Below are 49,905 nucleotides of genomic sequence, written 5' to 3'. Positions count from 1 at the left end.
AGGCCTTCCGTCAGCCGTCGTGACGAAAGGCTCGGCAGCGCTCCTATTTCACGCCGCCGCGGCCAGATTACCCAGCCGCTCCCTGAGGGATTTTCTCTCCGACGCTCTCAAGTAGGCCGCGACCCAGCCGCTCTCCGTCTCCGGCCACCAAATGATCTGGCCGGGCTCGGTGTCGAACAGGTACCGGGGGAGGCCAACCTGCTGGCAGATGTAATGCAGGCAGGCCAGCGCCGCCTCATCCAGGCGGTCGAGCGGGGGGTGGTAAGACTGTAGCTGGAGCGATTCGGCAATCCAGCCCTCGGGGGTGACCTCCCAAACGGATTCGCCCAGGTCGGCATCTTCGTACATGGTTGGGTCCTTCTAGTGGGAGGACCGGAACCGAAAGGTATGCGCGGTGCTGCACGCGGGCGTGACGCAGAAAGTTCTTGCGTCGGTAGGCACAGAATGTAGCCTCAAGCCGTTCGTATTACTTTCGGTACTTTGTCTGTGCCTTGCTATCGCCCCGGACTCGCACCGTCTCGCTAACGGTTCGGTTCCGGGGTTTTCTTTATCCGCCGGTCCCAGGGTTCGGGGCAGGGGCGGAACGGTCCCGCCCAATCGGGGGAAGGGTACACCCTAAGTGGTTGATGTAGCTGGTCTTGTCACTACCACGGCGGTAACAGGGGTTCGAATCCCCTAGGGGACGCCAGGCTTGGCCCATGCCGCAGGCCCTCCGCGCAATGCGCGGCGCCTCCCGGCACACCCGGATCCGTGCGGCACGCAACAGGCGGGACCAGCGACCGCTCGCCGGTCTCCGCGACACGTCAAGGCGCCCTGGTACCCGCCAGCGAGACAGCCCCGCGTGGCGGCCAGCAGCCCCAGGGGCAGACCTGGCTTGTCCAGCCCCTTCCGCACTTGGCCGCGTCCCGGCTTGCCCGCACACTCCCGGCAAACTCAGACTGGGAGTGAAGCCGTGCCCGATCTCCACATGCCGGACCCCGCCTCCGCCGCGACCAGGGCCACCGGCTTCGACGCCATCATCCTCGGCGCCGGCATCGCCGGCATGTACCAGCTCTACCGCCTGCGCCAGCTCGGCCTGACGGTCCGGGTCTTCGAGGCCGGCACCGGGGTCGGCGGCACCTGGTACTGGAACCGCTACCCCGGCGCCCGCTTCGACTCCGAGAGCTATACCTACGGCTATGCCTTCGACGAGGCGCTGCTGCAGGACTGGAACTGGAGCGAGCATTTCGCCGCCCAGCCTGAGACGCTCCGCTACCTGAACCACGTCGCGGACCGCTTCGACCTGCGCCGCGACATCCGCTTCGAGGCCCGCGTCACCCGCGCGCAGTTCGACGAGGCGGCGCGGGAATGGGAGGTGGCGCTGGAAGGCGGTGAGACGCATCGCGCCCGCATCCTGATCACCGCCATCGGCCCGCTCTCGGCCGCAACGCTGCCGCGCATCCCGGGCATCGAGGATTTCCGCGGCACCTCCTTCCACACCTATCGCTGGCCGCACGAGCCCGTGGACTTCGCCGGCAAGCGCGTCGCCGTCATCGGCACCGGCGCCACCGGCGTGCAGGTGATCCAGACCATCGCGCCGCAGGTCGGCCAGCTCACGGTCTTCCAGCGCACGCCCAACTGGTGCACGCCGCTGCACAACCGCCCGATCACCGAGGATGAGCAGGCGCGGATCAAGGCCGGATACCCCGAGATGTTCGAGCTGCTGCGGCGCACCCCCGGCTGCTACATCCACGACACCGATCCGCGCGGCACCTTCGAGGTGACGGAGGCGGAGCGCGAGGCCTTCTGGGAAAGGCTCTATTCCGAGCCCGGCTTCGGCATCTGGATGGCGAATTTCCGCGACGTGCTGACCGACCCCAAGGCCAATGCGCTGTTCAGCGACTTCGTTGCCCGCAAGATCCGCCAGCGGGTCAAGGATCCCGCCACCGCCGAAAAGCTGATCCCCAAATGCCATGGTTTCGGCACCCGCCGCGTGCCGCAGGAGACCCGCTTCTACGAGGCCTTCAACCTGCCGCATGTCTCCCTGGTCGACACGCGCGAGACGCCGATCGAGCGCATCACCGCCGCCGGCATCCGCACCAGCGAGGCCGAGTACGCGTTCGACGTCATCATCTACGCCACCGGCTTCGACGCCATCACCGGCAGCTTCGACCGCATCGAGGTCCGCGGCACCGGCGGGCAGCGGCTGAAGGAGCATTGGGCCGATGGGCCGAAGACCTATCTCGGCCTGATGTCGGCCGGCTTCCCCAACCTGCTGACCATCGTCGGCCCGCACAACGCCTCCACCCGCTGCAACATCCCGCGCTGCATCGAGCAGAACGTGGATTGGGTCACCGGCCTGCTGCGCCACATGCAGGCGCAGGGCCTGACCCGGGCCGAGGCGACGCCCGAGGCCGAGGCCGAGTGGTCGGCGCATATCGAGGAGCTGGCCGCAGGGATGCTCTACACCCAGGTGGATTCCTGGGCGACCGGCATCAACCGCAACGTGGAGGGCAAGACGGTCCGCCGCATCCTGCAATACCAGGGCGGCGCGCCGCAGTACCGGGCGCGCTGCGACGCGGTGGCGGAACAGGGCTATGCTGGCATGACGATGGACTGAGCCGCGGGCCGGCATAGGACGCTGGAAAGCGGGAGCCTCCACGGCGCAGGATGCGGGTGCCCGCCGGCCCTGTGCCGGCCCGGGCCAATCCTGTCCCAGGGAGGCAACCATGCTCCACAGACGCTCCGTCCTCGCGGCGGCCGGCGCCGTGCTCGCGGCGCCCCGCATCGGCCAGGCGGCCGATGCCACCGGCATCACCGCGACCGAGATCCGCATCGGCAATACCGCACCCTACAGCGGCCCGGCCTCGGCCTACGGCACCATCGCGCGCTGCGAGGCGGCCTATTTCAAGATGGTCAACGAGCAGGGCGGCATCGCCGGCCGCAGGATCAACTTCATCTCCTACGACGACGGCTACAGTCCGCCGAAGACGGTCGAGCAGGTGCGCCGGCTGATTGAGCAGGACAAGGTCGCCTGCCTGTTCCAGAACATCGGCACCGCGGCCAACAGCGCCATCGTCCGCTACGCCAACCAGCGGAAGGTGCCGCATCTCTTCATCGGCAGCGGCGCCGACAAATGGGGCAACTACCAGGACACGCCCTGGACCATCGGCTGGCAGCCGAGCTACCGGACCGAGGCGCAGATCTACACCAAGCACCTGCTGGAACAAGCGCCGAAGGCGCGCATGGCGCTGCTGTACCAGAACGACGACTTCGGCAAGGACTACGTTACGGGCGTGCGGGACATCCTGAAGGACCGCTTCGACACGACGGTGACGACCGCATCCTTCGAGGTGACGGATCCCACCATCGACAGCCAGGTGCTCTCGCTGCAGGCGACCGGCGCGGAGGTGCTGCTGACCGCGGCCACCCCGAAATTCGCCGCCCAGGCGATCCGCAAGGTCCACGACATCGGCTGGAAGCCGAAGCTGCACTTCCTGACCAACGTCTCGATCTCGGCTGGCACGGTGATGATCCCGGCGGGCGGGGAGAAGGGGACGGGCATCATCACCTCCGCCTATCTGAAGGATCCGACCGACCCGACCTGGCGCGACGATGCCGGGATGCAGGACTGGCGGGCCTTCATGCAGCGGCACTACCCCGAGGGTGACGTCACCGACGCCGGCAACGTCTTCGGCCATGGCATCGCCGCGACCATGGCGCAAGCTCTGCGCCAATGCGGCCGCGAGCTGACGCGGGAGCGGCTGATTCGGGAGGCCGCCAACCTCAAAGCGCTGGACTTGGCGGTGCTGCTGCCCGGCATCCGGGTCGATACCGCGCCGACCAACTACCACCCGATCCGGCAGATGCAGCTGGCGCGCTGGACCGGGACGACCTGGGAGCGCTTCGGCAAGGTGATCGAGGGCGCGACGTTGAGTTGACCGCGTCGCGCCTGGGACGCCCCGCCCGCCTGTCACCTGTCCCTCGCGTGCCTTTGAGGAGAGGCCGCGAGGCAACCCCGGCAGCAACGCCGCGCTGCTGCGACGCACACCGGAATGTCGCAGGGCATGGACGACGCGCCGCCGGCGAAACGGCAGAAGACAGAGGCTGACGACCCGCCGCCGGGTGACCGGAAGGACGAGGCACCGCGCAAGGACCAGGGCGAGGGTGGGGGCAAGCCGCCTGCCCCGCCCTGGCGGCGCCGGTTGCTGATCGGCGGCGGCGCGCTTGCCGGCCTCCTGCTCCTGGTCGGCGGCGGCTGGTGGTGGTGGCAGTCGCGGCTCTGGGAAGCGACCGACGACGCCTTCCTCGAGGCCCATGTCACCCGGCTGGCGCCGCAGGTCGCAGGCCGGGTGGCCGAGTTGCTGGTCGACGACAACCAGCGCGTCGAGGCCGGCCAGCTCCTTCTCCGCATCGATCCGCGCGACTTCGAGGTGGCGCTGCAGAATGCCCGGGCACGGCATGGCAGCGCCGCGGCGCAGGTGGCCGAGGCCGGCGCCCAGGTCGCGGTGCGCCGCGCCGCCATCGGCCAGGCACAAGCCAATGTGGTGATCGCCGAGGCAGACCAGGAAAATGCCGAGACCTCGCTGCGGCGCTTCCGCAGCGTCGATCCGCGCGCGGTGACGCAGCAGGCGCGCGACGATGCCGAGGCGCAATCGCGCAGCGCCCGTGCCCGGGTCGAGGCGGCGCGGCAGGAGGTCGCCGCGGCCGAGGCCCAGGCCGCCGCGGCGGAGGCGCAGCGCCGCGCCGCCGAGGCCGCGCTGCGCGAGGCCGAGGCGGCGGTCGGCAATGCCGAGCTGCAGCTTTCCTACACGAGCATCGCCGCGCCGGTCGCCGGCCGAATCGCCAATCGCGGGGTGGAGACTGGCAACTACGTCACCCCCGGCCAGGCCCTGCTCTCGGTCGTCGAGCCGAGCGTCTGGGTGACGGCGAACTTCAAGGAGACCCAGCTGCGGCAGATCCGCCCCGGCCAAGCCGTCGAGGTCAAGGTCGACGCCTATCCCGACCCGGTGCTGAAGGGCAGGGTCGACGGCATCCAGCGCGGCACTGGGGCGCGCTTCTCCGTCCTGCCGGCGCAGAACGCCACGGGGAATTACGTCAAGATCACCCAGCGCGTGCCGGTGAAGATCGTGCTCGAGGACGACCGCGCGCGCGACCTGCCGCTTTCGCCCGGCCTTTCCGTCGTGCCCAGCGTGCGGGTGCGCGACTGATGGCGGACCTGCCGCGCTCGGCGGCCGGCGACCGTTCCCCCTGGCTGATCGCCAGCATCGTCTCGATTGCCACCTTCATGGAGGTGCTGGACACCACCATCGCCAATGTTGCGCTGCGCCACATGGCCGGCGGCGTCGGCGCCAGTCAGGACGAGAGCACCTGGATCCTGACCACCTACCTCGTGACCAATGCCATCGTCCTGCCGGTCTCCGGCTATCTCGCCACCGCGCTCGGCCGCAAGCGCTTCTACATGGGCTGCGTCGCGCTCTTCACGCTGGCCTCGCTCGGCTGCGCGCTCTCGTCCAACCTGCCCATGCTGCTGGTCTTCCGCGCGCTGCAGGGGATCGGCGGCGGCGGCCTGGCGCCGGTCGAGCAATCCATCCTCGCCGATACCTTCCCGCCGGAGAGGCGCGCCGGCGCCTTCGCCCTCTACGGCCTCACCGTGGTGACCGCGCCGGCGATGGGCCCGGCGCTCGGCGGCTGGATCACCGACAACTATTCCTGGCACTGGATCTTCCTGATCAACCTGCCCTTCGGCGCGCTGTCGATTTTCCTCGTCTCGGTCTTCGTCAAGGAGCCGCAGGCGGTGCGGGACGACCGCAAGCGCTTCCTGGTCGAAGGCGGCGGCATCGACTGGGTCGGCTTCCTGCTGGCGGCGCTGGCGCTGGGCAGCCTGCAGGTGGTGCTGGACCGGGCGGTGATCGACGACGGCTTCTGGTCGCCGACGGTGTCCTGGCTGACCTTCGCCTGCGTCTTCGGCTTCGTCGCGCTGATCCCCTGGGAGCGCCGGCAGGCGCGGCCCGCGGTCGATGTCCGGCTCTTCGGCCACCGCTCATTCCTTGCCGCCAGCCTGATCATGTTCCTGGTGGCCTTCACCCTGTTCAGCACCACGCAGCTGCTGCCGCAGCTGACGCAGGAGTTGATGGGATACGACGCGACCACGGCCGGGCTGACGCTGGCGGTGGGCGGGATCGGCACGATCTTCGTCATGCCGATCGCCGGGCGGATCACCGGCCTGGTGCAGCCGCGCTGGGTGATCCTGGCGGCGCTGCTCTGGTCGGGCGGCGCCCTGCTGTATGCGACCCGGATCGAGCTCGGGATGTCCTTCTGGGATGTCTCGACGCTGCGCATCCTGCAGGTGGTGGCGCTGCCCTTCCTGTTCGTGCCGATCACCACCGCCGCCTATATCGGCCTGCCGCCGGACAAGACCAACGACGCCAGCGCGCTGATCAACCTGATGCGCAACCTCGGCGCCTCGGTCGGCATCTCCGTCATGAACGCCGCCGTGGTGCATGGCGCGCAGTTCCACCAGAACCGTCTGGTCGAATCCGCCCGCGACACCAACCCGCTCTGGGCGGAGCAGCTGCGGCAGACCGAGCAGGCGCTGCGCCAGGCCGGCGTCGGTGCCTGGGAGGCGTCGCAGTCGGCGCTGTCGCAACTGGCCGGGCAGGTCCAGGCCCAGGCGCAGGTGCTCAGCTACATCGACGCCTTCTGGCTGCTCGGCGTCGCCGTGCTGGTGCTCTGGCCGCTGGTCTTCCTGATGCGCGACCTGCCGAAAGGGGCGAAGCCGAGTGGCCATTAGACCGAAGAAGATCCTTGCCCCGCTGGCTGTCCTGCTGCTCTCGGCCTGCAATGTCGGCCCGAATTTCCTCAGCCCCACGCCGCGCGCCCCGGACGCCTGGAGCAAGGCCGCGCTCGACGCCCCGGCCTATGCCCGCAGCCGCGCTGCGGCGCGCGCCGTCGACGCGGCCTGGTGGGAGAGCTTCCACGACCCGACGCTGACCTGGCTGGTCACCTCGGCCGAGGCGGACAACCCGGATATCGAGGAGGCCACCTCCCGCATCGCCGAGACTCGCGAGCAGCGCCGCGTCGCCTATGCCGGCTTCTGGCCGACGCTCGACGCCTCGGCCTCCGACACGCGCCTCAGGATCAGCGAGAACAGCCCCTTCGCCTCGATCGCCGGCGGCCGCGCCTCCGTCGGCGGCCAGCCCAACGCATCCCAGGGCATCGCCATCCCGACCGGGCCGAAGCCCGGCCTGACCATCTACCAGGCCGGCTTCGACGCGGCCTGGGAGCTCGACATCTTCGGCCGGACGCGGCGGGGAGTGGAGGCGGCCGAGGCCGATATCCGCTCGGCCGAGCGGCTGCTCGACAATGCGCGCCTGTCGCTGCGGGCCGAGGCGGCGCGGGCCTATCTCGAGCTCCGCGGGCTGCAGGCGCGCCAGGGCATTGCCCGGCAGAGCCTCCGGCTGCAGCGCGACAACGCGGCGCTGACGCGGTCCCGCGCCGCTTCCGGCTTCGCCACCGAGGTCGACGTCGCCAATGCCAATGCCCTGGTCGCCAGCACCGAGGCGACGCTGCCGCAGCTCGACGCGCAGGTCACCCAGGCGACCAACCGGCTGAGCCGGCTGCTGGGGCAGGAGCCGGGGACGCTGGCCGACCGCCTGTCGGCGCCTGCGCCGCAGCCGCCCGCGCCGCCCTCGGTCGCCATCGGCCTGCCGGTCGAAACCATCCGCCGCCGCCCGGACGTCGCCGCGGCCGAGGCGGCGCTGGCGGCGCAGACCGCGCGGATCGGCGTCGCCACCGCCCAGCTTTACCCGAGCCTGCGCATCAACGGCTCGATCGGCCTGCAATCCGGCAATACCGCCAACCTGTTCGAGGCGGCGAGCCGGTTCTTCTCGATCGGCCCGGCGCTGATCGTGCCGATCTTCGAGGGCGGCAGGCTGCGCGCGCAGATCCGGCTGGAGGAGGCGCGGCAGCGCACCGCGGCGGTGGTCTGGCGCCGCACCGTGCTGGATGCGCTGCACGAGGTGGAGAATGCGCTGGCCGCCTATTACGGCGACCAGGGACGGCGCGACGCGCTGCGGCGCCAATCGGTTGCGGCACGGCAGGCGGCCTCGCTGGCGCGCACCCGCTTCACCGCCGGGCTCGGCACCTTTCTCGAGGTGCTGGACGCCGAGCGCACCCGGCTGGCGGCGGAGCTGGCGGTGGCGGAAAGCGCAGCCGCGGTCTCGACCGACCTGGTCGCGGTCTACAAGGCGCTTGGCGGCGGCTGGGAGCCGAGGGGCGGGTAGGAAACGAATGTTCTGCCCAGAACCCATCCCTTGGCTTCCGTAAGTCGGCTGCCGAAGCCCGGCGGGTGCCGACCCGGAAACATGGATGAGGGGTTCGAGGAGGATACCTTCGTTCCGATCTCGCCTTCTTTCCACCGGGGCGCAGTCGCTACATCTCCACCCGTGTCCCGAGCTCCACCACCCGCGCGGTCGGGATGCCGAAGTAGTCGGTGGCGCCGACCGCGTTGCGCGCGAGGAAGGCGAAGAGCTTCTCCTGCCACAGCGGCATGTCCGGCTGCATCGAGGGCACCGGCACCTCCCGCCCGAGGAACCAGGACGCGGCGGCGGGGTCGAAGCCCAGCGCCTCCTGCCGCTCGCCCAGCGCATGCATGACGCAGGGCTGCTCGGCGAAGCCGAAGCGCAGCAGCACCCGGCGGAAGCCGTCCGCCATCGGCTCGATCGAGAAGCGCTCGGCTTCCGGCACCCGCGGCACGCGCTCGCCCTGCACGGTGAGCAGCACGACATGCTCATGCAGCACGCCGTTGTGCTTCAGGTTGAGCGAGAGCGCGGCCGGCACCACCTCCCGCCGCGTCGTCAGGTAGATGGCGGTGCCGGGGACGCGGTGCGGCCCCTCCGGCGTGTCGAGCTTGGCCAGGAAGGCGCTGAGCTTCGCCGCGTCCTCGTCCCGCCGTTCCAGCAGCAGGGCGCGGCCACGGATCCAGATCAGCACCAGGGTGAGGACGACGGCCGCCACCACCAGCGGGAACCAGCCGCCGCCCGGGATCTTGTGCGCATTCGCCGCGACGAAGCCGATGTCGAGCGCGAGGAAGGCACCCGCCACCGGCAGCACCGCCGCCAGCGGCAGACCCCAGCGGCCATGCGCCACCAGGCTGACCAGGATGGTGGTCACCAGCATGTCGCCGGCGACCGCGATGCCATAGGCGTTCGCCAGCGCCTCCGAGCTGCGGAAGCCGAGCACGAGCGCCAACACCGCGACGCAGATCAGCCAGTTGATCTGCGGCACGTAGACCTGGCCGGCGGCCTCCTCCGAGGTCTGCCGGACCTCGAGCCGCGGCAGCGCGCCGAGCTGGATCGCCTGCTGCACCAGGGCGAAGGCGCCGGAGATGACCGCCTGGCTGGCGATGACGGTGGCGCAGGTCGCCAGCGCCACCGCCGGCAGCAGCAGCCCGTCGGGAAAGAGGTGGAAGAAGGGGTCGGCGGCGGCGGCCGAATCGGCCAGCACCAGCGCGCCCTGGCCGAGGTAGTTCAGCACCAGCGCCGGCAGCACCACGGCGAACCAGTCGAGGCGGATCGCCTGCCGGCCGAAATGGCCCATGTCCGCGTAGAGCGCCTCGCCGCCCGTCACCGCCAGGAAGACGCTGCCGAGCGCGGCGAAGCCGCCGCCGCCCTCGGTGATGGCGTGCAGCGCGTGGCGCGGATCGATCGCCGCCAGGATCCCCGGCCGGCCCAGCACATGCCAGATGCCGACCAGGGCCAGCACCGCGAACCAAGCCGCCATGACCGGGCCGAAAAGCCCGCCGACATGGCCGCTGCCGCGCGACTGGATCAGGAAGAGCCCGGCCAGGACCACCAGCGCCGCGGGGATCACGTAGGGCTGCAGGAAGGGCTCGGCGACCGCGGCACCCTCCACCGCCGAGAGCACCGAGATAGCCGGGGTAATCATCGCATCGCCGAAGAACAGCGACGCGCCGGCGAGGCCGACCGGCAGCAGCCATGGCTTCAGCCGCCCGGCCTCGGGCAGGGCGAGCGAGAGCAGCGCCATCGTCCCGCCCTCGCCGTCGTTGTCGGCGCGCATGACGAAGACGACGTATTTCACCGCGACCACCAGGATCACCGCCCAGAGGATGAGCGAGACGACGCCCAGCACGGCTTGGTCGGCCGCCATGCCATGCTCGGCCGCGGTGCGCAGGCTCTCGCGGAAGGCATAGATCGGGCTGGTGCCGATATCGCCGAAGACCACGCCGAGCGCGCCGAGCAGCATGGCGCGTTGGGCGGGATGCCCGGCCACGGCCGGGGTGGAGACGGCGGCGGTGCTGCCCGACATGCGTGATCGCTCCGCTTGACTGGGAACGGCAACGCGGCGGGAGCGGGAAAGGTTACTCGGGCAGGATCTCTGCCTTCAGCGGCAAAGGCGGCCCCATCCAGAGCGCGTGGCGCGTGTGGTCGGCGCGTTGCCGGCCGGTCTCGGGATGCACCAGGACGGAAAGGTCGGCGCGGTGCAGCGCCATCCAGGGAACCAGGCTTGGGAAAAGGCTGGGCGGGAAGGCCACCTGGTACATCGCCGCGGCATGCGGCCCGACCGGCACGTCGTGCCAGCGGCCCAGCACCGCTTCGGGGAAGCCGGCGGCGATGCCCTCGCGCAGCGCCTCGGCCGCCGCCCGCGTCGTGGCGGGGTCGTAGTAGACATGCGCGTGCCAGCCGGTGATGGGCAGGTCCATGGCGGCAGCCTCCGCCCGCCGCCCCGGCCGGGTCAAGTCACAGCGTGGCAACGAGCAGGTCGGCCAGCCGCTCGTAATCCCCCGGCTCGTTGTAGGCGGCGGCCGAGATGCGCAGCCAGAGGCCACCATCGATCGCCGCGACCGGCGCATCCGTCCCCGCCGCCAGCAGCCGCGCCCGCAGCGCCACGGCGGCTTCCCGCGTCGCCGGGCCGGGCCGGTCGAGCCGGATCGCCGCCATGCTGCCGGCCATGGCGGGCAGGGCGGCGACCTCGGTGCCGAGCCGCGCCGCGAGCATGTCGCCGGCCTGCAGCGCCATGGCGCGGTTGCGCGCCATCAGGGCGGGGCCGCCCAGCGCCTCGAGGACGTCGATCGCCGCGGTCACCGCGAGGAAGGCGCCGGGGTCGCGCGTGCCGGTCCAGTCGAACTCGGCCAGGTACCCCTCGCCGAGGCCGTGCGAGAGGATGTGGGCATGGGTCCCGGCGCGGCGCTGCGGCGCGGTCCAGAGGAAGCCGCAGCCCTTCGGCGCCATCAGCCATTTGTGGCAATTGCCGGCATACCAGTCGGCCCCGAGGGCCGCGACCGAAAGCGGCAGCTGCCCCGGCCCATGCGCGCCATCGACCAGCACCGGCACCCCACGCGCCCGGCAGGCGGCGATCATGGCCTCGATCGGCAGCACCAGGGCGCTGGGGGAGGTGATGTGGTCCAGCACCGCCAGACGGGTGCGCGGGGTGATGGCGGCGGCAACCGCTTCGACCACCGCCTCCGGGTCCGGCCGCGGGAAGGGCAGGGCGGCATCGACGGTCCGCGCCCCGGCCGCCGCCGCGACATGCGCCGCGGTCTTGCGCACCGCGCCATAGGCATGGCTCAGCAGCAGGATCTCGTCGCCCGGTGCGAGGCGGAGGGAGCGCAGCACGGCGTTGCAGGCCGCCGTCGCATTGTCGACGAAGCCGAGCCCGTCGGCGTCGCAGCCGAGGAAGCCGCCGAGCCGGGCGGCGGCGGCGCGGAGGGCGGGGGTCAGCACCCCCACCATGAAGCGGCTCGGCTGCGCCTCCAGCCGCGCCCGCCAGTCCGCCTGCGCGGCGAGCACCCGCCGCGGCGTCGCGCCGAAGGAGCCGTGGTTGACGGTGAGGAAGCCGGGATCGAGGGCGAACTCCGCGCGGATGTCCTGCATGGCGCGCATCAGGCGCCGCGGCGGGCGCGGACGGCAAGCCGCATTCGTGGCAGGATGCGGGGATGATCGACCTCGCGGCCTATGGCGGCCTCTTCCTCGCCGCCCTCGGCGCCGCGACCATCCTGCCCTTCCAGTCGGAACCCGTGCTGGTCGGCCTGCTGCTGGCCGGCGGGCAGCCGCCCTGGCTGCTGGTGCTGGTCGCCAGCCTCGGCAACGTGCTGGGTGCCGTGACCAACTGGGTGCTGGGCCGCTGGATCCATCGCTGGCGCGACCGGCCCTGGTTCCCGGTGAAGCCGGCGCAACTCGCCAGGGCCGAGGCCTGGTACCGGCGCTGGGGCTGCTGGTCGCTGCTGCTGAGCTGGGCGCCGCTCGGCGGCGACGCGCTGACCGTCATCGCCGGCGTGCTACGCGAGCCGCTCTGGGTCTTCCTGATCCTCGTCACCATCGCCAAGACCGGGCGCTACGTCGTGCTTGCGCTGCTGACGCTCGGGCTTACCTGAGGCATCTTGCTTGTTCGCTCCCGTGACGGGTGGTAGCGAATCCCGGGGGAGGGGCACCATGCCGGATATGCAGAGCGATGGCCGACCGCATGCCGTGGTCATCGGCTCGGGCTTCGGCGGGCTGGCCGCCGCGGTGCGGCTCGGGGCGCGCGGCTACCGCGTGACGGTGCTGGAGAAGCTCGATGCCCCGGGCGGCCGCGCCTATGTCTTCCGCCAGGACGGCTTCACCTTCGATGCCGGTCCCACCATCATCACCGCGCCCTATCTGCTCGAGGAACTGTGGCAGGTCGCCGGCCGCCGGCTGGCGGACGACGTGGACCTGCGGCCGGTCGATCCCTTCTACAGGATCCGCTTCGACGACGGCGAGACGCTGGCCTGCCATGCCGACCCCGAGGCCATGCGGGCCGAGGTGGCGCGGATCTCGCCCGAGGATGCCGCGGGCTTCGACCGCTTCATCCGCGACAGCGAGAAGATCTACGACATCGCCTTCACCCAGCTGGTCGACCAGCCCTTCCACAACCTCGGCACGCTGCTGAAGTCGGTGCCGGACCTGGTGCGGCTGCAGGGCTACCGCACGGTCTACCGCAAGGTCTCCGACTATTTCCGCCACCCGAAGCTGCGCGTCGCCTTCAGCTTCCATCCGCTGCTGATCGGCGGCAACCCGCTGACCACCACGGCCTACTACTGCCTGATCGCGCACCTGGAACGCACCCACCGGGTCCACTACGCCATGGGCGGCATGGGCGCGCTGGTGCGAGGGATCGTCGGGCTGGTCGAGGGCCTCGGCGGCACCCTGCGCTACGAGGCCGAGGTGGTGCGGATCGAGGTGGCGAACGGCCGCGCGACCGGCGTGACGCTGGCCTCCGGCGAGACCATCGGCGCCGATGTCGTGGTCTCCAACGCCGATGTCGGCTGGACCTATTCGAAGCTGCTCGGCCACCACAAGCGCAAGCGATGGACCGACGCGAAGGTCGAGCGTGCCCGCTATTCCATGAGCCTCTTCGTCTGGTACTTCGGCACCGGCAAGCGGTTCGACAGCGTCTACCACCACACGATGGTGCTGGGCCCGCGCTACGAGGCGCTGCTGAAGGACATCTTCACGGAAAAAACCCTGTCGGAGGATTTCAGCCTCTATCTCCATCGCCCCAGCATGACCGACCCGTCGCTGGCGCCCCCGGGCTGCGACAGCTTCTACGTGCTGGCGCCGGTGCCCAACCTCGGCAGCGGCACCGACTGGGCGGCGCAGGCCGAGCCCTACCGCGCCGCCATCCAGCGGCGGCTGGAGCAGACCGTGCTGCCGGGCCTCGGGCAGCACATCGTGACGTCCCGCGTGCTGACGCCGCAGGACTTCCGCGACCGGCTGCTGAGCGTGAACGGCGCCGCCTTCTCGCTGGAGCCGCAGCTCTTCCAGAGCGCCTGGTTCCGCCCGCACAATGTCAGCGAGGAGGTGGAGGGCCTCTACCTCGTCGGCGCGGGGACGCATCCCGGCGCCGGGGTACCGGGGGTGATCTGCTCGGCGAAGATCCTGGACGAGGTGGTGCCGGCGCCGGGAGCGCTGGTCCGCCGCTAGGCCCTGGCGTGGCGCGGCGAGGCCGCCGCCCGCGCCCGGCTCTGCGCGTCGATCTTCCGCCAGTGCCAGAGGATCAGGCCGATCCCGGTCGAGAGCGGGATCGCCCACATCACCGGGTTCAGCGCCAGTTCCGGGAATATGCGCACCGAGCCGAAGGCCATGAACGCCGTGTAGACGGAGATGCCGGCGCCGACCAAGGCCTTCACATGTTCCTTCAGCCAGTCCATCGGCCCTGGCCGCGGCTTGTAGAGGAACCACAGATTGGTCAGCCCCGTCGCCACGCCCACCAGGGAAATCCCCATCATCAGCGGCATGTCGATCAGCCAGCCCTGCAGCGCGCAATTCAGCGCGGCGACGATCACCAGCGGCTGCAGCGCCAGGTTGCGCCATTCGCGCCCCTTCTCCCGACGCCTGCCGTTCCTCACCGCCAGCCAGCCGTACCAGGCGAGGTTGATGGTGAGGATGCCCATGTGCAGCATCATCCAGCCGAAGATGCCGCGGATGAAGGGCGCCTCGAACATTCCGACGAGGTGCGGGTGCGTCTCCAGCGGGGCGACCAGGGTGAAGACGCTCATGCCGACCGCCAGCGCGCCAGTGATCAGCATCGCCACCGTGAAGATGCGTCCGGCCTTGCGGTGGGTCTCCCCGCCCTTGCGGCCGATGACCGGCACCCAGAAGGCCACCGCGCCGGTGGTCCCGGCGAGGATATGGGCGGCGATCAGGACGTCGAAGGCCAAGCGCTCCATGCGGCTCTCTGGCAGCGGTTGCCCCGACAATGCCACCTGACATAGTCTGGTGTAAAGCAAACGGAACGCCCGAGGAGCAGAGCGCCCGGTGTACATTCCCCCGCGCCCGATCTCCCGCCCCGCGCTGATCGCGCTGCTCCGCGTCGCCTTGCGCGGCGACGGCAACCTGCTGGCGCTGCTGCCCGCCGCCGCCTACCGGATGGAGATCGGCCCGCTCGGCTGGTCGCGCCGTTCCACCCTCATCGTCAACCGGCCCGACCTGGTGCGCCAGGTGCTGCTGGACCCCGAGGGCATCTTCCCGAAGAGCGACCTGATGGTGAATGCGCTGGAGCCGCTGATCGGCGACAGCATCTTCGTCAGCTCCGGCGAGACCTGGCGGCGGCAGCGCGCGATGATCGATCCGTCGCTGACGCTGATGCGGGTCAACCGCGCCTTCCCGGCCATGGAGGCGGGGGCGGCGCTCTGCGAGGCGACGCTGGCGGAACGGGCGGGCAGCGGGGAACGCTTTTCGCTCGACCTGACGATGTCCCACCTGACCGCCGACATCATCTGCCGCACGGTCTTTTCCAGCGGGCTGGAACACGGCGCGGCGCACGACGTCTTCGACGCCTTCACCGTCTTCGAGCGCAGCGTGGCGCAGGTGGAGATCCGCCGGCTGATCATGGACAAGGCCTGGACCCGCATCCCGCAGAAGCCGGACGTGCTGGAGGCCTGCCGGCTGATCCGCGGCCATCTCGGCGCGCTGCTGGACGGCCACCTGGCCGCCGGCGCCGCCTTCGACGACATCGCCAGCGCGGTGGTCGAGGCACGCGACGGCGAGGGCCGCGCCTTCACCCGGGAGGAGCTGATCGACCAGCTCGGCGTGCTGTTCCTGGCGGGGCACGAGACCAGCGCCAGCGCGCTGACCTGGGTCTTCTTCATCCTGGCGACCCAACCGGCGCTGGTCGCCCGGCTCCGGGCCGAGATCAGGGAAGTCGCCAGCGACGGCCCGATCGGGTTCGAGCACACCAAGCGGCTGACCTTCATCCGCAACGTCTTCCGCGAGACGCTGCGGCTTTATCCCCCCATCACCTTCCTGCCGCGCATCGCCAACGAGGCGACCACGCTGGGCGAGACGAAGGTGCGGCGCGGCGCGCTGATCATGGTGGCGCCCTGGGTGCTGCACCGCCACCGCGCCTATTGGAAGGACCCCGACGTCTTCGATCCCGACCGCTTCCTGCCGGAGCGCGAGGCGGAGATGACGGCGGGCGCCTACCTGCCCTTCGGCACCGGCCCGCGCATCTGCGCCGGCGCCGCCTTCGCCACGATCGAGGCGGTGCTGCTGATCGCCCGGCTGTTCCGCGCCTTCGACTTCCACCTCGAGGCACCGGAGCGGGTGGAGCCGGCGGCGCGGCTGACGACCCGCCCGGTGGAGCAGGTGATGTGCCGCGTCACCCGCGCCGCATGAACACCGTGCTGCTGACCCTGGGGCGGCTGCCCAAGGCGCTCGACATCGCCCGCAGCTTCGCCGCCGCCGGCTGGCGCGTGGTGGTGGCGGAGCCGCACCCGCGGCACCTGGCCGGTGCCTCGCGCAGCGTCGACCGCAGCATCCGCGTCACCGCGCCGGCCGAGGACGCGGCCGCCTATCTGCGCGACCTGGCGCGCGTGGTGCGGGAGGAAGGCGTGTCGCTGGTGGTGCCGGTTTCGGAGGAGGCGATGCATGTCGCCTTCCTGCGGCCGCTGCTGCCGGCGGGCGTGCGGCTGCTGGCCATGCCGCCCGAGCTCGTCCTGCGGCTGCACGACAAGCACGGCTTCGCCCTGACAGCCGCCGAGGCCGGGCTGGCGGTGCCGGAGACTTTCGCGCTGAATGACCCGGCCGCGCGCGACCTGGCCGAGGCCGCCGAGGTCATCGTCAAGCCGGTGCATTCCTGCTCCGGCCGCGGCGTCCGCCGCATTCCGCGCGGGACGCCGCTGCCGCAACCCGAGCCTGCCGTGGTGCAGCGCCTGGTGCGGGGGGAGGAGCACAGCAGCTGCACCCTGGCGCAGGCGGGGCGCGTGCAGGGCACCGCAGTCTATCGCGGCACGCTGATGTCGGGCTCGGTCGCCGTGGGGTTCGAGCGCGTCGAGCACCCGGCGATCGAGGCCTGGATCGCCCGCTTCGTCGCCGCGACCGGCTGGTGCGGCTTCATCGCCTTCGACTTCATCGTCGATGCCGCGGGCATCCCTTGGGGCATCGAGTGCAACCCGCGCACCACCAGCGGCCTGCATTTCTTCGCCGAGGCCGACCTCGCGCCCGCCATCCTCGACCCCGCGCATCCGCTGCGGTTCCGGCCGGAGCGGCGACTGCAGCAGTTCTGGTCCTGCGTGACGGAGACGCAGGGCAGCTTCGGCGACTGGCCGCGCTTCCGCGCCAACCTCCGGCACCTCCTCGGCACGCCGGACGTCACCTGGCGCGCGGCCGATCCGCTGCCGCTGCTGACCATGCCCTGGACCGCCTGGCCGATCATCAGCGAGGCGAACCGGCGGGGCGTGCCTTTCGGGGAAGTGGCGACGCTCGACGTCGGCTGGAATGCGGCGGAGCCGGCGCTGCACGCCCCGGCCGGGAGGACCGCGGGCTAGCGGAAGGCCCGCGGCACCTTCACCGGCAGCATGGCCTGGATCGGCAGCGCGGCGAAGCGGTCCAGCGCCAGGCTCTCATGCACCGCCGTCGCCTCCCGCCCCAGCAGCCGGGTGCGGATCTCGGACCGGGTGTAGAAGGGCGTGTCCTCCAGCGGGCGGACCAGCCGCGCCATGCCGTCCTCCGACCGCGCCGGCCGCTTCACGCCCCAGAAGCCGCGCGGCAGGGCGGCGGCGGGGGGCGGCTCGATATCCTCGACGGCGCCGTCGGCGCCGACGCGCAGCGCCAGCGACTGCGCCGTGCCGTCGCGCCGCAGCGCGTTGTACAGCACCGCCGTCTGGTCCGGCATCGGCGCCCGGCACCAGTCCCAGTCGACGAAATCCTGCTCGAGCGGCACGCTGCCGGCATTGGTGTCGAAATAGGCCGGGCCCGACCAGCGCAGCGCCGGGCTCTCGAGCGCAACCTCGACGCGGGAGCGCGCGGCGATCGGCTGCCAGCGGTGCCGCCCCACCGCGTCCAGCAGGAAGCTGCGGGTCGAGATGGCCTGCGGGATCACCCGCACCGTGCCGCGCAGCCGGCCGGGGACCGGCGCCGTCACCTCCTCGATCCGGATGGTCAGGGCATTGCCGTCCCATTCCATCCCGCTCGGCCCGATCTGCAGGGCATCCGGCCCGCGCCGCAGCGCTGTTCGCGGCCGGTCGGTCATCGCCCAGCGGCGCGGCGCGCCATAAAGCGCGACGTTCATGCAGCAATGGTTCTCCGGATCGCCGGCTCCCCAGCGGCGCGACCAGGCGTACCAGGGGGAGAAGACCGTGCCGATGAAGGCGATGATGGTGATGCCGTGCCGGCCGTCGTCGCTCAGCGCATCGACATACCACCAGGCATAGCCGTGCGGCGGGACGGGACGGTCGAATTCCCAGCCGCGCGCCGCGGTGATCGCGTTCATCCTGCGTCCTCCAGCACCGCCGCCGCGGCCAGCCGCCCGGACAGTGTTGCCATCGGCACGCCGGCGCCGGGATGCGCGCTGCCGCCGGCGAGGTAGAGGCCGGGCAGCCTCGTGCGCGCCCCGGGCCGGCTGAAGCTCGCCTGCCAGCCATGCACCGCCATCCCGTACAGCGCGCCGCCGGTCGCCGGGAAGAGCCGCTCGAAGCCGAAGGGGGTGGTCAGCACCTCCCGCGCGGGGTCGCGGTAGACGCTCAGCCCGGCGCGCTGCAGCAGGCCGAAGCTGGCCTCGGCCGCCGCGGCGATCTCCGCCGCGGTCATCGACTTCGTGTCGCCGCGCGCCGGCGCGTTGATCAGGCAGAGCAGCCGCTCCGGCCCGCCCGGATGCGCGTCGTCGTCGCCACGGTCCTGGGCGCAGACATAGACGGTCGGCGTCGCCGGCACCCGGGCGCGCACCGAAAGGTCGGCGAACTCGCCGGGATAGTCGCGCGAGAAGAAGACGTTGTGCCGCACCAGCGGGAAGCCCGCGGTCGCCACATGCATCGCCCAGGTGACGGCGCTGAGCGACCGGCGCGACCAGGGCACGGCCTCCACCGCCTTGGCCACGCCCGGGCCGAACCGCCCGCTGCCGATCGCCGAGGCATCGGCATTGGCGACCACCGCGGCGGCCTCGATCACCTCGCCATCCGCCAGCCGCACGCCGCGGGCGCGGCCACCCTGGGTCAGGATCGCCGCGACCTCCGCGCCGTAGCGGAACTGCGCACCCTTCGATTCCGCCAGGCGCTCGATCGCACGGGCGATGCGGTGCATGCCGCCCTCCACCAGCCAGACGCCGGACTGCTCGACATGCGCGATCAGCATCAGCGTCGCCGGCGCCAGGAAGGGGGAGGAGCCGACATAGGTGGCGTAGCGGCCGAAGAGCTGCCGCAACCGCTGGTCTTTGAAATGCTCCCCGAGCGCCGCCCAGAGCGAACTGAAGGGCGAGGTCTGCAGGAGCCGCCCGACCCCGCCGATGCCGGCACGGCTGACGAGGGAGACCGGCGTCGGCCGCCCGCCGCGGATGAAGGGGCCTTCCAGCGCCGCATAGGTCCGCTTGGCGCGGGCCACGAAGTCGAGGTAGCCCCGCGCCTCCGCCGCCCCGGCGAAGGCGCCGATCGCATCGGCCGAGGCACCGATATCGGCGAAGAGGTCGAGCCGCGCCGCATCGCCGTCCCAGGCATGCCGCGCCAGGACCGAGACCGGGGCAAGCGACAGGTGGTCGGCCAGGGTGGCGCCGGCCGCGGCGAAGAGCTCCTCGAAGACCCAGCGCATGGTGAAGACGGTCGGGCCGCCGTCGATGCGCGCATCGCCGATGGCGATCTGCCGCATCTTGCCGCCGGGCGCCGCGGCGCGGTCCAGCACCAGTACCTCCCGCCCCCGCGCGGCGAGATCGAGCGCCGCGGCGAGGCCGCCGACGCCGGCGCCGATGATGACGACGCGCCGGCTCATGCCACGCGATCCAGGCCCTGGCGGCGACGCATCCTCATGCCGCGAATTCAGGCGGCCCCTGCGGGAATGTCAAGCTGGCGAGACACTCCGGCGTGCAACGAAGATCTGACGGCGGGATGCCAGCCCCACGATCGGGTTGCAGCGGAAACGGTGACACTATTCTGTGACGCCCGGTGACGGCGTGTAACTCGGGCTACACTGGGAATGGCCGGGGCGCCGGTGGTGTCGCCCCTGATGGGAGGGATCGTCTGTGTCTCGCAAGCTCGCAGCGGAATTCTTCGGCACGCTCTGGCTCGTCCTCGGCGGCTGCGGCAGCGCCGTGCTGGCCGCCGCCTTCCCCGATGTCGGCATCGGCCTGCTTGGCGTCTCCTTCGCCTTCGGCCTCACCGTCCTGACCATGGCCTTCGCGATCGGCCATATCTCCGGCTGCCACCTGAACCCGGCCGTCACCTGCGGCCTGGTCGCCGCCGGCCGCTTCAAGGCCAGCGAGGCGCTGCCCTATATCGCCGCGCAGGTCATCGGCGCCTCGGTCGGCGCCTTCCTGCTCTACGGCATCGCCTCCGGCCAGCCGGGCTGGGACATCGCGGTGAAGGGCCTGGCGGCGAACGGCTTCGGCGAGGCATCACCGGGCAAGTACGCCTTCGGCGCCGGCTTCATCACCGAGGTGGTGATGACCTTCTTCTTCCTCATCGTGATCCTCGGCGCCACCTCGGCCAGGGCGCCGGCGGGCTTCGCGCCGATCGCCATCGGCCTCTGCCTGACCTTGATCCACCTGATCAGCATCCCCGTCACCAATACCAGCGTGAACCCGGCCCGCAGCACCGGCCCGGCCTTCGTGCTCGGCGGCCTGGCGCTGCAGCAGCTCTGGATGTTCTGGGTCGCGCCCATCCTCGGCGGCGTGGTCGCCGGGGTGGTGCATCGCTGGCTGAGCACCGAGGCGGAGGAGGACGCGCTCGACCGCGCCGCGGCGGCGGTCAGCGCCCGCAGCGCTTCGCCTGAGTCGCTGGCGCCGATGCCGGCGCGCGAGCCGCGCTGATGGCACCCCGCATGATGCTGGTGCTGCCGGTCCTGGCGGCGCTGGCGATCGCGCCGGCGGCGGCGCAGCAGGCGCCGCAGGCGCAGCAGGCACAGACCGCCCTGACCGCGCCGCAGGAGCGGATGAAGGCCTGCAATGCCGAGGCCGGCGCGAAGGCGCTGAACGGCGAGGCGCGGCAACGCTTCATGAGCGACTGCCTGAGCACCAGCGCCGCTGCCAGCCCGGAGCAGCCGCCGCTCACGGCGCAGCAGGAACGCATGAGGTCCTGCAACGCGGAGGCCGCTTCGAAGAAGCTCAGCGGCGATCCGCGCGAGCGCTTCATGAGCAGCTGCCTCAGCGGCAACACGGCGACGGGGGCCCCGGCCGCCGCGCCGGTGGCCGCCGACAGCAACGGCCGCTTCGCCTCCGAGGCCTCGGCCAAGCGGGCCTGCGGCGGCGACCCGGTGGTCTGGGCCAATCCCGGCAGCCAGATCTTCCACGCCTCCGGCACGCAGTTCTACGGCAGGACGGCGGATGGCGGGTACATGTGCCGGGCCGCCGCCGAGAAGGCCGGCTATCGGCTGGCCGGCGGGAAGGGATGATGTCCGGGCCCCTGGACTCCGCAGGCGGAATCCAGGGGCCCGAGGCGACCTGACCCTTCCGGCTTAACGCGCCGGACGGGCCGGGCTTTGGGTCGGCTGCGGCGCCGCGGAGCTACCGGCATTGGGTTGTGCGCCCATGCCCTGCGACTGCGCGCCGCTCATCGCCGCGCCGGAACCGAGATTGCCTTCGGGCCTGCGACGCGCCGGCGTGTTGCTGGCGCCGGCCGGGGCCGGGCTGTGCAGATTGGGCTGGGGCGCCGCGGTGCCGGCCGGCATGCCGGAGGATTGCGACTGCGCGCCGCTCATCGCCGCGCCGGATCCGGTGTTGCCCTCGGGCCTTGCCTGCTGGGCCAGCGCGCCGGTCGTCGCAAGCAGGGGGACCGCAAGCGCCAGCGCCGTAAGGTGCTTCATGGCTTTCCTCCTTATTGGTTCGGTCTCCAACGCCGGCCGGCCGCCGGGGCGGCAATCCACACGCTGAGGTGACGGGCACTTGGCGCGGCGCCATGGCGGCGTCGCACGGCATGTTCGTGGGTCTGGCGCCCGCCGCGCGGCGGGTGCCGATTCACCGAAATGGATGAGGGGCCTGGGGAGACTACCTTCTCCCCGGCCTTCCTTCTCAGCGCGCGAAGAACCGGTTGGCCGGCCGCGGCAGCCCGAGGTTCTCGCGCAGCGTCGCGCCCTCGTATTCCCGCCGGTAGAGGCCGCGCCGCTGCAGCTCCGGCACGACCTGGTCGACGAAGTCCTCGAGCCCACCCGGCAGGTAGGGGAACATCACGTTGAAGCCGTCGCAGGCTTCCGTCTCCAGCCATTCCTGCATCCGGTCGGCGATCATCGCCGGCGTGCCGACCATGGCGAGCCCGGCATAGCCGCCGAGCCGCTGCGCCAGCTGCCGCACCGTCAGGTTCTCCCGCCGCGCCAGGCGGATGGCGCGCTCGCGGCCGGACTTGCTTGTCTCGGTTTCCGGGATGTCCGGCAGCGGCCCGTCCGGGTCGAAGGCCGAGGCATCGACGCCGAGCGCCATCGACAGCGAGGCGATCGCATTGGCGTAGTGCACCAGGCTGTCGAGCCTCGCCCGCTTGGCCTGCGCCTCCGCCTCGGTCGCGCCCACCACGACGAAGCAGCCGGGCAGGATCTTCATGTGGTCGCGGTCGCGGCCAAGCGCATCCATGCGGCCCTTCACGTCGGCATAGAAGGCGCGGGCCTCCTCGATCGTGGCGGAAGCGCCGAAGACCGCCTCGGCGGTCTCGGCGGCGATCTGCCGGCCGGCCTCGGAGGCGCCGGCCTGGACGATGACCGGCCAGCCCTGCACGGGGCGGGCGATGTTCAGCGGCCCGCGCACCGAGAGTTCCTCGCCCTTGTGTCCCAGCACGTGCATCTTGCCCGGATCGAAGAAGATGCCGCTGTCCACGTCGCGGACGAAGGCATCGTCGGCGAAGCTGTCCCAGAGCCCGCTGACGACTTCGTAGAATTCGCGGGCGCGCTTGTAGCGCTCGCCATGCGCCATGTGGGCGTCCTGGCCGAAATTCAGCGCGGCGTCGGGGTTCGCCGTGGTGACCAGGTTCCAGCCGGCGCGGCCGCCGCTGATATGGTCCAGCGAGGCGAATTTCCGGGCGATGTGGTAGGGGTCGTTGTAGGTCGTGCTCGCCGTGGCGACCAGCCCGATCCGCTCCGTCACCATGGCCAGCGCCGAAAGCAGCGTCAGCGGCTCGAAGGAGGTGATGGTGTGGCTGCGCTTCAGCGCCTCCACCGGCATGTTCAGCACGGCCATGTGGTCGGCCATGAAGAAGGCGTCGAAGCGGCCTTCCTCCAGCTTGCGGATCAGCCGGACATAGGCGTTCAGGTTGAAGTTCGCGTCCGGCCAGGCGCCGGGATAGCGCCAGGCGCCGGTATGGATGCTGATCGGGCGCATGAAGGCGCCGAGGCGCAGTTGCTTCGCGGCCATGGATGTCATCTCCGCAGGTCGGGCGGAGCCTAGCGCGAAGCGCGGGCGGCGGGACAATGCCGCCCACGAATACCCATCATTCGCTCCCGGGCGGTCAGGCCGGGCGGGTGGCGGCCATCGAGGGGCGGGCGTCGAAGGCGGCGAACCAGGCCGCGAGGCCCGGCCGGCCGTTGCGCCAGCCCAGGTCGCCGAAGCGGAAGTCAAGCCAGCCGAGGGCGCAGCCGATGCTGATGGTGCCGATATCGACCCGGTCGCCGAGGCCGCCGGCCTGGCGTTCCAGCTCGTCCAGCGCGCAGGTGATCTTGTCCATCTGGCCCGCCTTCCAGTCGTCGGACTGCTTCTCGGCCGGGCGGGTCAGCGCCTCGTAGCGCAGCAGGATGCCGGCATCCATCAGCCCGTCGGCCAGCGCCTGTTCGGTCAGCGCCCGCCAGCGCGCCGGGCCGGAGGTCGGGAAGAGCTTGCCGCCGCCCAGCGCATCGACGTACTCGCAGATGACGCGGCTGTCGTAGAGGACGGTTCCGTCGTCGGCGATGGCGGTCGGCACCTTGCCCAGCGGGTTGCTGGCGACGACCCCGCGGTCGCGGTTGATCGGGTGCGGCGCCGCGGGGATGCGCTCGATCGCCACGCCGAGCTCGGCGGCGGAGACGGTGACCTTGCGGGCGAAGGGCGAGGCGGCGGCGAAGAAGAGCTTCATCGTGGGATCCTAGAGGTTGCCGAGTTCGTGGTTGACCATGAAGGCCGGGTCGCGCCTGCCGTCCAGCACGTCGAGGATGTTCCGCGCCGCCCGCGCCGCCATGCGGGCGAGGCCTTCCACGGTGCTGGCGGCGTTGTGCGGGCTGACCACGACATTGGGGAAGGCATAGAGCGGGTTCGCCGCATCCGAGGGCTCGACCTCCAGCACGTCGAGGCCGACGCCGTGCAGCCGGCCCGCCCGCAGCGCCGCGGCCAGCGCGGCCTGCGAGACCACCGGGCCCCGCGCGGTGTTCACCAGGATGGCGCCGGGCTTCAGCGCGGCGAAGGCGGCCTCGTCCATCAGGTGCCGCGTCGCGGGCGTCAGCGGACAGTGCAGCGTGACCACGTCGGCGCGGGCGAGGCCGTCCTGCAGGTCGCGGATCGGCTCGAAGCCGTCGGCCGCGATGCGCATGGGGTGGAAGCCGGGATCCATCACCAGCACCTTCATCTGGAAGGCGCGGCAGTAATTGGCGACCCGGCTGCCTATGCGGCCGTAGCCGACCACCAGCGCGGTGCGGCCCGCCAGGTCCACCATCCGCGGGTTTGGCGCGTCCCACCAGCCGCCGGCCTTGACGTGCCGGTCATGGTCCAGCGCGCGGCGGGCGACCGCCAGCATCAGCATCATGGCGTGCTCGGCGACGCTCAGGTCGTTGGCGCCGTTGGTGACCATGACCGGGATGTCGCGTGCCGTGCAGGCGGGGATGTCCACCGTGTCGAAGCCGACGCCGTAGCGGGAGACGACCTTCAGGTGCGGCGCGGCGTCCAGCGCCGCCCGGTCCACCCGCTCGAGCCAGCAGAGCACGGCATCGGCCGAGGAAAGGTGCTGGTGGAATTGCTCCACCGGCGGGTCGTGCAGCGCGACGATGTCGAGATCGCGGCGGGCATCCAGCACGGCCATGCCGGCCGGATGCAGGGTGCGGCAGAGCAGGATGCGGTGCGGCATCTGTGGACGAATCCCCCGAAGGCGTTCCGCCCATGCTGCCGCCAATCCGCCGTCCCGCGAAGGGGGTCAGCGGCGGCCGCGGCCGCCGCCGCGGAAGTGCCCGCCGCCGCCGCGCAAGCCGCCCTGCCAGCCGCCATGATACCCGCCGCGGTAGCCGTGGTACCCACGACCCCAGCCGCGCCCCCAGCCGCGACCGAAGCCGAAGCCAAGCCCGACCGAGGGTCCCCAATACCCCGGACCCCAATAGCCCGGGCCCCAGGAACCGGGGGCATAGCCGTAGGCGAGCACCTCCGGCGGCGCCACCCAGGGGATCTCCTCCGGCCCCCAGGGCGGGCCGTGGTCCCATTCATGCGCGGCGACCTGCGCCGGGTTGGGCAGCGGCGTCGCGGGCTGTGTGGCGCAGCCGGCAAGCCCGAGCCCGACCGCCAGCATCGCCCCGAGCCGCCATCGCCGCATGTGCCGTCCTCGTCCGCCAATCCGGCATATGGGACGGGCGCGGCGCGCGGTCACCCTTCCGCGCGCTTACGCCGCGGCAATCTCCCCGCGCTCGATGACGAAGGTCCGTTCCACCAGCGGCCGGAGCAGCTCCGGGTTGCTCTCGGTGATCAGGATGGCGACGTCGGGCAGCGCCTGGTGCAGCCGCTTCAGGGCTTCCGCGTAGCGCAGCGCCAGCGCCGGGGCGAGGCCCTGGAAGGGCTCGTCCAGCAGGACCGCCCTTGTGCCGACCATCAGCGCGCGGCCGAGCGCGACCATCTTGCCCTGGCCGCCCGAAAGCCCGGCGGCGCGACGGGGGGCGAGGTCCTTCAGCTCCGGCAGGAGGGCGAAGACGGCATCGAGCCGCCGCGCCACCTCGGCCGGGGCCAGGCGCAGCACCTCGGCCGGCAGCAGCATGTTCTCCCGCACCGAGAAGCTGCCGAAGAGGCGGCGCTCCTCCGGCGCATAGCCGATGCCGAGGCGGGCGCGGTGGTGCGGCGGGACCGCGGTCGCCTCCTGCCCGTCGATCACCACGCGGCCGGCCCGCGGCGGCAGCAGGCCCATCAGGGTGCGCAGCGTGGTGGTCTTGCCGGCGCCGTTGCGGCCGATCAGCGCGACGCGGCCGCCGGGCGGGACGACGAGGTGGACGTCGCGCAGCACCGGCACGCCGGCGATGTCGATCGAGACGTTATGCAGCTCAAGCATGATCAGTGCCCCGCGCCGCTTGGCGGCGACGCCTCGATCCCGATCACGTCGCGCAGCACGGCGGGGTCGTTCAGCACCTGCTGCGGCGGGCCGAGGGCGGCGATGCGGCCCTGGCTCCAGACCGCGACGCGGTCGGCGAAGCGGGCGACGACGTCCATGTCGTGCTCGACGAAGACCGCCGTCACGCCGGTGTCGCGGAGGACGCGGACCAGGGTCTCGACGATGCCCATCTTCTCCGCGGCGGCGACGCCGCTGGTCGGCTCGTCCATCAGCACCAGGCGCGGCTGCAGGGCGACGGCCATGGCGATGTCGGCGAGTTTCCGGGCGCCCTCGTTCAGCGCATCGGCGCGGGACTGGGCGACGGGGCCGAGGCCGAAGCGGTCGAGCAGCGCCATCGCCTGGTCGTGGTAGCCGCGGCGGAGCAGGGGGGTGAAGGGCGACCAGATGCCGGCATGGGCGGCGATGGCGAGTGCGGCATTCTCCAGCACCGTGTGCTCGGTGAAGAGCTGCGGCAGCTGGAAGCTGCGGCCGATGCCACGCCGGACGATGGCGCGCGGCGAGAGGCCGATGATCGGCTGGCCGTCATAGGTGATCGTGCCGTCCTGCGGCTTTAGGTAGCCGGTCGACATGTTGATGAAGGTGGTCTTTCCCGCGCCGTTCGGGCCGATGATGGCGAGGAACTCGCCCGGCATGACGTCGAGGTCGATGCCGTCCGCCGCCTTGACTCCGCCGAAGGCGAGCCGGAGGCCGCGGGCCGAGAGCAGCGGCGTTGCCTGGCGTGGCCGGTTCGCGCCGCGGTCCTGCGGACCTCCGTGAACGGCCGCGCTCATGCGCCGCGCCCCTTCAGCCGGCTGGTGAGCATGCCCCAGAGCCCGCCGGGGGCGAAGAGGATCACCGCCAGCAGCACGCCGCCGAGGATCATCTGCCAGGCATCGGCGACCGCCGCGGCGGCATAGACCCGCACCAGCTCGAAGGCCGTCGCGCCGAGGAACGGCCCGAGCGCGCTGCCGGCGCCGCCGAGGATGGCGATGAAGACCAGCTCGCCGGAGGAGGTCCAGTAGGCCAGCTGCGGCGTGACGTGCCGCGTCGTCATCGCCACCAGCGTGCCGCCGACGCCGCCCATCACCGCCGACATGACATAGGCGAAGAGCAGCACGCGGCGGGCGGAGACGCCCATGAATTCCAGCCGCGTCTCCCGCGTCTTGATGCCCGCCAGCGCCCGGCCCATGGGGGAGGCGAGATAAGCGCGGACCAGCAGGCCGAAGCCGATGGCCAGCACCAGCGCGAGGCCGAACATCACCCATTCCTGGGTCTCGCGGTCCGGGGTGATGCCGGCGAAGGTCAGGCCGGAGACGCGGATGCCGTCGGTGCCCTTGGTCAGGGCATAGAGCTTCTCGAGCAGCGAATAGAGCACCATCGACAGCGCCAGGTTCAGCATGCCGAAGAATATGTCGCGGTAGCGCACGACGAAGAGGCCGATGACGAGGCCGAGGATCCCGGCCAGCAGCGCGCCGAGCGGCAGCAGCAGCAGTGCCTCCGGCACCGCCGGCGCGAGGAAGGCGACGGTATAGGCGCCGACCGCGAGGAACATGCTGTGGCCGAAGCTGACCTGCCCGGCCCGCAGCAGCAGCAGGATGCCGAGCACGGCGATGCCCTTGGCGAGCGCAACGGTGAGGACGAATTTCAGCCAGGGCGCGAGGAAGGCGACCAGGACCAGGGCAGCGGCGCCGAGGACGGCGAGCAGCGCCTCCGGCAGGCGCATGGTGCGGGGCGGCGCGGCGAGCGCCCGGTCGGTGGCGCTCATACCCGCCGGGTCTCCAGCACGCCGAACAGCCCTTGCGGGCGGACCAGCAGCACGGCGACCATGATGATGTAGGGCACCACCACCTCGAATTCCGGGGCCAGGTAGACGGCGATGGAGCGGCCGAGGCCGATCATCAGGGCGGAGATCGCCGCGCCCTCGATCTGGCCGAGCCCGGCGGTCGCCACCACGGCGAAGGAAAGCACGATGGTCTGCGCGCCGATGCCCGGGACCAGCGAGGTGGTGGGGGAGGCGAGCGCGCCGCCGAGCGCGGCCAGCGCCGCGCCGAAGGTGAAGGTCAGCAAGGTCACCTTGGCGGCGTCGATGCCCATGGCCATCGCCGCTTCCTTGTCGGTGGTAACGGCGACGATGACGCGGCCGGTCAGCGTCCGCCGCAGGAACCAGGCGAGGCCGGCCAGCGTCGCCACCGCGACGCCGGGCAGGACGAAGAGCTGGTAGGCGGTGAAGGGGATGGTGTCCTCGCCGAAGGGCACCTCCACGGTGCCGAGGAACTTCATCGGCGTGTCCTGCATGATCGGCTGCACGCCCCAGATCAGCTTCTGCACGTCCTCGAGGATCATGAAGAGCGCGAAGGTGACGAGGAGCTGCAGCACCTCCTCCTGCCCGTAGATCCGGCGCAGGATCAGCCGCTCGATCAGCGGCCCCAGGATGCCGCCGACGAGGGCCGCGGCCAGCAGCAGCGCGACGTAGCTGGCCCAGGCCGGCAGGCCGAGCGAGGCGAAGAAGATGCCGACGGAAGCCGCGGTATAGGCGCCGATGGCAAACAGGCTGCCATGCGCCACGTTCACGATCCGCAGCACGCCGAACACCATGTTCAGCCCGACCGCCACCATGAAGACCAGCGCCGCGTAGGCAAGCCCATCCAGCAGGGCCAGCCCAAGCAGCAGCCCGTTGTCGGTCAGCCATTCAGCCATGCAGCAAACTCACAAAAAACAAAGGGATCGCGGCACTGCCGCGATGGGGGAAGTGTTTTCCCCCACTGCCTTCTTCCTAGCCCGCGATCGGTGCCGCCATCTGCGCCAGGATGTCGGGCTTCAGCGTCTTCAGCCACTCCACGCTCTTCATCCCGACCGGCGTGGACACCATCGCCGCCGGGAAGATCACCATGTCCTTCGGGACCGCGAAGGGGAAGCGGTCGGTGAAGGTGGACATGCCGACGATCTGGTCCTCGAGGCCCTGGCCGTCCTCGCGCAGGGTGATGGACGACGTCGGGGTGTCAAAGGTCAGGCCGCGGAAGGCGTTCGCCAGTTCCTGGTCGTTCGGCCAGGCGCCGCCCTTGGCGGCGATCGCCTTGGCGAAGCCGGCCTGCATGGCGGAGATCGCCTGGGCCATGTGGTGGCAGGGATAGATCGGGTATTCGTTGAACTTCGCCCGGTAGCTGTCGACGAATTTCGCCAGCCGCGCCGGGTCCTTCGGCTTCGGGTGGTTGTTCCAGTGGTCGCCGCGGGCGCCGATGATGTGCCCGGACGCCATGTTCCGCCCGAGCGTCTGCAGCGAGGCCTCGGCCACCGGCAGGACGAAGGTGGAGCGGTCGAACAGCTTCCGCTCGGTGGCCTGGCGCACCAGGGTGACGAGGTCGCCGCCCCAGCTGGTGGACAGGACGACGTCGGGGCGGGCGGCCAGCAGGCGGGTGACCTCGGTGCTGTAGTCGGTGGCGCCGAAGCGGGGGAACATCTCCGCCACCACGCGCACGCCGGGCTTCAGCGCATCCATGCCGGCCTTCCACATCTCCCAGCTGTCGCGGCCCCAGGCATAGTCCTGGTTGATCACCGCCAGCGTCTTGAAGTCCGGCTTGTGCTTCAGGAGGTAGAGCAGCGGCGCCAGCACTTCCGGCGTGCCGTAGCCCTGGGTGCGAAAGGCATAGGGGTGCGGCCCTTCCTCGAAGATCCGCTGGGTACCGCAATCCCAGAGCAGCGTCGTCTTCCTCATCTCGTCGCTCAGCGGCGTGCAGGCCAGGCACGAGCCGGAGGAGATGGAGGCGAAGATGATATGCACCCCCTCGTTCTGCACCAGGCGGCGATATTCGCCGACCAGGTGGTCGGTGCCGGGGGCCTCGTCGACGAAGAATGCCTTCACCGGCACGCCGCCGATCCCGCCCGCCTTGTTGATCTCCTCGAACAGCATCTCGGCGGCCTGCTTCGCCGGGACGCCGAAGACCGAGGCCGCGCCGGAAAGGAACGTGGTGATGCCGACCCGCAGCTCGGCGGGCTTCTGCTGCGCACCGGCATTGCCGCCGGCGAGCAGCAGGCTGCCGGAGGTGGCGGCGGCGCCGAGCATGGCGGCGCGGCGGGTGACGGCATGGGTCATGGCGGACGGTTCCTCCGGGGGTTCCAGGCTTGGCGGCTGGGTTGGCGGCAGCATGCCGACCCCTGCGGCAGGTGGGAAGGGGCGTTCGTGGCGGTTCCGGCCGGCGCCGATCCGGGCTAGCCTCGGCGCCGTGAACATCCTCTCGATCCAGTCCTGGGTCGCCTATGGCCATGTCGGCAATGCCAGCGCGGTCTTCCCGCTGCAGCGGCTCGGCGCCGAGGTCTGGGCGATCCATACCGTGCAATTCTCCAACCATCCCGGCTACGGCGCCTGGCGCGGCCAGGTGCTGCCGGCGGCGTTGATCTCCGACTGCGTCGAGGGCATCGCCGAGCGCGGCGTGCTCGGCCAGTGCGACGCGGTGCTGACCGGCTATGTCGGCGATGCCGCGACGGGGGCGGCGATCCTCGACGCGGTGGCGCGGGTGAAGGCGGCGAATCCCGCGGCGCTCTGGTGCTGCGACCCGGTGATCGGCGATGCGGGGCCGGGCGTCTATGTCCGCACCGGCATCCCGGAGTTCTTCCGCGACCGCGCCCTGGGCCTGGCCGACATCGCCACGCCCAACCAGTTCGAGTTGGAATGGCTGACCGGCCGGCCGATCGCCCGGCTCGAGGACGCCAGGGCCGCGGTCGCCGCATTGCAGGCGGGCGGGCCGCGCTGCGTGCTGCTGACCTCGCTGCGCACGGCGGAGACGCCGGCCGACAGCATCGACCTGCTGGCGGCGGAGGGCGGGGCGGCCTGGCGGGTGCGGACGCCGCTGCTGCCGATCGCGGCAAATGGCGCGGGCGATGCGATCGCCGCGCTGTTCCTGTTCCACCGGCTTCGCTCCGGCAGCGCGCGTGTGGCGCTGGAATGCGCCGCCGCCTCGATCCACGGCCTGCTGCGGCGGACCGCCGAGGCGGGGGCGCGCGAGTTGCTGACCGTCGCGGCGCAGGAGGAATTCGTCGCGCCGGGCACCGTCTTCGCGGCGGAGGCGTGCTGAAGGCCAGGGAGGAGGTATCCTCCCTGGCCCCTCCTCCGTCTCCCTGAGCCTTGCACCCTCCGCGCGGCGGATGCCGAGCCGATGAAAAGGAAGGGTGGGGTGCGGGGAGGGAATACGATGTCCTCCCCGACCTTCCTTCACCCCGGCCGGAACCCCTCCAGCACCGCGGCCAATTCCGCCTCCAGCCCCGGCCAGTCCGCCGCGGGCGCGGAGGCGACCAGGAGCCAGCTGCGGTCGGGCGCATAGAGGCACACCGCGCGCAGCACCACCGGCACGCCGCTCGGCTGCCCGGTGGCGCGGGCCTGGATCACGTCGCCCGGCAGGCCCGCCAGGCGCAGGTGGTCCTCGGCCGGCAGGTCGGTCACGTGGATGGTCCGCAGGCTCCGCAGCATGCGGGCCAGGTGGCCGGGCCGCGCCGCCGGCGGGACCGGACGCTGGGCGCGGATCAGCAGCATGCCGGTTTCCGCCGCGCCGCGCGGCGCGGTGACGTCGCGCAGCACGGTCCAGCCGAGCGCGCGGGTGACGACCCGCATGTGCTCGCCCTCGGTCACCCGGAACGGCGCCTGCGCCGCGGCGCCGGAGGCGATCAGCAGCAGGACGGGCAGGAGGGCCAGGATGCGGCGCATCTCCCGCAGGTGTGGCCGCGGCCGCGCCGCCGCAAGCCCGCCCCTTGCCGGCGCCGACCGCGAGCCAGCATCATCGCCGCCAGAACCGGGAGAGATTGCATGAGGCTTCTGATCGGCGCGGCGCTGGCCGTGACCCTGTGCGCGGGCGTTGCCTGGGCGCAGCCCCAGGCGCCGGGGCCGACGCTCTCGGCGGTGAAGCAGCGCGACATCCTGGTCTGCGGCACCTCGACCGGCAGCGCCGGCTTCTCCACCCCCGACAGCCGGGGCGAGTATCGCGGGCTCGATGCCGATCTCTGCCGCGCCACCGCCGCGGCGGTGCTGGGCGACCCGGCCAAGGTCCGCTGGGTGCCTCTGATCGGCACGGCGCGGCTGCCGGCGCTGCAGGCGGGCCAGGTCGACGTGCTGATCCGCACCACCACCTGGACCCAGGTGCGCGACACCGCCAACGGGCTGAACTTCACCGCGGTCAGCTTCTACGACGGGCAGGGCTTCCTGCTGCGCAAGTCGCTCGGGTTGAAGAAGGCGACCGATCTGCAGGGCGCCTCCATCTGCGTCACCGCCGGCAGCACCAACGAGCTGAACCTGGCGGACTGGGCGCGGATCAACAAGGTGGACTACCGCCCCGTGGTCTTCGAGCAGAACGACGAGGCGCGGCGCAGCTACCTCGCCGGCCGCTGCGACGCCTACTCGACCGATGCCAGCCAGCTCGCCGGCCTCCGGAGTTCCTTCCCCAGCCCGGAGGAGCACGTGATCCTGCCCGACATCATCAGCAAGGAACCGCATGCCCCGGTGGTGCGGCACGGCGACGACCAGTGGTTCGACATCGTCCGCTGGACCTTCTTCGCCCTGCTGACCGCGGAGGAGCTGGGCATCACCCAGGCCAATGTGGAGGAGCAGCGCAACAGCCCGAACCCCGAGGTGCGGCGGCTGCTCGGACTGACCGGCGACCACGGGCCGCTGATGGGCCTCGACCGCGCCTGGGCCTACAACGCTATCAAGGCGGTGGGGAATTACGGCGAGGTCTTCGAGCGCAACCTCGGCATGGGCAGCGCGGTGAAGCTGCCGCGCGGGCTGAACGATCTGTGGAGCCGCGGCGGCCTGATGTATGCGCCGCCGGTGCGGTGAGGCGCCGAAGGCAGGGAGGACCGGCGGGAAGGCAGCCTCTCGTCGGACGCATGCCTCCGATCCCTCATGCATTCTTGCCGGCCTTGCCCGCGCAGCGCGGCGCGCGCCCACGCGCGCGTCCCGGGGAGGGGATGCTTTTCCCTTCCCCGGCCTTGGCTATCCCAGCTGGTCGTGGAACCCGTCATCCGGCACCCGCAGCCGCTCCGGGTTCGGCGTCGGGGGCGACAGCCAGGCGGGGCGGGCCGAGGATGGCTCCCGCACCCGCGGCGCCGGGCTGAAATAGGGCATGTGGTCGCCGGCGCTGGCGGCGGCCGGGTAGGGCCCGGCGCAGCCGCCGAGCAGCGGGGTCGCGGCCATGATGGCCGCCAGGATCGCAGTGCCGCGGGTCATGCACCTCCTGCCCTACAGATCGCCAGGGGGGCTGCGCAAGTGACGGAGCAGCGACCGGGTGCCCCGGCCGCGGGCCGTTACGGCAGCGGCACCGGCCCGGCCAGCAGCCAGGCGGTCAGCGGGAAGGCGAGGAAGGCGATGACGGTCGACAACAACACCACCGCCGAAACCGACTCCGCCCCCGTATGGAAGCGCTGCGCCAGGACGAAGGCATTGGTCGCGGTCGGCATCGCCGCCAGCATCACCCCGGCCTGGACCCAGAACAGCTCGAGCTCCAGCAGCGGCCCGAGCAGCAGCCAGGCCAGCAGCGGGTAGGCCACCAGCTTGCCCGCCGTCGCCGCCCCCGCCGCCAGCACCAGCCGGCGGTCGAGGCTGAGCCGCCCGAGCGTGCCGCCGAGCGCGAAGAGCGCGGTCGGGCCGGCCGCCGCGCCGAGGAAGGCGAGGAACCGCTCCACCGGGCCGGGGATGGGGAGGCCGAGCGCGCCGAGCGCCGCGCCGCCCGAGATCGACAGCAGCACCGGGTTCAGCAGCAGCGACCGCAGCACCCGGCCGAGCACCCCGCGTTCCCCCATCGGCGCCATCAGCACGCTGCCGAGGGCGATGACGATGGCGACCTCCGACATGATGGCCATGGCGACCGGGCCGGCGCCGCGCTCGCCGAGCAGCGGCAGCAGCAAGGGCGGGCCGAGATAGCCGACATTGCCCATGGCGGCCGAGGCGGCGATGGCTGCGGCCTGGCCGCGCCGGCGCTTCGCCAGCAGCATGGCCCCGGCCATGGTGCCGAAGAAGACCAGCAGGCAGGCGCCGAGGTAGCCGCCGAAGAAGCGCGGCTCGAAGCTTTCCGCCAGGGGCTGGGCGGCCATCAGCCGCAGCAGCATGGCGGGCAGGGCGAAGCTGAAGGCGAAGGTGCCGACCGCGTCGGTGACCGCCGGCGCGACGGTGCCGCGCCGCACGGCGGCCCAGCCCAGGCCGACCACGGCGAAGATCGGCAGGCAGAGCGAGAGGAACCCGAGCACGCCGCCACCATAGCGCGCGCCAGCGGCAGCGCCAGCTTGCGCGCGCGGCCGGGGCGGGCTTGGCTGCCGGCAGGGAGCGGAGGGAAAGCCATGGAATTCGGGATCGCCATGCCGACGGATGCCGAGAGCTGGCGCGTCGCGGAACGCGCCGAGGCGCTCGGCTTCCGCACCGCTTGGTTCTACGACACCCAGATGCTCTCGGCCGATTGCTTCGTCGCCATGGGCGCGGCGGCGATGAAGACCAGCCGCATCCGGCTCGGCACGGGGGTGCTGATCCCCTCCAACCGCATCGCGGCCGTCACCGCCAATGCCTTCGCCACGCTGAACAAGCTGGCCCCGGGGCGGGTCGACATGGGCCTCGGCACCGGCTTCACCGGGCGCCGGGCGATGGGGCTCGGCGCCATGCCGCTGAAGGATTTTTCGGAATACATCCGGGTGATGCTGGCGCTGCTGCGCGGAGAGACCGTGGAAACGCAGGTCGAGGGCGAGCGGCGGAAGATCCGGCTGCTGAACCCCGAGCTCGGCCTGATCGACACGCAGACGCCGATGCGGCTGCACCTGGCCGCGGCCGGGCCGCGGGCCCGGGCGCTGACCGCGCGGCTCGGCGCCGGCTGGATCAACTTCTTCTCCGACGTGCCCGCCGCCGTCGCCATGCTGGGCGAGATGCGCGCGGCCTGGGAGGCCGCCGGCCAGGCGGCGCCGCTCGAGGCCACCGCCTTCGTGCTCGGCTGCGTGCTGCAGGACGGCGAGCCCCATGACAGCGAACGCGCCGTCGCCCAGGCCGGCCCGCGCGCCGCGGTGCTGCTGCACCGCGCGGCGGACGAGGTGCTGTCCGGCCTGCCCAACATCTCGCCGGTGCCGGAAAGCTGCCGCGCCGCGGTCGAGGGCTACGTGGCGCTGGCCCGGGGCTTCGAGCCGAAGGACGCCCCCTGGCTCGAGAACCACCGCGGCCACCTGATGTTCGTCAAGCCGGAGGAGCGGCCCTTCGTCACCGGGGAGATGATCCGCATCAGCAGCTTCACCGCGACCGAGGCCGAGCTGAAGCGCCGCATCGGCGACCTGCGCGATGCCGGCTACACCGAATTCACCGTGCAGATCGTCCCTGGCCAGGAGGCGGCGATCGAGGATTGGGGCCGGATCATGCGGGCCTTCCGCTAGCCTGCGATCGCACCGGGCGGAAAGCCGGGGGCGTGCATGGCCGGCGCGCCGAGGGCCGGGGCGGCCTTGCCCCGCCCCCGGTTGCCGCCGGGCGCGCGGCACCGCAATATCCCCCGCGCAACCCGGGAGAATCTGGCCGATGAGCCTCCTCTGGACGCGGCGCGTCCTCGCCGGCGGCATGCTCGCCGCCCCCTTCATCCGCACCGCCGCGGCGCAGCAGAGCCTCGAATGGGTCGCGGGCTCGGTCGGCGGCGGCTGGTACACCATGGCGGCCGGCCTTTCCTCGCTCATCAAGGACGAGAACCCGGACATCCAGATCCGCGTCGTCCCCGGCGGCGGCCTGGCCAATGCCACCCGGGTCAACCGCAACACCTCGCCGATGGGCTGGGGGATCGACGCCTTCGCCGCCTCCGCCCGCCGCGGCGAGGACCCCTACAAGGAAGCCCATGCGGCGCTGCGTTGCCTCGGCAGCGGCTATTCGCCGACCGAGCACCACCTGCTGCGCCGGGCCGACGCGGGGCCGGAGGACATGAAGTCCATCCTGACCATGAAGGGGCTGAAGATCGCCTGCCCGCAGCGCTCCTCGACCGACGAGATGACGCTGCAGCGCATCCTGAAGTTCTACGGCACCAGCCCGGAGCGCATCCGCGCCGAGGGCGGCACCTACCTCAACGGCAGCTATGCCGACATCGGCGCCGCCTATACCGACGGGCAGGTGGACTACCTTTATGCCGCGCTGGCGCGGCCGGCGGCGATCTTCACCGAGATCGCCCAGGGCCGCCGCGGCGGCAGGCTGGTGGCCTTCCCCGAGGACGTGCGGAAGCACCTGATCGACGCCTACGCCTATGCCCAGGGCGTGCTGCCGGCCGCGACCTATCCGGCGCTGCAGTCCGGCGACGTGCCCGTCACCACCATGGACAGCGTCATCCTGGTGCATGAAAGCCTGGCCGACGACGTGGCCTACAAGGTCACCCGGACGCTGATCCGCAACAAGGGCCAGCGTCTGGTGAACATCCATGCCAGCATGGGCGCCTGGGACCCGGCGACCTCGTGGAAGTACCAGGGCCTGCCGCTGCATCCCGGCGCGGCCAGGGCCTTCCGCGAGGCCGGGGCGATGCCGGCCTGACGCGCGCGGGGGCGGCCCGTCGCCGCCCCGTCGCGCGGGAGGAACACACGGCCCCCGCGACCCTGTCTAGGACTTCCCATGCGCGACCTGGCCGTGCCGCTCAAGCTTGCCCTGACGCTCTGGCTGGCCGCCGCCTCGGCCATCCATCTCTATTTCGGCGGCTTCGGCTTCCCCGAGCCGATCACCATGCGCGGCTTCCACCTGCTGGTCTTCGTGCCGCCGCTCTTCCTGCTGTACCCCGCCCGCAAATCCTCCCCGCGATCGCGCCCGAGCCTGCCGGACTGGCTCTGGGCCGCGGCGGCCGCGGCGCCGCATGCCTGGGTGATGTGGAACTGGGACTTGGTCTCGGACCGCATGGAATACGTCGACCCCTTCTCGCCGCTGATGATGGCGCTCGCGGTGCTGGCGATCGTGACGCTGCTGGAGGCGACGCGGCGCGCGGTCGAGGTCGGGCTGGCCTGGATGATCATCATCAGCCTCGCCTACATGCAGTGGGGCTGGCTGATCCCCGGCGTGCTGAACAGCCGCCCCTTCACCCCGGCCGAGATCCTTGAGGCCTCCTGGCTGGTGCCGACCGCGGGCGGGGTCTACGGGCCGCTGACCGGCATCGTCGCCACCACCATCGCGGTCTTCATCGTCTTCGGCAGCTTCATGCAGGGCAGCGGCACGGGGCGGCTGTTCAGCAACCTCGGCGCCGCCGCGGCCGGGCGCTTCACCGGCGGGCCGGCCAAGGTCGCCGTCATCACCTCCGGCCTGTTCGGGACGATGAGCGGGTCCTCCGTCTCCAACGTCATCACGACCGGCGCCATGACCATCCCGCTGATGGTCCGCATCGGCTACAAGCCGGCGGTCGCCGGCGGGATCGAGAGCGCGGCCAGCGTCGGCGGCGCCCTGATGCCCCCGGTGATGGGCGCCGCGGCCTTCGTGATGGCCGAGGTCACCAACATCCCCTATGCGCAGATCGTCGTCGCCGCGGCGATCGGCGCCGTCCTCTACTACTTCGCCATCCTGGTCGGGGTGCATGTCGAGGCGAAGAAGGCCGGCATGGCGCCGATGGCGGCGGTTGACATCCCGCCCTGGCGCGAGGTGGCGCAGGACGCGCACCTCGTCGTCCCGGTCGCCCTGCTGGTCTGGCTGATGATGGACCGCTGGTCCGGCAACTACGCCGCCTTTTGCGCCACCATCGCCATGGTCGCCGTGGCCGCGCTGCGCCGCCGCACCCGGATGGGCTGGCGGCAGGTGCTGGAGAGCCTGGCCAATGCCGGCCAGACCATGGCGCCGCTGGCGGTCTCCATCGCCGGGGCCGGCATCGTCGTCTCGGCGCTGACCGCGACGGGGATGGTCGTGGCGCTCGGCGGCATCATCAAGGACCTGGCCGGCGGCAGCTTCCCGGTGCTGCTGGTGCTGCTGGCGCTGACCGTGCTGGTGCTGGGGATGGGGCTGCCGACGACGCCCTCCTACATCATCGCCGCGGCCATCGGCGTGCCGCAGATCCTCGACCTCGGCAGCGTGGCGCTCGGCGTGCCGCCGCAGGAGCTGGTGCTGCCGGCGCATCTCTTCATCTTCTACTTCGCGGTGCTGGCGGATGCCTCGCCGCCCGTGGCGGCGGCGGCCTTCGCCGCGGCGGCGATCGCCCGGGCCTCGCCGCTGCTGACCAGCGTCCATGCGACCCGGCTCGGCATCGCCGGCTTCACCGTGGGCTTCGCCTTCCTGTACGACCCCGGGATCATGCTGCGCGGCGGGCCGGGCGCGATCCTGGTGGCGACCGCCATCCAGGTGGTGGCGCTGACCGCACTCTGCGCCGCCTATGCCGGCTTCCTGCTGCGGCCCATCGGGCCGGTGCTGCGCCTGGCGCTGGGGCTCGCCGGGGCGGCGGCCGCTTTCTGGCACGGCATCCCGGACCTGCTGCGGCTGGCGGTCGCCGCCGGGGCGCTCGGCGGGCTGGCCGCGCTGCAACTGGCCCGTCCGCTGGAAGGAAGATCGCGATGCTGAAATCCATGGCAAGGGTGCTCGGCCTGCTGCTGGCCGCCGGGGGCGTGACGGGGGCCGCGGCGCAGACCGCGGCGCCGCCCGGCCCGACCCTCTCGGCGGTGCGGGCGCGCGGCGCGCTGTCCTGCGGCATCTCCACCGGCGACCCGGCCTGGAGCGCGCCCGACAGCCGCGGCGAATGGCAGGGCATGGATGCCGATGTCTGCCGTGCCATCGCCGCCGCGGCGCTCGGCGATCCGAGGAAGCTGGTCTGGCAGCACCTGACCGGGCAGAACCGCTTCCCCGCCGTGGTGACCGGGCAGGTCGAGGTGCTGACCCGCACTACCACCTGGACCTTCATGCGCGACGCGACGCTCGGGCTGAATTTCACCGCGCCGAATTTCTACGACGGCCAGGGCTTCCTGGTGCGCGCCAACAGCGGCATCACCGCGGCGAAGCAGCTCGACGGCGCCAGCATCTGCTTCGTTTCCGCCAGCACGCACGAGCTGAACCTGTCGGACTGGTCGCGGGCGCAGGCGTTGCGCTTCACCCCGGTGATCTTCGCCGACAAGGACGAGGCCCGCCGCGCCTACGAGGCCAACCGCTGCGACAGCTACACCGGCGATGCCAGCCAGCTCGCCGCCATCCTCGCCGGCTTTCCCGACCGCGCCGCGCATGTGCTGCTGCCCGACCGCATCAGCAAGGAGCCCTATGCGCCATCGGTCAAACAGGGCGACGACCAGTGGTTCGACATCGTGCGCTACGTCATGTTCGGCCTGGTGGAGGCGGAGGAGCTCGGCATCACCAGCGCCAATGCCGATGCCATGCTGGCCGAGAGCCCGAGCCCGGCGGTGCAGCGGCTGCTGGGCAGGACCGGCGACCTCGGCCCTGGCGTCGGGCTGGACCGCGCCTGGATGCTGAACGCCATCAAGGCGGTGGGGAATTACGGCGAGATCTACGACCGGCACCTGGGCAAGCACAGCGCGGTGAAGCTGGACCGCGGGCTGAACGAGCTGTGGAGCCGCGGCGGGCTGATGATCGCGCCGCCGATGCGGTAGAAGGCCGGGGAGAAGGTATTCTCCCCGGACCCCTCATCTATTTCTCCGGGTCGGCACGCGTCGCGCGGCGGACGCCAAGCCCACAAGAAGGAAGGGTGGGGTTCGGGGAGGGAATGCTTTTCCCTCCCCGATCTTCCCTACCGGTTCCGTCTCGCCTGCCGCAGCGTCGGCAAGCCGATCCCCGCCGCGTCGAAGCCGCCATCCACCGCGATCTCCTGCCCCGTCAGGTAGCTGGCGCGGTCGGAGCAGAGAAAGAAGATCGCCTCGGCCAGCTCCTCCTCCAGCCCGTAGCGCGCCAGCGGGATGGCGTCGTGGTAGTCGCGGCGGATCTCCGGCGTGTGCACCGCCTTGGCCATCGCCGTCTCGACCGGCCCCGGCGCCACCGCGTTCACCCGGATGCCGAGCGCCGCCAGCTCCACCGCCTGCTGCTTCGTCAGGTGCGCCAGCGCCGCCTTGCTGGTGCCGTAGGCGACCCGCAGGGTGGAGGCGCGCAGGCCGGAGATCGAGGTGACGTTCACCACCGCGCCGCCGCCGCCCTCCGCCATGACCGGCGCCGCCGCCTGGGTCGTCAGGAAGGGCCCGGTCAGGTTCACCGCCAGCACGCGGTTCCACTCCTCCGGCGTCGTCTCCAGCAGCGGCTTGAACACCGCGGTGCCGGCATTGTTCACCAGCGCATCCAGCCGGCCGAAGCGCGCCGCGGCGCGCCGCAGGGCGGCGGAGACGGCGGCGGCATCGGCCACGTCGCAGGCCAGCGCCAGGGTGCGGTCGGGCAGGGCAAGCCCCGCCACCGCCGCCTCCAGCAGCGCCGCGTCGATGTCGAGCAGCGCCACGCGCCAGCCCTCGGCGAGAAAGCGCCGCGCGGTGGCCAGGCCGATGCCGCGCCCGGCGCCGGTCACCAGGGCAACCTTGTCCATCTCCGTCTCCCGCCTGCGGTCAGGCGGCGCAGCTATGGCAAATCGGCCGGCCGCACAACCGGTGGACACCCGCCCGCCGGCATGCTGGTCTGCCCGCATGCAGAATGTTTCCGACCGCGCCATCGCCCTGTTCTGGCTGGCCGCCGGCGCCCTGGCCGGCGCCGGGCTGGCGGCGGAGGCGCAGGCCTCCGCCGCCCTGGTCCTCGGCGCCATGGGGCTGACCTGCACCGCGCTGCGCGACATCGAGGCGCGGCAGCAGATGGCGCGCGAGCGGCGCAACGACATCCCGCCGCTGCGCTTCGTCGATACCCTGGGATAGCGCGGGTTGCGGCAGGGCCCGGACGGCCGGAGGCGCGAAGCTGCGCTGGGCCCCGCTGACGCTACCCCGCCTTCGCGTCCCATTCCGGCCCGAGCGGCACCTTGCCGCCGCCGGCCGGCCGTTCCTGCACATAGGTCGGCCAGGCCAGGCCGGTGACCCGGCCGCGCAGGGCACGCAGCAGGGCGCGGCCTTCCTCGACCGGCACGGCGAAGCGGGCGGTGCCGGGGGCGGGATCGAGCTGGTGCAGGTAGTAGGGCTTGACGCGCGCCCGCAGCATGGCGCGGAACAGCGCCTCCAGCGCCTCGGCGCTGTCGTTCACGCCGCGCAGCAGCACGCTCTGGCCGAGCAGCACCACGCCGGCGCGGGCCAGGCGGGCCAGCGCCCCGGCCGCCTCGGCGGTGAACTCGCGCGCGTGGTTGGCGTGGACGCAGAGGTACAGCGGCTTGGCCGTCTCCAGCGCCGCGGCCAGCGCCGGCGTCACCAGCCCGGGGGCGGCGACCGGCACCCGGCTGTGGATGCGGAGGATCTCGATCTGCGGCAGCGCCGCCAGCCGGCCGAGCATCGCCGCCAGCCGCCGCGGCGAGAGCATCAGCGGGTCGCCGCCGGTCAGGATCGCCTCCCGCACCGCGGGGGTCGCGGCGAACCAATCGAGCGCGGCCTCGAGCTCCGGCTCGGTCAGCAGACCGCCATCCGGGCCCACCGCCTCCCGCCGGAAGCAGAAGCGGCAATAGACCGGGCAGGCCAGCAGCGGCTTCAGCAGGGCGCGGTCGGGATAGCGGTGGACCACGCCCTTCACCGGGGTGAAGGGACCGTCGGCGGTCGGGTCGTCCAGCTCGTGCGGCGCGGTCAGCAGTTCCGCCGCGTCGGGGATGTACTGCCGGGCGATCGGGTCGGCGGGGTCCGCCGGGTCGATCAGCGCCGCCACCGCCGGGGTCACGGCTATGCTGTAGCGCGCGGCGACCGCCTCCGCCCCCGGCAAGGCCGCGGCCGGCAGCAGCCCGGCGGCCTGCAGCGCGCGCGGCGAGGTCAGGGTGCGGGTCACGCGGGGCGGGGTGCCGTCGGGCATGGTCGGCGGGGTATAGGGCATGCGGGCAGCCGCTGGAACGCTCGCCCCTGCCAGGAGGACCGAATGCCCCCGACCCCGACCTGGCACCCCGAGAGCCTCGCGGCACGCCTGCCCTTCCTCCGCCGCCGCGCCGCGCTGACCGCGGCGACCCGCGCCTTCTTCGCCGCCCGCGGCTACCAGGAGGTCGAGACGCCCTGCCTGGTCCCGGTGCCCGGCATGGAGGTCCACCTGCAGGCCTTCCGCAGCGAGTACGTCCCGCATGTCGGCGTCGGCACCGCGCGGACGCTCTGGCTGCGCACCTCGCCCGAACTCGCCCTGAAGCGGCTGCTGGTGGCCGGCGCCGGTCCGGTCTTCGAGCTCGCCCGGGTCTGGCGCAACGGCGAGGCCGGCCCGCGCCACGCCCCGGAATTCACCATGCTGGAATGGTACCGCCCCGGCCTCGGCTTCGACGGCATGATGCGGGAGACCGAGGACTTCGTCCGCGCCGTCTGCCCCGCCGTGGTCGGCCATGCCGGCGTGGCCACCGACCTCGCGCTGCCCTTCGAGCGCATCCGCATGGCAGAGGCCTTCCGGCGCTGGTGCGGCGGGCTCGACCTGCTGGCCACCGTCACGCCGGACGGGCAGGGGGATGCCGCCGCGCTCGGCGCCGCCGCGGCGGCCATCGGCACCCCGCCGCGCGAGGGCGAGGGCTGGGAGGACCTTTTCTTCCGCCTGCTGCTGGAACGGGTCGAACCGCATCTCGGGCGCGACCGCGCGACCTTCCTGACGCATTGGCCGAGCCCCCAGGCCGCGCTCGCCCGGCGCGATCCGGAAGACCCCCGCGCCGCGCTGCGCTTCGAGCTGTTTGCCGCCGGGATCGAGCTGGCCAATGCCTTCGACGAGCTGACCGACCCGGTCGAGCAGCGCGCCCGCTTCGTCGCCGACGTCGCCGCCCGCCGCGCCATCCACGGCGCCGAGGGTTGGGAGGTGGACGAGGACTTCCTCGCCGCGCTCGGGCACGGCATGCCCGAGGGCAGCGGCATCGCCCTCGGCTTCGACCGGCTGGCGATGCTGGCCGCCGGCGCCCGTTCGGTCGGCGACGTGCAGTGGCTGCCCTTCGTGCCCTGAGCCGGCGCGCCGGGCCCGTTGCATCAGGGCAGCGGGCGGCCCGGATGCGGGGCGGGCGCCTCCCCCGGCGCCGGCGCCCGCGCGCGGCCGGCGGGGGCGCCGCCATCCTCCGGCTGGCCGAATTCCCGCCGGCCATCGGCATCGAAGGTCATGCGACGCTGCGCCTCGTCCTCGTCCAGCGCCGTCGCCTCCGCTTCCGCCGCGGCGACCGACAGGCGCAGCGCGCCGTCCTGCAGCGCGGCGACCAGCGTCCGGGCGATCCAGCGGTACCGGCCGCCCGAGGCATCGTCGCTGCGCATCAGCTTGATGAACTCGCCGTCGAGGTGGTCCACCGCGCCGAGCGGCAGGCCGTCGCTGCCGATCACCGGCATGCCCCGGCGGATCGCCGCGGCCTCGCCGCCTGGTGTCTCGCCCATGTCCTGCGTCCTTCTGCCCCGAGGGCAGAACGGCGCGGCGGGGGCGGGGTTCAGCCGGCCTCGGCGGCCCGCAGCGCCGCCAGCATCGCCGGCGCCGCCTCCCGCGGCAGGAAGTAGAACACGAAGACATACGGGTCGGAGGCCTCGAAGACCGCCGGGTTGGGGCTGGCGCGCTGCATCGTCGCGCGGTCGAAGGACGCCATCGGCCGCCAGTCGCCCCAGTGCTCCCAGAAGCCGTCGTAGCCCAGCGCGTCGAGGAAGGCGGGCACCGCCCAGGTGGAGCCGGGCCGGTGCCGCTCCTCGATCTCGATCGACAGCACGGGCCGGCAGCGCCGCAGCGTGTCGCGGGCGCCGCGCAGCACCTCGTACTCGCCGCCCTCGGCATCGAGCTTCACCGCGGTCAGGTCCGCGAGGCCGAAGCCGTCGAGGCGGCGGAGCGGCACCGCGTGGCGCTGTTCGGTCACGCGCGCGTCGAGCCCGGCATAGCCCTTGGCGGTGCTCGCCCATTGCTCCTGCGGCACGCCGTCCAGCACCGGCAGGGTGAGGGTGATCTCGCCCTCCGCGTCGCCCAGCGCCTCCGGCCGCAGCGTCACGTTGGGCAGCGCGCCGGCCGCGGCCTGCAGCCGGGCGAAGGCGCTCGGCAATGGCTCGAAGGCCAGCACGCGGCTGCCGGGCAGGCCGGCGAAGGGCAGGGTGAAGGCGCCGTCATGCGCGCCGACATCCAGCAAGGTGCCGGGCCGGTGCAGGGTCCGGTGGAAGCCGAGCTCGTCCATCAGACCTCCATGGTGCCGGCGGAGACCGCCACCACCCCGCCGCCGACCGCGGCGCGGATGGCCCCCGCCGCATCGCGCCAGGCGCGCAGCATCAGGCGCGACGGCCGGCCCATCTCGACGCCCTGCTCGACCTCGAGCGCCAGGCCGTCGCCGCCCGCGCTCTGCAGCAGCAACCCGGCCAGGCCGAGATTGGCCGCGCCGGTCGCCGGGTCCTCCGGCACCCCGACCAGCGGGCCGAACGTGCGGGCGCGGCGGCGCCCGTCCGGCAGCGCGACATGCAGGTGCAGGCCGATGCAGGCGCTGGCAGGCAGGTGCGTGCGGAAGGCCGCGGTGTCGGGCGTGGCAGCGGCCAGGGCGCCGGGGTCGGCCAGCTCGGCGAAGGCCATCGCCCCGCCGCAGCCGCCGATCGCCGGCGCATGGGTGCTGGTCAGCACCGCGGCGGCGGGCAGGCCGATGCAGGCGGCGACCGCCTCCGGCGCCAGGCTCGATCTGGTGGCGTAGGGCAGCGGCGCCTCGATCTCGGCCCCGGCGACCTGGCCGGCGGCGTCGCGCGAGAGCCGCGCCACCACGCGCCCGGCCGCCTGGTCGAGCACGATGGTCTCGCCGCCCGAGGCCCGCCGCCGCGCCAGCATCACCGCGGTGCCGACATTCGGGTGGCCGGCGAAGGGCAACTCGGCGCCCGGGGTGAAGATGCGGATGCGGGCCTCGGCGCCCGGCGCCCCGGCGGGCAGGACGAAGACGGTCTCGGAGAGGTTGAACTCCCGCGCCACGCGCTGCATGGCGGCGCCGTCCAGCGCCTCGCCGCCCCTGACCACGGCCAGCGGGTTGCCGCCGAAGCGGGTCTCGGTGAAGACGTCGCAGGTCTCGAATTCAAGGTGCATCGGGCGTTTCCTCCAGCGCCTGCGAGAACCGCAGCAGGTAGCCGTCCGGATCCTGCACCAGGAATTGCCGCACCGTGACGCGGCTTTCGCCGGTCCGGTATGACGTTTCCTCCGGCCCCATGAAGAGTGGCCAGCCGGCCGCGGCCAGCGCCGCGAGGATCGGGGCCATGTCGGCGACCGCGATCTCGAAGTTCACGTGGCGGCCGAAGGGCGGCTCGGCCGGCGCGACCTCCCAGCGCTGCGGGCGGTCCTTCGGCAACTCGTCGAGCATGATGCGTGACCCGTCGCGCTCGATGCAGGCGAACCCCTCCTCCGGCCGGTCGTAGAGCAGGCGGAACCCGCAGGGGCCGCACCAGAAGCCGAGGCTGCGGCCGATCTCTGTCACCATGAGTTCGGGGACCAGGGCGGGCCGGCGCATCACCCAGCCGCGGCGATCGCCGCGTTCATCGCGCGCACCCCGGCGGCGGGTCCCTCCGGGTGGTTCCAGACCGCGCCGACCACGGCGAGGAAATCCGCCCCCGCCTCGACCAGCGGCGCGCAATTGGCCGCGGTGATGCCGCCGATCGCCACGCTCGGCACGGTGAAGACGTCCGACCACCATTCCAGCAGGCCGAGCTCGGCGCGGTGCGAGGCCTCCTTCGTCGTCGTCGGGAAGAAGGCGCCGAAGGCGACGTAGTCCGCCCCCATCTCGCCCGCCTTCATCGCGAGGTGCCGGCTGTCATGGCAGGTGATGCCGAGGATCTTCCCGGCCAGCAGCATCCGCGCCCCGGCATGGTCGCCGTCGGACTGGCCGAGATGCACGCCGTCGCAGTCCATCTCGGCGGCCAGCACCGCGTCGTCGTTCAGGATGAAGGCGACGTCGCGCGCCTGGGCGATCGGCATCAGCGTCTCGATCGCGCGGCGGACCTCGTCCGGGGCCGCGTCCTTCAGCCGGAGCTGCAGGCAGGCGACGTCGCCGGCGTCGAGCGCCGCGGCGAGCCGGTCGGCGAAGCCGGCCGGCAGGACCGGCGGGGTGATGAGGTAAAGGCGGCAGGGGGCCTCGGCGGGATCGTCGGACATGCCGGAGTGATGGCGCGGCGGCGCGGCTTTGGGAAGCGGTCAGCCGGCCCGCCGGGACCAGAGCCACAGCGCCGGCACGACGCCGAGCTCCATGCCGAGCGCCGCGACATGCGGCCAGGGCGGCAGCCCCTCCAGCGCCAGCCCCAGCAGCCGCGCCAGCCCGCCGGTCACCACCATGGCCGAGAGCGCGGCGAAGACCCGCTGCCGCGCCGCCAGGTTGCCGGCGCACCACCAGGCGAGGCCGCCGAGGCCGAGCAGCAGGCCGGAGAGGTAGCGCAGGTGGCTCGCGGTGGCCGGTCCCGTCGTGTCGCCGAGGAAGGCGGGGCCGAGCAGCGCCCCGGCGCCGCCGGCGAGGAGCGGAACCAGGGCGGCGAGGCGGATGGCGAGGGGCAGCATGGCGGCGTTACGGGCCGGGCGTGGCGGCGGATGCCGGCCGCGCAAAAAAATGGCCGGCCCGAAGGCCGGCCATCGGTCTCGGCAACCAGGCCGCAGGCTCAGTCCACCGGCGCCTTGTAGATGTCGATGATGCCGTTCAGCAGCTTCAGCGCGTCCGCCTTCGGCCGCTGGAAGGCGTTGCGGCCCATGATCGAGCCGTTGCCGCCGGCGGCATGGATCGAGCGCACCTCGGCCAGGATGTCGTCCATCCCCTTGGCCTCGCCGCCCGAGAAGACCACCAGGCGGCGGCCGCCGAAGCAGGCCTGGACCACGTGCCGGAAGCGCGCCACCGGGTCGTTCACCTCGACCGGGTACTTCTGGTAGGTCGACTTCGCCGCTTCCAGGCTGATCGCGCTGGTCGGCGGCTTCACCTTGATGATGTGGGCGCCGATCAGCGCCGCCATGTGCGCGGCATAGGCGCAGATGTCGAGCGCGGTCTCGCCGGTCTTGTCCAGCATCGGGCCGCGCGGATAGGACCAGACGACGACCGCGAGGCCGGCCGCCTTGGCCTCCTCCGCCATCTCCCGCAGCTCCTCGATCATCTCGAACTGGTATTCGGACGACGGGTAGATGGTGAAGCCGATCGCCGAGCAGCCGAGGCGGAGCGCGTCGGAGACGCTGCCGGTGACGCCCTGGTCCTTGGTGGTCGAGAGGCTGTTGGAGCTGTTGACCTTCAGGATGGTCGGGATGGCGCCGGCATAGGTCGCGGCGCCGGCCTCGATCATGCCGAGCGGCGCGGCATAGGCGTTCAGCCCGGCCTCGAGCGCCAGCTCGAACAGGTAGCGCGGGTCATAGGCCGCCGGGTTCGGCGCGAAGCTGCGCGCCGGGCCGTGCTCGAAGCCCTGGTCGACCGGCAGGATCACCACGCGGCCCGTGCCGCCCAGCTTCCCTTCCATCAGGATGCGGGCGAGGTTCGCCTTGGTGCCGGGATTGTCGCTCTCGTACCAGGAGAGGATCTCTTTCACCTTCGGCGTGAGCTGCATGGGTTTGGCCCTTTCGTGCGACCGGTACGGTGCAGCGGGATTTAGCGCGGGGTTGCCAAGCTGTCACCCGGCACCATGGCCCGCGCCGGTCAACCAGGCCGCGAGCCTGGCCCGCACACCCTCCCGTGACAGGTCGAGCGGGCCGAGGTCGAGCGAGGCCGGCCTGACCGCGCGCAGCCGGCCGCCGAGCGCCGCCGCCGCGGCTGCGACCTGGGCGAAGGCCGGGCAGGCCGAATCGAGCACCAGGTCGCGCAGCCCGGCGCGCAGCGCACCGAGCGCCTGTCCCGGCGCATCGGCGCAGTCGAGCACGGGCTTGTGCGGCACCCCCGGCACCGCCGCGGCGGCCGCCGCGACCATGGCCAGGAACCAGGCCGGGCCGAGATAGCCGGCCGCGCCCGGCGCGGAAAGCAGCAGCACGCCGCGATTCCCCGCGAGCGACAGCGCCAGCGCGGCCTCGGCCGGCGCATGCACCGTCACCGCAGGCGGATCGCCGTCCGGCGGCCCGCTTTCCAGCCCGGTTTCCGGCGGGTGGTGCCGGCGTTGACCCGTCCCGGTCGCCATGCCAAGCCTTGCAGCACGCCCGGAATCCCGCGTCCAGCGCGGCCGGCGACGGCAGTTGCGGGAGCGGCATGAGCGAGGATTCGAGGGACCCGGTGGCGATGGCGGCGGCCAGGCTGGAATCCGCCGTCGAGGCGCTGGTCGGCGCGCTGAGCCGGCCGCGGCCGATGGCGGCTCCCCCGCGGGGCGACGATGCCGACATGGTCCCCCGCGCCGAGGTCGCCGCCATGGCGGAGCGGCTGGACGCCACCATCGCCAGGCTGCGCCTGGCCTTGGCCGAGGAGTTGCGCGGCGAGCAACAGGACGGCGAGAGCCAAGGGGAGTAGCGCGTGGGTCAGGTCACCGTCCGGGTCAATGGCTACCAGCACACCATCGGCTGCAAGGATGGCGAGGAGCAGCACGTCACCGACCTGATCGCGCAGATCGAGGAGAAGGTGCGGCTGATCCGCGCCATGGGCGGCCAGTTCTCGGAATCCCGCATGCTGCTGCATGTCGCCCTGCTGCTGGCCGACGAGGGCGGCGACCTGCGCAGCGAGCTGGCCCGCGCCCGGGCCGGCATCGTCCCGCCGCCCGCTCCGGCCCAGCCGGACCCGCAGCTGGCGGAACGCCTGGCCCGCATCGCCGAGCGGATCGAGGGTCTGGCCCAGACGCTCGACCGCGGCTGACCGCGCCGGCATCTTTTTCCGCCGGCCGCTGGTTCGCCGTCCCCGGACTGCCTATATCCTCGGGGCGGGGCTGCCCGGTGCGTCAGGCAATTCATCCCCAGGGCCAATAAGCATCCTCCGGGAGCTGGCTCTGTCCGGATCTTGGTCCGGGTATCTGGTGCCCACCTGCATTAGCAGGCCTTGGGAGGATGATAGGCCAACGGCCATGGTGGCTCCGCACTCCCCCTCCGCCCCCTTCTGCGACGTCCTGCTGCGCGAGCTGAAGGCCGAGGCGCGCATGGCCGCGCTGGCCCGGCGGGAAGCCTGCGACCCGGCGCTCGGCGCCCGCCTGGCCGAACACGTGCTGGCCGGCTTCCCGCCGCCGCCCGGCGCCGTCGTCGCCGGCTTCTGGCCGATGGGCCGGGAAATCGACATCCGCCCGCTGCTGCTGGCCCTGGCCGGGCGCGGCCATCCCATCGCCCTGCCGGTGACGCCGAAGCGCGGCCTGCCGCTGGCCTTCCGCCAGTGGCGGCCGGGCGAGCCGCTTGGCCGCGGGCCGATGGGCACGCGGCAGCCCGAGGCGGGCGGGATCCTCCGCCCCGACTGGCTGCTGGTGCCGCTGCTGGCCTTCGACCGGGCCGGGCGGCGGCTCGGCTATGGCGGCGGCTACTACGACCGCACCCTGCCCACCCTGCCGGGCGCCACGTCGCTCGGCTGCGCCTATGCCGCGCAGGAGATGCCCGAGGTGCCGGCCGGGCCGGAGGATTGGCGGCTCGACGCGGTGGCGACCGAGGCGGGGGTGATCCGCACCGACCGGGACGCCTGAGAACCGCGGCGGGAAATACTCCGAATCTTTTGACGTGGAACCGGTTTCCAGACGCTCCCTCGCCACCCCGCCGCAAGGGTCCGAGAGCGGAAACTCGCCTGGCGCCGGCGGCCTCACCGCGCCGCGTTTCCCCCGCCCGGGCCGGCTGCCGGCGCTCGCCCTGCTGCTGGCCGCGGCCGGGCCGCCCGCTCCCTTGCGGGCGGCGCCAGCCGGGCCGCCGG

Annotated in this window: 53 protein-coding genes and 1 other RNA gene; 24 read left to right on the top strand and 30 right to left on the bottom strand. The window is 72.3% G+C overall.

Translation table 11 applies throughout. The annotated features are described in order from the left end of the window. Positions 1 to 48: 48 nt before the first annotated feature. Entirely contained in the window at positions 49 to 348 is a 300-nt protein-coding gene (locus E2C06_RS23550; protein WP_133291039.1) for a hypothetical protein, read from the bottom strand. A gap of 604 nt (positions 349 to 952) precedes the next feature. On the opposite strand from E2C06_RS23550, the gene E2C06_RS23545 reads away from it, so the two are divergent. The 5 genes from E2C06_RS23545 (at position 953) to E2C06_RS23525 (ending at position 8,264) form a co-directional block, all read left to right on the top strand. After that, positions 953 to 2,599 carry a flavin-containing monooxygenase gene (locus E2C06_RS23545; RefSeq protein ID WP_241671435.1) on the top strand — a complete coding sequence of 549 codons (1,647 nt, stop codon included), beginning with the start codon at positions 953 to 955 and terminating at the stop codon, positions 2,597 to 2,599. Between the two features lie 109 nt (positions 2,600 to 2,708). Further along, positions 2,709 to 3,920, top strand: coding sequence for an ABC transporter substrate-binding protein (locus E2C06_RS23540; protein WP_133291038.1), 1,212 nt, complete (start codon positions 2,709 to 2,711; stop codon positions 3,918 to 3,920). Between the two features lie 126 nt (positions 3,921 to 4,046). Then, complete coding sequence (locus E2C06_RS23535; RefSeq protein ID WP_165982610.1) at positions 4,047 to 5,189, top strand: HlyD family secretion protein; 1,143 nt, start codon at positions 4,047 to 4,049, stop codon at positions 5,187 to 5,189. After that, on the top strand, positions 5,189 to 6,772 hold the full coding sequence (locus E2C06_RS23530) for a DHA2 family efflux MFS transporter permease subunit (RefSeq protein WP_133291036.1): 1,584 nt from the start codon (positions 5,189 to 5,191) through the stop codon (positions 6,770 to 6,772). Before E2C06_RS23535 ends, E2C06_RS23530 begins: the two co-directional genes overlap by 1 nt. Then, positions 6,762 to 8,264, top strand: a complete 1,503-nt coding sequence (locus E2C06_RS23525) for an efflux transporter outer membrane subunit (protein WP_133291035.1) — start codon at positions 6,762 to 6,764, stop codon at positions 8,262 to 8,264. The genes E2C06_RS23530 and E2C06_RS23525 overlap by 11 nt, the downstream gene beginning before the upstream one ends. A gap of 148 nt (positions 8,265 to 8,412) precedes the next feature. Here the strand turns inward: E2C06_RS23525 and E2C06_RS23520 are convergent, their stop codons facing one another. From E2C06_RS23520 to E2C06_RS23510, 3 genes are read right to left on the bottom strand one after another with little or no spacing between them, the layout of a single operon-like run. Beyond that, positions 8,413 to 10,308, bottom strand: coding sequence for a potassium transporter Kup (locus E2C06_RS23520; RefSeq protein WP_133291034.1), 1,896 nt, complete (start codon positions 10,306 to 10,308; stop codon positions 8,413 to 8,415). A gap of 52 nt (positions 10,309 to 10,360) precedes the next feature. After that, positions 10,361 to 10,702 (bottom strand): DOPA 4,5-dioxygenase family protein, encoded by a 342-nt coding sequence (locus E2C06_RS23515; RefSeq protein ID WP_133291033.1) that lies wholly within the window; start codon positions 10,700 to 10,702, stop codon positions 10,361 to 10,363. Positions 10,703 to 10,739: 37 nt separating this feature from the next. Then, entirely contained in the window at positions 10,740 to 11,873 is a 1,134-nt protein-coding gene (locus tag E2C06_RS23510) for an aminotransferase class V-fold PLP-dependent enzyme (protein WP_206664665.1), read from the bottom strand. Positions 11,874 to 11,935: 62 nt separating this feature from the next. On the opposite strand from E2C06_RS23510, the gene E2C06_RS23505 reads away from it, so the two are divergent. Together E2C06_RS23505 and E2C06_RS23500 are read left to right on the top strand one after the other, a co-directional pair. Beyond that, complete coding sequence (locus E2C06_RS23505) at positions 11,936 to 12,373, top strand: YqaA family protein (RefSeq protein ID WP_133291031.1); 438 nt, start codon at positions 11,936 to 11,938, stop codon at positions 12,371 to 12,373. A gap of 58 nt (positions 12,374 to 12,431) precedes the next feature. Next, positions 12,432 to 13,943, top strand: a complete 1,512-nt coding sequence (locus tag E2C06_RS23500; protein ID WP_133291030.1) for a phytoene desaturase — start codon at positions 12,432 to 12,434, stop codon at positions 13,941 to 13,943. On the opposite strand, the gene E2C06_RS23495 is transcribed toward E2C06_RS23500, so the two are convergent. Beyond that, positions 13,940 to 14,689, bottom strand: a complete 750-nt coding sequence (locus E2C06_RS23495; RefSeq protein ID WP_133291029.1) for a hypothetical protein — start codon at positions 14,687 to 14,689, stop codon at positions 13,940 to 13,942. The genes E2C06_RS23500 and E2C06_RS23495 overlap by 4 nt on opposite strands. Positions 14,690 to 14,777: 88 nt before the next feature. Between E2C06_RS23495 and E2C06_RS23490 the strand changes: the two genes are divergently transcribed. Beyond that, a complete protein-coding gene (locus E2C06_RS23490) occupies positions 14,778 to 16,136 on the top strand; it encodes a cytochrome P450 (protein ID WP_133291028.1) in 1,359 nt (452 codons plus the stop codon). Then, entirely contained in the window at positions 16,112 to 17,287 is a 1,176-nt protein-coding gene (locus tag E2C06_RS23485) for an ATP-grasp domain-containing protein (protein ID WP_133291027.1), read from the top strand. The genes E2C06_RS23490 and E2C06_RS23485 overlap by 25 nt, the downstream gene beginning before the upstream one ends. On the opposite strand, the gene E2C06_RS23480 is transcribed toward E2C06_RS23485, so the two are convergent. Together E2C06_RS23480 and crtD are read right to left on the bottom strand one after the other, a co-directional pair. Beyond that, positions 17,284 to 18,231, bottom strand: a complete 948-nt coding sequence (locus E2C06_RS23480) for a carotenoid 1,2-hydratase (protein WP_133291026.1) — start codon at positions 18,229 to 18,231, stop codon at positions 17,284 to 17,286. The two genes, E2C06_RS23485 and E2C06_RS23480, sit on opposite strands and share 4 nt — an antisense overlap. Continuing rightward, positions 18,228 to 19,715 (bottom strand): 1-hydroxycarotenoid 3,4-desaturase CrtD, encoded by a 1,488-nt coding sequence (gene crtD, locus E2C06_RS23475; RefSeq protein ID WP_133291025.1) that lies wholly within the window; start codon positions 19,713 to 19,715, stop codon positions 18,228 to 18,230. Before crtD ends, E2C06_RS23480 begins: the two co-directional genes overlap by 4 nt. A 250-nt stretch (positions 19,716 to 19,965) precedes the next feature. On the opposite strand from crtD, the gene aqpZ reads away from it, so the two are divergent. Together aqpZ and E2C06_RS38525 are read left to right on the top strand one after the other, a co-directional pair. Then, complete coding sequence (aqpZ, locus tag E2C06_RS23470; protein WP_133291024.1) at positions 19,966 to 20,751, top strand: aquaporin Z; 786 nt, start codon at positions 19,966 to 19,968, stop codon at positions 20,749 to 20,751. Further along, a complete protein-coding gene (locus E2C06_RS38525; RefSeq protein WP_206664664.1) occupies positions 20,751 to 21,332 on the top strand; it encodes a PsiF family protein in 582 nt (193 codons plus the stop codon). Before aqpZ ends, E2C06_RS38525 begins: the two co-directional genes overlap by 1 nt. Positions 21,333 to 21,395: 63 nt before the next feature. Here E2C06_RS38525 and E2C06_RS23460 read toward each other — a convergent pair whose 3' ends face one another. From E2C06_RS23460 to E2C06_RS23415, 10 genes are all read right to left on the bottom strand, one after another. Further along, a complete protein-coding gene (locus E2C06_RS23460; RefSeq protein ID WP_133291023.1) occupies positions 21,396 to 21,743 on the bottom strand; it encodes a hypothetical protein in 348 nt (115 codons plus the stop codon). A 205-nt stretch (positions 21,744 to 21,948) separates the two neighbouring features. Next, positions 21,949 to 23,274 carry an LLM class flavin-dependent oxidoreductase gene (locus E2C06_RS23455; RefSeq protein WP_133291022.1) on the bottom strand — a complete coding sequence of 442 codons (1,326 nt, stop codon included), beginning with the start codon at positions 23,272 to 23,274 and terminating at the stop codon, positions 21,949 to 21,951. Positions 23,275 to 23,368: 94 nt separating this feature from the next. Then, positions 23,369 to 23,968 (bottom strand): glutathione S-transferase family protein, encoded by a 600-nt coding sequence (locus E2C06_RS23450; protein ID WP_133291021.1) that lies wholly within the window; start codon positions 23,966 to 23,968, stop codon positions 23,369 to 23,371. Positions 23,969 to 23,977: 9 nt separating this feature from the next. Then, positions 23,978 to 24,949, bottom strand: coding sequence for an NAD(P)-dependent oxidoreductase (locus E2C06_RS23445; protein ID WP_133291020.1), 972 nt, complete (start codon positions 24,947 to 24,949; stop codon positions 23,978 to 23,980). Positions 24,950 to 25,015: 66 nt separating this feature from the next. Continuing rightward, positions 25,016 to 25,405: a hypothetical protein gene (locus tag E2C06_RS23440; protein ID WP_193560493.1), complete on the bottom strand. Its 390-nt coding sequence runs from the start codon at positions 25,403 to 25,405 to the stop codon at positions 25,016 to 25,018. Positions 25,406 to 25,471: 66 nt separating this feature from the next. Beyond that, the gene (locus E2C06_RS23435; RefSeq protein ID WP_133291019.1) at positions 25,472 to 26,128 is read right to left on the bottom strand and encodes an ABC transporter ATP-binding protein; all 657 of its coding nucleotides are present in this window, start codon (positions 26,126 to 26,128) and stop codon (positions 25,472 to 25,474) included. A 2-nt stretch (positions 26,129 to 26,130) separates the two neighbouring features. Continuing rightward, positions 26,131 to 26,958: an ABC transporter ATP-binding protein gene (locus tag E2C06_RS23430; protein ID WP_133291018.1), complete on the bottom strand. Its 828-nt coding sequence runs from the start codon at positions 26,956 to 26,958 to the stop codon at positions 26,131 to 26,133. Further along, positions 26,955 to 27,932, bottom strand: a complete 978-nt coding sequence (locus tag E2C06_RS23425; RefSeq protein WP_241671434.1) for a branched-chain amino acid ABC transporter permease — start codon at positions 27,930 to 27,932, stop codon at positions 26,955 to 26,957. Before E2C06_RS23425 ends, E2C06_RS23430 begins: the two co-directional genes overlap by 4 nt. Further along, complete coding sequence (locus E2C06_RS23420) at positions 27,929 to 28,864, bottom strand: branched-chain amino acid ABC transporter permease (protein WP_133291017.1); 936 nt, start codon at positions 28,862 to 28,864, stop codon at positions 27,929 to 27,931. Before E2C06_RS23420 ends, E2C06_RS23425 begins: the two co-directional genes overlap by 4 nt. A gap of 76 nt (positions 28,865 to 28,940) precedes the next feature. Continuing rightward, on the bottom strand, positions 28,941 to 30,257 hold the full coding sequence (locus E2C06_RS23415) for an ABC transporter substrate-binding protein (protein ID WP_241671433.1): 1,317 nt from the start codon (positions 30,255 to 30,257) through the stop codon (positions 28,941 to 28,943). 52 nt (positions 30,258 to 30,309) lie between these two features. On the opposite strand from E2C06_RS23415, the gene pdxY reads away from it, so the two are divergent. Further along, a complete protein-coding gene (gene pdxY, locus E2C06_RS23410) occupies positions 30,310 to 31,236 on the top strand; it encodes a pyridoxal kinase PdxY (protein ID WP_456305189.1) in 927 nt (308 codons plus the stop codon). A gap of 137 nt (positions 31,237 to 31,373) precedes the next feature. Here the strand turns inward: pdxY and E2C06_RS23405 are convergent, their stop codons facing one another. Next, entirely contained in the window at positions 31,374 to 31,862 is a 489-nt protein-coding gene (locus E2C06_RS23405) for a hypothetical protein (RefSeq protein ID WP_133291016.1), read from the bottom strand. 99 nt (positions 31,863 to 31,961) lie between these two features. Between E2C06_RS23405 and E2C06_RS23400 the strand changes: the two genes are divergently transcribed. Next, positions 31,962 to 32,987 carry an amino acid ABC transporter substrate-binding protein gene (locus tag E2C06_RS23400; RefSeq protein WP_133291015.1) on the top strand — a complete coding sequence of 342 codons (1,026 nt, stop codon included), beginning with the start codon at positions 31,962 to 31,964 and terminating at the stop codon, positions 32,985 to 32,987. 156 nt (positions 32,988 to 33,143) lie between these two features. Here the strand turns inward: E2C06_RS23400 and E2C06_RS23395 are convergent, their stop codons facing one another. Both E2C06_RS23395 and E2C06_RS37830 read right to left on the bottom strand, forming a co-directional pair. Next, complete coding sequence (locus tag E2C06_RS23395) at positions 33,144 to 33,377, bottom strand: flagellar basal body L-ring protein FlgH (RefSeq protein ID WP_133291014.1); 234 nt, start codon at positions 33,375 to 33,377, stop codon at positions 33,144 to 33,146. 77 nt (positions 33,378 to 33,454) lie between these two features. Beyond that, entirely contained in the window at positions 33,455 to 34,393 is a 939-nt protein-coding gene (locus E2C06_RS37830) for an AEC family transporter (RefSeq protein WP_165982609.1), read from the bottom strand. Positions 34,394 to 34,483: 90 nt separating this feature from the next. Between E2C06_RS37830 and E2C06_RS23380 the strand changes: the two genes are divergently transcribed. The 4 genes from E2C06_RS23380 to E2C06_RS23365 all read left to right on the top strand — a co-directional run bounded on the left by E2C06_RS23380 (position 34,484) and on the right by E2C06_RS23365 (position 39,703). Next, positions 34,484 to 35,551 (top strand): LLM class flavin-dependent oxidoreductase, encoded by a 1,068-nt coding sequence (locus E2C06_RS23380; RefSeq protein ID WP_133291012.1) that lies wholly within the window; start codon positions 34,484 to 34,486, stop codon positions 35,549 to 35,551. Between the two features lie 139 nt (positions 35,552 to 35,690). Beyond that, positions 35,691 to 36,677, top strand: coding sequence for a TAXI family TRAP transporter solute-binding subunit (locus tag E2C06_RS23375; protein ID WP_165982608.1), 987 nt, complete (start codon positions 35,691 to 35,693; stop codon positions 36,675 to 36,677). Positions 36,678 to 36,755: 78 nt separating this feature from the next. Further along, complete coding sequence (locus E2C06_RS23370) at positions 36,756 to 38,669, top strand: TRAP transporter permease (RefSeq protein ID WP_133291010.1); 1,914 nt, start codon at positions 36,756 to 36,758, stop codon at positions 38,667 to 38,669. Beyond that, on the top strand, positions 38,663 to 39,703 hold the full coding sequence (locus E2C06_RS23365; RefSeq protein ID WP_241671432.1) for an amino acid ABC transporter substrate-binding protein: 1,041 nt from the start codon (positions 38,663 to 38,665) through the stop codon (positions 39,701 to 39,703). Before E2C06_RS23370 ends, E2C06_RS23365 begins: the two co-directional genes overlap by 7 nt. A gap of 137 nt (positions 39,704 to 39,840) precedes the next feature. On the opposite strand, the gene E2C06_RS23360 is transcribed toward E2C06_RS23365, so the two are convergent. Then, positions 39,841 to 40,617: an SDR family NAD(P)-dependent oxidoreductase gene (locus tag E2C06_RS23360; protein ID WP_133291009.1), complete on the bottom strand. Its 777-nt coding sequence runs from the start codon at positions 40,615 to 40,617 to the stop codon at positions 39,841 to 39,843. 97 nt (positions 40,618 to 40,714) lie between these two features. Between E2C06_RS23360 and E2C06_RS23355 the strand changes: the two genes are divergently transcribed. Beyond that, positions 40,715 to 40,936 carry a hypothetical protein gene (locus tag E2C06_RS23355; RefSeq protein ID WP_133291008.1) on the top strand — a complete coding sequence of 74 codons (222 nt, stop codon included), beginning with the start codon at positions 40,715 to 40,717 and terminating at the stop codon, positions 40,934 to 40,936. Positions 40,937 to 40,997: 61 nt separating this feature from the next. On the opposite strand, the gene E2C06_RS23350 is transcribed toward E2C06_RS23355, so the two are convergent. Beyond that, entirely contained in the window at positions 40,998 to 42,023 is a 1,026-nt protein-coding gene (locus tag E2C06_RS23350; protein WP_370451473.1) for a lysine-2,3-aminomutase-like protein, read from the bottom strand. Between the two features lie 42 nt (positions 42,024 to 42,065). On the opposite strand from E2C06_RS23350, the gene epmA reads away from it, so the two are divergent. Continuing rightward, positions 42,066 to 43,109 carry an EF-P lysine aminoacylase EpmA gene (gene epmA / locus E2C06_RS23345; RefSeq protein ID WP_133291007.1) on the top strand — a complete coding sequence of 348 codons (1,044 nt, stop codon included), beginning with the start codon at positions 42,066 to 42,068 and terminating at the stop codon, positions 43,107 to 43,109. A gap of 23 nt (positions 43,110 to 43,132) precedes the next feature. Here epmA and E2C06_RS23340 read toward each other — a convergent pair whose 3' ends face one another. The 8 genes from E2C06_RS23340 to E2C06_RS23305 form a co-directional block, all read right to left on the bottom strand. Continuing rightward, complete coding sequence (locus tag E2C06_RS23340; protein ID WP_133291006.1) at positions 43,133 to 43,525, bottom strand: DUF2171 domain-containing protein; 393 nt, start codon at positions 43,523 to 43,525, stop codon at positions 43,133 to 43,135. 50 nt (positions 43,526 to 43,575) lie between these two features. Next, positions 43,576 to 44,298 carry an FkbM family methyltransferase gene (locus tag E2C06_RS23335; RefSeq protein WP_133291005.1) on the bottom strand — a complete coding sequence of 241 codons (723 nt, stop codon included), beginning with the start codon at positions 44,296 to 44,298 and terminating at the stop codon, positions 43,576 to 43,578. Next, complete coding sequence (locus E2C06_RS23330) at positions 44,298 to 45,179, bottom strand: PhzF family phenazine biosynthesis protein (RefSeq protein WP_133291004.1); 882 nt, start codon at positions 45,177 to 45,179, stop codon at positions 44,298 to 44,300. The genes E2C06_RS23335 and E2C06_RS23330 overlap by 1 nt, the downstream gene beginning before the upstream one ends. Then, entirely contained in the window at positions 45,169 to 45,597 is a 429-nt protein-coding gene (locus tag E2C06_RS23325) for a VOC family protein (RefSeq protein WP_133291003.1), read from the bottom strand. Before E2C06_RS23325 ends, E2C06_RS23330 begins: the two co-directional genes overlap by 11 nt. Beyond that, complete coding sequence (thiE, locus tag E2C06_RS23320) at positions 45,597 to 46,238, bottom strand: thiamine phosphate synthase (protein ID WP_133291002.1); 642 nt, start codon at positions 46,236 to 46,238, stop codon at positions 45,597 to 45,599. Before thiE ends, E2C06_RS23325 begins: the two co-directional genes overlap by 1 nt. A gap of 39 nt (positions 46,239 to 46,277) precedes the next feature. Continuing rightward, complete coding sequence (locus tag E2C06_RS23315; protein ID WP_133291001.1) at positions 46,278 to 46,634, bottom strand: DUF4345 family protein; 357 nt, start codon at positions 46,632 to 46,634, stop codon at positions 46,278 to 46,280. A 98-nt stretch (positions 46,635 to 46,732) separates the two neighbouring features. Beyond that, a complete protein-coding gene (locus E2C06_RS23310) occupies positions 46,733 to 47,656 on the bottom strand; it encodes a class I fructose-bisphosphate aldolase (RefSeq protein ID WP_133291000.1) in 924 nt (307 codons plus the stop codon). A gap of 63 nt (positions 47,657 to 47,719) precedes the next feature. Then, on the bottom strand, positions 47,720 to 48,217 hold the full coding sequence (locus E2C06_RS23305) for a hypothetical protein (protein WP_133290999.1): 498 nt from the start codon (positions 48,215 to 48,217) through the stop codon (positions 47,720 to 47,722). A gap of 68 nt (positions 48,218 to 48,285) precedes the next feature. Here E2C06_RS23305 and E2C06_RS23300 point away from each other — a divergent pair, with 68 nt between their 5' ends. The 5 genes from E2C06_RS23300 to E2C06_RS38840 form a co-directional block, all read left to right on the top strand. Then, entirely contained in the window at positions 48,286 to 48,540 is a 255-nt protein-coding gene (locus E2C06_RS23300; protein ID WP_133290998.1) for a hypothetical protein, read from the top strand. A 3-nt stretch (positions 48,541 to 48,543) separates the two neighbouring features. Continuing rightward, positions 48,544 to 48,879, top strand: coding sequence for a cell division protein ZapA (locus tag E2C06_RS23295; protein WP_133290997.1), 336 nt, complete (start codon positions 48,544 to 48,546; stop codon positions 48,877 to 48,879). Between the two features lie 64 nt (positions 48,880 to 48,943). Continuing rightward, positions 48,944 to 49,098: non-coding RNA, 6S RNA (gene ssrS / locus E2C06_RS23290), on the top strand. After that, positions 49,085 to 49,684, top strand: a complete 600-nt coding sequence (locus E2C06_RS23285) for a 5-formyltetrahydrofolate cyclo-ligase (RefSeq protein ID WP_133290996.1) — start codon at positions 49,085 to 49,087, stop codon at positions 49,682 to 49,684. The genes ssrS and E2C06_RS23285 overlap by 14 nt, the downstream gene beginning before the upstream one ends. Before the next feature lie 34 nt (positions 49,685 to 49,718). Beyond that, the coding region (locus E2C06_RS38840) for a hypothetical protein (RefSeq protein WP_206664663.1) at positions 49,719 to 49,905 on the top strand (187 nt) is incomplete at its 3' end.

It is taken from the genome of Dankookia rubra (assembly GCF_004355005.1).
Taxonomy (GTDB): domain Bacteria; phylum Pseudomonadota; class Alphaproteobacteria; order Acetobacterales; family Acetobacteraceae; genus Paracraurococcus; species Paracraurococcus ruber_A.
The sequence above is the reverse complement of the archived record's forward strand: the minus strand, read 5'-3'. Positions and strand labels throughout refer to the sequence as shown.

Excerpts from the sequence above, each read along its gene's own strand:
- E2C06_RS23550 (WP_133291039.1), bottom strand. The coding sequence starts at position 348 with ATGTACGAAGATGCCGACCTGGGCGAATCCGTTTGGGAGGTCACCCCC.
- E2C06_RS23540 (WP_133291038.1), top strand. The coding sequence starts at position 2,709 with ATGCTCCACAGACGCTCCGTCCTCGCGGCGGCCGGCGCCGTGCTCGCG.
- E2C06_RS23535 (WP_165982610.1), top strand. The coding sequence starts at position 4,047 with ATGGACGACGCGCCGCCGGCGAAACGGCAGAAGACAGAGGCTGACGAC.
- E2C06_RS23530 (WP_133291036.1), top strand. The coding sequence starts at position 5,189 with ATGGCGGACCTGCCGCGCTCGGCGGCCGGCGACCGTTCCCCCTGGCTG.
- E2C06_RS23520 (WP_133291034.1), bottom strand. The coding sequence starts at position 10,308 with ATGTCGGGCAGCACCGCCGCCGTCTCCACCCCGGCCGTGGCCGGGCAT.
- E2C06_RS23515 (WP_133291033.1), bottom strand. The coding sequence starts at position 10,702 with ATGGACCTGCCCATCACCGGCTGGCACGCGCATGTCTACTACGACCCC.
- E2C06_RS23510 (WP_206664665.1), bottom strand. The coding sequence starts at position 11,873 with ATGCAGGACATCCGCGCGGAGTTCGCCCTCGATCCCGGCTTCCTCACC.
- E2C06_RS23505 (WP_133291031.1), top strand. The coding sequence starts at position 11,936 with ATGATCGACCTCGCGGCCTATGGCGGCCTCTTCCTCGCCGCCCTCGGC.
- E2C06_RS23500 (WP_133291030.1), top strand. The coding sequence starts at position 12,432 with ATGCCGGATATGCAGAGCGATGGCCGACCGCATGCCGTGGTCATCGGC.
- E2C06_RS23495 (WP_133291029.1), bottom strand. The coding sequence starts at position 14,689 with ATGGAGCGCTTGGCCTTCGACGTCCTGATCGCCGCCCATATCCTCGCC.
- E2C06_RS23480 (WP_133291026.1), bottom strand. The coding sequence starts at position 18,231 with ATGAACGCGATCACCGCGGCGCGCGGCTGGGAATTCGACCGTCCCGTC.
- crtD (WP_133291025.1), bottom strand. The coding sequence starts at position 19,715 with ATGAGCCGGCGCGTCGTCATCATCGGCGCCGGCGTCGGCGGCCTCGCC.
- E2C06_RS38525 (WP_206664664.1), top strand. The coding sequence starts at position 20,751 with ATGGCACCCCGCATGATGCTGGTGCTGCCGGTCCTGGCGGCGCTGGCG.
- E2C06_RS23460 (WP_133291023.1), bottom strand. The coding sequence starts at position 21,743 with ATGAAGCACCTTACGGCGCTGGCGCTTGCGGTCCCCCTGCTTGCGACG.
- E2C06_RS23455 (WP_133291022.1), bottom strand. The coding sequence starts at position 23,274 with ATGGCCGCGAAGCAACTGCGCCTCGGCGCCTTCATGCGCCCGATCAGC.
- E2C06_RS23450 (WP_133291021.1), bottom strand. The coding sequence starts at position 23,968 with ATGAAGCTCTTCTTCGCCGCCGCCTCGCCCTTCGCCCGCAAGGTCACC.
- E2C06_RS23445 (WP_133291020.1), bottom strand. The coding sequence starts at position 24,949 with ATGCCGCACCGCATCCTGCTCTGCCGCACCCTGCATCCGGCCGGCATG.
- E2C06_RS23440 (WP_193560493.1), bottom strand. The coding sequence starts at position 25,405 with ATGCGGCGATGGCGGCTCGGGGCGATGCTGGCGGTCGGGCTCGGGCTT.
- E2C06_RS23435 (WP_133291019.1), bottom strand. The coding sequence starts at position 26,128 with ATGCTTGAGCTGCATAACGTCTCGATCGACATCGCCGGCGTGCCGGTG.
- E2C06_RS23430 (WP_133291018.1), bottom strand. The coding sequence starts at position 26,958 with ATGAGCGCGGCCGTTCACGGAGGTCCGCAGGACCGCGGCGCGAACCGG.
- E2C06_RS23425 (WP_241671434.1), bottom strand. The coding sequence starts at position 27,932 with ATGAGCGCCACCGACCGGGCGCTCGCCGCGCCGCCCCGCACCATGCGC.
- E2C06_RS23420 (WP_133291017.1), bottom strand. The coding sequence starts at position 28,864 with ATGGCTGAATGGCTGACCGACAACGGGCTGCTGCTTGGGCTGGCCCTG.
- E2C06_RS23415 (WP_241671433.1), bottom strand. The coding sequence starts at position 30,257 with ATGACCCATGCCGTCACCCGCCGCGCCGCCATGCTCGGCGCCGCCGCC.
- pdxY (WP_456305189.1), top strand. The coding sequence starts at position 30,310 with ATGCCGACCCCTGCGGCAGGTGGGAAGGGGCGTTCGTGGCGGTTCCGG.
- E2C06_RS23405 (WP_133291016.1), bottom strand. The coding sequence starts at position 31,862 with ATGCGCCGCATCCTGGCCCTCCTGCCCGTCCTGCTGCTGATCGCCTCC.
- E2C06_RS23400 (WP_133291015.1), top strand. The coding sequence starts at position 31,962 with ATGAGGCTTCTGATCGGCGCGGCGCTGGCCGTGACCCTGTGCGCGGGC.
- E2C06_RS23395 (WP_133291014.1), bottom strand. The coding sequence starts at position 33,377 with ATGACCCGCGGCACTGCGATCCTGGCGGCCATCATGGCCGCGACCCCG.
- E2C06_RS23380 (WP_133291012.1), top strand. The coding sequence starts at position 34,484 with ATGGAATTCGGGATCGCCATGCCGACGGATGCCGAGAGCTGGCGCGTC.
- E2C06_RS23375 (WP_165982608.1), top strand. The coding sequence starts at position 35,691 with ATGAGCCTCCTCTGGACGCGGCGCGTCCTCGCCGGCGGCATGCTCGCC.
- E2C06_RS23370 (WP_133291010.1), top strand. The coding sequence starts at position 36,756 with ATGCGCGACCTGGCCGTGCCGCTCAAGCTTGCCCTGACGCTCTGGCTG.
- E2C06_RS23365 (WP_241671432.1), top strand. The coding sequence starts at position 38,663 with ATGCTGAAATCCATGGCAAGGGTGCTCGGCCTGCTGCTGGCCGCCGGG.
- E2C06_RS23360 (WP_133291009.1), bottom strand. The coding sequence starts at position 40,617 with ATGGACAAGGTTGCCCTGGTGACCGGCGCCGGGCGCGGCATCGGCCTG.
- E2C06_RS23355 (WP_133291008.1), top strand. The coding sequence starts at position 40,715 with ATGCAGAATGTTTCCGACCGCGCCATCGCCCTGTTCTGGCTGGCCGCC.
- E2C06_RS23350 (WP_370451473.1), bottom strand. The coding sequence starts at position 42,023 with ATGCCCTATACCCCGCCGACCATGCCCGACGGCACCCCGCCCCGCGTG.
- epmA (WP_133291007.1), top strand. The coding sequence starts at position 42,066 with ATGCCCCCGACCCCGACCTGGCACCCCGAGAGCCTCGCGGCACGCCTG.
- E2C06_RS23340 (WP_133291006.1), bottom strand. The coding sequence starts at position 43,525 with ATGGGCGAGACACCAGGCGGCGAGGCCGCGGCGATCCGCCGGGGCATG.
- E2C06_RS23335 (WP_133291005.1), bottom strand. The coding sequence starts at position 44,298 with ATGGACGAGCTCGGCTTCCACCGGACCCTGCACCGGCCCGGCACCTTG.
- E2C06_RS23330 (WP_133291004.1), bottom strand. The coding sequence starts at position 45,179 with ATGCACCTTGAATTCGAGACCTGCGACGTCTTCACCGAGACCCGCTTC.
- E2C06_RS23325 (WP_133291003.1), bottom strand. The coding sequence starts at position 45,597 with ATGCGCCGGCCCGCCCTGGTCCCCGAACTCATGGTGACAGAGATCGGC.
- thiE (WP_133291002.1), bottom strand. The coding sequence starts at position 46,238 with ATGTCCGACGATCCCGCCGAGGCCCCCTGCCGCCTTTACCTCATCACC.
- E2C06_RS23315 (WP_133291001.1), bottom strand. The coding sequence starts at position 46,634 with ATGCTGCCCCTCGCCATCCGCCTCGCCGCCCTGGTTCCGCTCCTCGCC.
- E2C06_RS23310 (WP_133291000.1), bottom strand. The coding sequence starts at position 47,656 with ATGCAGCTCACGCCGAAGGTGAAAGAGATCCTCTCCTGGTACGAGAGC.
- E2C06_RS23305 (WP_133290999.1), bottom strand. The coding sequence starts at position 48,217 with ATGGCGACCGGGACGGGTCAACGCCGGCACCACCCGCCGGAAACCGGG.
- E2C06_RS23300 (WP_133290998.1), top strand. The coding sequence starts at position 48,286 with ATGAGCGAGGATTCGAGGGACCCGGTGGCGATGGCGGCGGCCAGGCTG.
- E2C06_RS23285 (WP_133290996.1), top strand. The coding sequence starts at position 49,085 with ATGGTGGCTCCGCACTCCCCCTCCGCCCCCTTCTGCGACGTCCTGCTG.